The 42,571-nt window shown below is 47.2% G+C and carries 31 protein-coding genes and 1 pseudogene; 17 read left to right on the top strand and 15 right to left on the bottom strand.

From position 1 onward, the window contains the following. Positions 1-125: 125 nt before the first annotated feature. The 5 genes and pseudogenes from QUA01_RS27365 to QUA01_RS08970 all read left to right on the top strand — a co-directional run. Positions 126-350, top strand: a pseudogene (locus QUA01_RS27365) (hypothetical protein); the annotation flags it as partial. Between the two features lie 106 nt (positions 351-456). Further along, the gene (locus QUA01_RS27360; RefSeq protein WP_442922020.1) at positions 457-1,164 is read left to right on the top strand and encodes a pentapeptide repeat-containing protein; all 708 of its coding nucleotides are present in this window, start codon (positions 457-459) and stop codon (positions 1,162-1,164) included. After that, on the top strand, positions 1,071-2,891 hold the full coding sequence (locus QUA01_RS27355) for a calcium-binding protein (protein WP_442921541.1): 1,821 nt from the start codon (positions 1,071-1,073) through the stop codon (positions 2,889-2,891). Before QUA01_RS27360 ends, QUA01_RS27355 begins: the two co-directional genes overlap by 94 nt. 817 nt (positions 2,892-3,708) lie before the next feature. Next, positions 3,709-4,470, top strand: coding sequence for an AMIN domain-containing protein (locus QUA01_RS08975; RefSeq protein ID WP_333089483.1), 762 nt, complete (start codon positions 3,709-3,711; stop codon positions 4,468-4,470). After that, the gene (locus tag QUA01_RS08970; protein ID WP_333089485.1) at positions 4,436-4,591 is read left to right on the top strand and encodes a hypothetical protein; all 156 of its coding nucleotides are present in this window, start codon (positions 4,436-4,438) and stop codon (positions 4,589-4,591) included. The genes QUA01_RS08975 and QUA01_RS08970 overlap by 35 nt, the downstream gene beginning before the upstream one ends. Positions 4,592-4,784: 193 nt before the next feature. On the opposite strand, the gene QUA01_RS08965 is transcribed toward QUA01_RS08970, so the two are convergent. Beyond that, the gene (locus tag QUA01_RS08965; RefSeq protein WP_333089487.1) at positions 4,785-5,363 is read right to left on the bottom strand and encodes a DUF3172 domain-containing protein; all 579 of its coding nucleotides are present in this window, start codon (positions 5,361-5,363) and stop codon (positions 4,785-4,787) included. 292 nt (positions 5,364-5,655) lie between these two features. Here QUA01_RS08965 and clpS point away from each other — a divergent pair, with 292 nt between their 5' ends. After that, the gene (gene clpS, locus QUA01_RS08960) at positions 5,656-5,937 is read left to right on the top strand and encodes an ATP-dependent Clp protease adapter ClpS (RefSeq protein WP_333089491.1); all 282 of its coding nucleotides are present in this window, start codon (positions 5,656-5,658) and stop codon (positions 5,935-5,937) included. A 356-nt stretch (positions 5,938-6,293) separates the two neighbouring features. Here the strand turns inward: clpS and QUA01_RS08955 are convergent, their stop codons facing one another. Together QUA01_RS08955 and QUA01_RS08950 are read right to left on the bottom strand one after the other, a co-directional pair. Next, positions 6,294-6,629 (bottom strand): RNA recognition motif domain-containing protein, encoded by a 336-nt coding sequence (locus QUA01_RS08955; RefSeq protein ID WP_333089492.1) that lies wholly within the window; start codon positions 6,627-6,629, stop codon positions 6,294-6,296. Between the two features lie 279 nt (positions 6,630-6,908). After that, a complete protein-coding gene (locus QUA01_RS08950; protein WP_333089493.1) occupies positions 6,909-8,192 on the bottom strand; it encodes a hypothetical protein in 1,284 nt (427 codons plus the stop codon). Between the two features lie 1,051 nt (positions 8,193-9,243). Here QUA01_RS08950 and QUA01_RS08945 point away from each other — a divergent pair. Then, positions 9,244-10,626 carry a UDP-N-acetylmuramoyl-tripeptide--D-alanyl-D-alanine ligase gene (locus QUA01_RS08945; protein ID WP_333089494.1) on the top strand — a complete coding sequence of 461 codons (1,383 nt, stop codon included), beginning with the start codon at positions 9,244-9,246 and terminating at the stop codon, positions 10,624-10,626. A 148-nt stretch (positions 10,627-10,774) separates the two neighbouring features. On the opposite strand, the gene QUA01_RS08940 is transcribed toward QUA01_RS08945, so the two are convergent. From QUA01_RS08940 to cobA, 8 genes are all read right to left on the bottom strand, one after another. Next, positions 10,775-11,176, bottom strand: a complete 402-nt coding sequence (locus tag QUA01_RS08940) for a hypothetical protein (RefSeq protein ID WP_333089496.1) — start codon at positions 11,174-11,176, stop codon at positions 10,775-10,777. Positions 11,177-11,445: 269 nt separating this feature from the next. After that, positions 11,446-12,090 carry a Uma2 family endonuclease gene (locus QUA01_RS08935; RefSeq protein ID WP_194008311.1) on the bottom strand — a complete coding sequence of 215 codons (645 nt, stop codon included), beginning with the start codon at positions 12,088-12,090 and terminating at the stop codon, positions 11,446-11,448. Between the two features lie 327 nt (positions 12,091-12,417). Then, entirely contained in the window at positions 12,418-14,502 is a 2,085-nt protein-coding gene (gene fusA / locus QUA01_RS08930; protein ID WP_333089530.1) for an elongation factor G, read from the bottom strand. A 553-nt stretch (positions 14,503-15,055) separates the two neighbouring features. Continuing rightward, entirely contained in the window at positions 15,056-15,634 is a 579-nt protein-coding gene (locus tag QUA01_RS08925; RefSeq protein ID WP_333089498.1) for a Uma2 family endonuclease, read from the bottom strand. A gap of 178 nt (positions 15,635-15,812) precedes the next feature. Beyond that, positions 15,813-17,003, bottom strand: coding sequence for a tetratricopeptide repeat-containing serine protease family protein (locus tag QUA01_RS08920; protein ID WP_333089499.1), 1,191 nt, complete (start codon positions 17,001-17,003; stop codon positions 15,813-15,815). Between the two features lie 224 nt (positions 17,004-17,227). Then, positions 17,228-17,620 carry a type II toxin-antitoxin system death-on-curing family toxin gene (locus QUA01_RS08915; protein WP_333089502.1) on the bottom strand — a complete coding sequence of 131 codons (393 nt, stop codon included), beginning with the start codon at positions 17,618-17,620 and terminating at the stop codon, positions 17,228-17,230. Next, on the bottom strand, positions 17,607-17,798 hold the full coding sequence (locus QUA01_RS08910) for a DUF2281 domain-containing protein (protein ID WP_333089504.1): 192 nt from the start codon (positions 17,796-17,798) through the stop codon (positions 17,607-17,609). Before QUA01_RS08910 ends, QUA01_RS08915 begins: the two co-directional genes overlap by 14 nt. 130 nt (positions 17,799-17,928) lie before the next feature. Then, positions 17,929-19,497, bottom strand: a complete 1,569-nt coding sequence (cobA, locus tag QUA01_RS08905) for a uroporphyrinogen-III C-methyltransferase (protein ID WP_333089505.1) — start codon at positions 19,495-19,497, stop codon at positions 17,929-17,931. A 141-nt stretch (positions 19,498-19,638) separates the two neighbouring features. Here cobA and QUA01_RS08900 point away from each other — a divergent pair, with 141 nt between their 5' ends. Next, positions 19,639-22,065, top strand: a complete 2,427-nt coding sequence (locus QUA01_RS08900) for a class I SAM-dependent methyltransferase (RefSeq protein ID WP_333089507.1) — start codon at positions 19,639-19,641, stop codon at positions 22,063-22,065. A 35-nt stretch (positions 22,066-22,100) separates the two neighbouring features. Here QUA01_RS08900 and QUA01_RS08895 read toward each other — a convergent pair whose 3' ends face one another. From QUA01_RS08895 to QUA01_RS08885, 3 genes are all read right to left on the bottom strand, one after another. Then, complete coding sequence (locus QUA01_RS08895; RefSeq protein WP_333089509.1) at positions 22,101-30,599, bottom strand: tetratricopeptide repeat protein; 8,499 nt, start codon at positions 30,597-30,599, stop codon at positions 22,101-22,103. Between the two features lie 203 nt (positions 30,600-30,802). Continuing rightward, on the bottom strand, positions 30,803-31,804 hold the full coding sequence (locus QUA01_RS08890; RefSeq protein WP_333089510.1) for a homogentisate phytyltransferase: 1,002 nt from the start codon (positions 31,802-31,804) through the stop codon (positions 30,803-30,805). Between the two features lie 236 nt (positions 31,805-32,040). Then, positions 32,041-32,994, bottom strand: a complete 954-nt coding sequence (locus tag QUA01_RS08885) for a methyltransferase domain-containing protein (RefSeq protein ID WP_333089511.1) — start codon at positions 32,992-32,994, stop codon at positions 32,041-32,043. On the opposite strand from QUA01_RS08885, the gene QUA01_RS08880 reads away from it, so the two are divergent. From QUA01_RS08880 to QUA01_RS08870, 3 genes are all read left to right on the top strand, one after another. Beyond that, on the top strand, positions 32,988-33,125 hold the full coding sequence (locus tag QUA01_RS08880; protein WP_194065878.1) for a hypothetical protein: 138 nt from the start codon (positions 32,988-32,990) through the stop codon (positions 33,123-33,125). The two genes, QUA01_RS08885 and QUA01_RS08880, sit on opposite strands and share 7 nt — an antisense overlap. 106 nt (positions 33,126-33,231) lie before the next feature. Next, the gene (locus QUA01_RS08875; protein ID WP_194065879.1) at positions 33,232-34,566 is read left to right on the top strand and encodes a TrkH family potassium uptake protein; all 1,335 of its coding nucleotides are present in this window, start codon (positions 33,232-33,234) and stop codon (positions 34,564-34,566) included. Positions 34,567-34,706: 140 nt separating this feature from the next. Further along, positions 34,707-35,402, top strand: coding sequence for a potassium channel family protein (locus QUA01_RS08870; RefSeq protein ID WP_194065880.1), 696 nt, complete (start codon positions 34,707-34,709; stop codon positions 35,400-35,402). Positions 35,403-35,645: 243 nt separating this feature from the next. On the opposite strand, the gene QUA01_RS08865 is transcribed toward QUA01_RS08870, so the two are convergent. After that, positions 35,646-35,879: a hypothetical protein gene (locus tag QUA01_RS08865; RefSeq protein WP_194065881.1), complete on the bottom strand. Its 234-nt coding sequence runs from the start codon at positions 35,877-35,879 to the stop codon at positions 35,646-35,648. Positions 35,880-36,271: 392 nt separating this feature from the next. Between QUA01_RS08865 and QUA01_RS08860 the strand changes: the two genes are divergently transcribed. From QUA01_RS08860 to QUA01_RS08835, 6 genes are all read left to right on the top strand, one after another. Continuing rightward, positions 36,272-36,871: a sulfite oxidase-like oxidoreductase gene (locus QUA01_RS08860; protein WP_194008371.1), complete on the top strand. Its 600-nt coding sequence runs from the start codon at positions 36,272-36,274 to the stop codon at positions 36,869-36,871. Between the two features lie 1,005 nt (positions 36,872-37,876). After that, the gene (locus QUA01_RS08855; RefSeq protein WP_333089513.1) at positions 37,877-38,572 is read left to right on the top strand and encodes a PEP-CTERM sorting domain-containing protein; all 696 of its coding nucleotides are present in this window, start codon (positions 37,877-37,879) and stop codon (positions 38,570-38,572) included. Between the two features lie 554 nt (positions 38,573-39,126). Continuing rightward, positions 39,127-39,738: a DedA family protein gene (locus QUA01_RS08850; RefSeq protein WP_333089514.1), complete on the top strand. Its 612-nt coding sequence runs from the start codon at positions 39,127-39,129 to the stop codon at positions 39,736-39,738. Positions 39,739-40,009: 271 nt separating this feature from the next. After that, positions 40,010-41,287, top strand: coding sequence for an adenosylhomocysteinase (gene ahcY / locus QUA01_RS08845; protein ID WP_194065886.1), 1,278 nt, complete (start codon positions 40,010-40,012; stop codon positions 41,285-41,287). 305 nt (positions 41,288-41,592) lie between these two features. After that, on the top strand, positions 41,593-42,207 hold the full coding sequence (locus QUA01_RS08840) for a DedA family protein (RefSeq protein ID WP_333089515.1): 615 nt from the start codon (positions 41,593-41,595) through the stop codon (positions 42,205-42,207). 84 nt (positions 42,208-42,291) lie between these two features. Next, positions 42,292-42,471, top strand: a complete 180-nt coding sequence (locus tag QUA01_RS08835; RefSeq protein ID WP_194065888.1) for a hypothetical protein — start codon at positions 42,292-42,294, stop codon at positions 42,469-42,471. Positions 42,472-42,571 lie beyond the last annotated feature (100 nt).

Raw genomic sequence — 42,571 nt, 5'->3', positions numbered from 1 at the left:
ACAACAACGGCTCGGTCATCGCAGCGCCCGGTGAGCCGGGGGGACAAGTCATTACGACCATTGGTGCAGTCGCCGATCTGGTTACAGTCAAGGACGGCTTCACATCGGCTCAGGCAGGCAGTTTGGTGACATATACTATCACTACCTCCAACAATGGGCCGAATGCTGCGGAAAATGTAGTGATTACAGACAGCATCATTCCCGGTTTAAAGATAGTCACGGCATCCAATGACGGCACTTACGATCCAGTGACGGGGATTGTCACCTTCCCAATAATTCCCAGCTTGGCTAGCGGCAGCAACACCGATCGCCAGGTAACATTAGTCGTTCCAGAAACGGGCAGCATCAAAAATACCTCCAAGAGCCGATCGACCACTTTTGACCCAGAACAGACCAACAACAACGGTTCCGAGTCTAGGGCCACTGTCATCACCACCGTCCTAGCGGGGCTACCGAATCCGGGGACTCCGGGGACTCCGACTCCGGGGACTCCGACTCCGGGGACTCCGACTCCGGGGACTCCGACTCCGGGGACTCCGACTCCTAATCCTAATCCGAATCCGAATCCGACTCCGGGGACTCCGGGGACTCCGACTCCGGGGACTCCGACTCCTAATCCGACTCCGGGGACTCCGGGGACTCCGACTCCGGGGACTCCGACTCCTAATCCGACTCCGAATCCTAATCCGACTCCGGGGACTCCGACTCCTAATCCGACTCCGGGGACTCCGACTCCTAATCCGACTCCGACTCCGGGGACTCCGAATCCGACTCCGGGGACTCCGGGGACTCCGGGGACTCCGAATCCTAATCCGACTCCGACTCCAACTCCGGGGACTCCGGGGACTCCGATTCCGACTCCGATTCCGACTCCGATTCCGAGCGAGCCGACTCAGACTCCGAGCGAGCCGACTCCGGGGATGCCGACTCCGGGGACGCCGACTCCGGGCGCACCGACTCCGGGCGCGCCGACTCCGGGGACGCCGACTCCGGGCGCACCGACTCCGGGCGCGCCGACTCCGGGGATGCCGACTCCGGGGATGCCGACTCCGGGCGCACCGACTCCGGGGATGCCGACTCCGGGGATGCCGACTCCGACTCCTATTTTCGCTGGAGTTCCCGAACCGGATACCGGTTGCGGTTGCGAACCCTTACCCCTGCTGAGGCCGATCGCATTTGTCCAACCCCAGCCTTCCCCAATACTCAACTTCGAGTCAAGCGCCTCCGCGCTCATTGACATCGAAAACACTGTGCTCGGGACTCCCGGAAACGATTATTTAACAGGAAACGACACTAACGAACTGTTTGTCTCCTTTGAGGGCAACGACACGCTTTTAGGCGAAGGTGGCTCCGATATCTTCTTTGGAGACCAACAGCAAGACTTCATCGCTGCTGGCAGAAACAACGACATCGTTTACGCCGGTAAAGAAAATGATGTGGTGTTCGGGGGCAAACAAGACGATCGCATATTTGGCGATCGCAATTCCGACACATTGTACGGCGATCGCGGTTCCGATACGATCGTCGGGGACAACGGCAACAACATCAACTTGACTGGTAACGACGGCGATCTGATTTTCGGCGGTTCTTCCAGCGACGCCATTGCTGGCGCTCAAGGTAATGACACGGTTTACGGGGGCAAAGACGCAGACACCGTTTACGGCGGCAAAGAAAACGACCTGATTTGGGGCGACAAGGGCTCGGACAGCCTCTACGGTGACAGCGGAGACGATTCTCTGTTCGGCGGAGTCCAAAACTCCCTAGACGGCGACCCGGAGGGGCAAGATTTTCTGGTTGGAGGCAACGGCCAGGACTGGCTCAACGGCCAAGAGGGCGACGATAGTTTGCTAGGCGGTAACGGCCAGGATGTGGTATTTGGAGGAAAAGGGGGCGATCGCATTTTTGGCGAAACCGGGTCGGATACTCTCTATGGCAATAAAGGTTCTGATACGATCGTTGGCGACTATGGCAATCCCCAAGGCAGCATAAATGTTAGCGATGAAGGCGACTTAATTTTCGGCAACGACACCGGCGACATCATTGGCAGCGGTAGCGGTAACGACAGCATTTTTGCTGGCAAAGGTAACGATTTAGCTTACGGCGGCAAAGATAACGACATAATTTGGGGCGAACTCGGTGCTGATACCATTGTCGGCGACGAGGGAGACGATTCCCTTTACGGCGGCACGGCAAACCAGTTAGTCACCGATGTCAACGGCCGCGACTTGTTGTTTGGGGGAGATGGTAACGACTATCTCAACGGCGGCGAGAGTTCCGATTCTCTCGGCGGTGGTTTTGGCAACGATACCATTGAGGGCGGCAAGGATGACGATTTAGCGCACGGAGATGCCGGCAGCGACTTGATTTATGGCGATGACGGCAACGATATTTTGTGCGGCGATGATGGCAACGATACCATTTTTGGCGATCGGGGAGAAAACGAGCTAGGCCCGGTGGGTGCAAACGATCAGCAAGACTGCATCAACGGTGGCAGTGGCGACGACCTTCTCTACGGCAATGAAGGGCAAGATGCCCTTAATGGCGGTGACGGTAACGACACGATTCATGGAGGGAAAGATAGCGACATTCTCAATGGAGGCGCAGGGGATGACTGGCTGTTTGGCGATGGGGGAGAGGATACTTTAATTGGAGGTAGCGGGAGCGATCGATTTGTGTTAAATAGCAACAGCGGCATCGATACTGTGCTTAATTTTGAAGTAGGAACCGACAAGTTTGTCCTTGCCAACGGCTTAAGTTTTGAGTCTTTGGGAATTAACTCCACGGCAAACGGTTATGTCCTGCAAGTTGCTGCCACTGGGGAGGTTTTGGCTAATGTTTTTGGACCTAGTAATGCTATTACTGCCCTGGATTTTGTCACTAGGTCGAGATAAAACAAAACTCGCAAAGGTTTGTAGTAAGAACTTTAGTCCGCAATCCAATAGCGGATTAAGGTTCGAGCGTGAGGACTGAAGTCCTCACGCTCGAACTTTTTGTATTCCGGTAATCGACAGAACATGATAGAGTACCAAGTTTGAAAAATATTGCTAGATATAAATCAGAGGCAATATTTATTTAAAAAAACGGCATTACCTTGTCCGGCGGGAGCTCTGCCCGTGAAATATCGTTGGTTTAGCATCAACAATTGTAGAAACAGTTTTTCACCTAAAAACGAGCTGGAAGCCCTTGGCTACCGACATGGGGAGGAACGCGGCTGCGAATGCAAGTCGCCTAAAAATATGGCACGGTTTAATACAAACTGGTAGACTAATTACAGCGATTAAGAACAACCATCTACGTGTTGAAATAATTTAATAAGGTGAAACTCCTTTCTTTGGTTCGTCTCGGCCTGAACGTAGCCTGACCAAACAAGCAACAGTGAATTATTGAGCGTACCTATCTGGCATAAGTGATGGACTCCGAAAACCGAAAAAAGTTAAAAGTATACGCAAAGTTTGGATTCGTCCAATCTAAGTGGGTAGAGGTGCTTTTTTAACGCCTTTGAAAGTCCCTTTGTGGAATACATCAAGAATCCCCCCGATTCATCGGTGGGGAGTATCAAGCTGCTTTGTATAACTTCCTATTCCCCAATTACCAATTACCAATTACCAATTACCAATTGATGCTAAACTTTCAGCGTTAAACCGCGCTTGCCGTTAACAGTTCGATCGCCCGCAATATCTTTACTAAAAAAATTATCCTTAAACCTACATGATACCCTCACTGTCAGGCTCTGTGTCGATCGCTGCAAATTTAGCCTGCGCCGCCGCCACCACAGTTGCGATCCTCCAAATAACACTCCAACCAGCCAACGCTTCTACAGTCACAAGTTGGCAATTCGATCCAGCCACAAATCAGCTAGAAATTACTCTCCCAGAGGGAACAACTCCCCTATATTCTCTGCTCAACCCGAATCAAATTGCTGTGGATTTGCCCAATACAGAGATCGGAGTGGACGCAACTCAACTATACTCGCAAGGCGCAGTGCGTTCTGTAGGCGTGACTCAACTTCGCGCCGGAACCACGAGAATTGTCCTAAATTTGGCTCCCGGAGCAGCTTTCAACGGCGAACAAATTCAATTCCAAAGAATCGGGGTAGAAAATCGCTGGGTGTTGCGTCCCTCTATCGAACCGGCTCAGTTCGTAAAAACTCCCGAAACTCAACTCCAGACTGCAACACCAGCACCGTCAAACCAGCCGCCGACAGATTCTAACTCAACTGCTGCAACAGAGGTCGATCGCCCAGAATCTCCTGTTTCGCCGAATTTCCCTGCCAATTCTGTACCGATACCAACTACGAATGACCAAATCCGACCGATAACAGTGCCTTTAGTGAGTGTTCGCCTCAATGAACGTTCGGGTGTACGACCTGCGGCTGTACCCAGTCTAAAACCTCAAATTTCGGCAATAGAAGCACCCCAAAAGCGGATACTTACCTTTGGGGAACCGCTTCCGGGCGATCGCCAAAGGTAAGCCGATGCGGGAAAAGCCAGTAGCGGCTTTTCCCGCATCGGCTTACTGGCTGGAGCAGCCGCAGGTGTTACCACAACTTACGTCGCTGCTCCCCGTTCAGTTTTCGATCGTAAAAAAGTAAGAAGTTCGAGGGAAAAAGCAAAAAGAAACATCTTGCACTGCTCGTAAAAACTCTCTAAAAATAATCTGCCTCGAGCCGCGCATCTGCCGCCCTCGCCGGTTTCTGTATCGATCAAAGATTCAAGCAATTGCTCGTCGAGTGAAGAGAAAAATCTTCCCTTCACTCGACGAGCAAAAACCGCTATATCGGCAATTTAGAAATTTTGACCTTCAACCGCTGGAGCTATCGAACCCGGTTGGTTGAGGAACAGGTTTTTAGCGCCGTCGTTTTGATAGATACAGTTAATTTGCGGTTGACCTTCCAGGGGCCCTGTGAAGCCAAAGGTGTTCATCCGATTTTTGCACTCGCGCACTTGGTTTTGGTCGATCAGTTTTCTTTGTTCGAGAATTGCCCAGTTATTGGTTCGGAGGACGCATCCAGGGCGCATACTCGGCTGCGAAATATAGACGTTAAAGGGGTTGAGGGTGAGGTATACGCGCATATCTGTTACCATCGCGCTGGCTCCAAACTGCACGCAAAGTTCTGGGTTCGGGGCGCTGCGATCGATAAATTCGCGCGATGCTACGTTTTCTGGGCTAATTGTAGCTGTGGAGCTAAAGGCGATGCCAATCCCAATTCCCAGAATAAAAACGGCTGTTAAAATCCCTATGGTGGCAGAATTGAGGAAAGAAGGTTTGCCGGACTGAGGTTGACGCCGCGACTGTCCGCCCAATGAGCTGATGTCTTCGTCTCGGAATGCGTCGTCTCTGTAGGAGTTAGGTTTGCGTTTCATATTATTTAGATTCTGTCTGTTCTGGGGACTCAACAGGTAGTAGTTTTTTATTTTTAACCGATCGGGCTTTTGTCATATTATGGCCTTAATAAGGTCGTGGCTACAGGCTGGGGACACTCCTGCTGCGTCTGGTGTTGGGTTTGCCGCGAGCGAGCGATCGCGAGTACCGCCTTGTCTGATTTTTCAGATTTCAATAAAATAGCTGAAAGTGGGATAGTCTTGCACGGGGGAAGAATCCGGCTCAAGATTATTCACAAATTTTAACATTTTACAAGTCAGGAGGTATAGATTAGTGTCTGTCGAAATTATTGAAAAGCGTTCTACAGTCCGCAAGCTTGCGCCGCGCTACCGGGTTTTGCTGCACAATGATGATTTCAATCCAATGGAATACGTGGTGCAGACTTTGATGGCGACGGTACCGAGTATGACTCAGCCACAGGCTGTGAATGTGATGATGGAAGCCCACACTAACGGGCTGGGACTTGTGATTGTTTGCGCTCTCGAACACGCGGAGTTTTATGCTGAAACGCTCAACAATCACGGATTGATCAGCAGCATCGAACCTGACGATTAAAACAGTAGAGCCACTTGAAGGGCTTTGTCCGGCAGGTTTTTGGCTCATATCCGATACGTTCATACCAAAAAGCCAAGGGTTAGGCCCCTGGCTTTTTGGTATATTACACTTCTTGCACTCAATTGCAGACAAGATTGAATCATCTGCGTCGATCAATGTTGATCCGCTCGAAATCTGCGGTTCACCGGCTCGATCTAATATTTGTGCAAGAAATCTATTTAATGCGGTCGATCGGGAAACTTGAAGATTAGGGGTAGGGATCGACCAGACTGGAAGTGGTTCGGACGGTGGTTCGGACCTAGATCGGATCGATCGCCTGCTGCTATTCTCAAATCTCTACTCTCGATCTTAGGAAATTAATAACGTCCTCCGCCTCCGCCTCCGCCGCCGCGAGAGAATTTTCCTGGGCCGCCACCGCCCCGGTTGCCGCCGCCCCGGCCGCCTTCATCTTCGCGGGGCTTAGCTTTGTTGACTTTGAGGTCGCGACCCATCCACTCAGCTCCGTCGAGAGCAGCAATCGCTGCATCTTCTTCTGCGTCTGTTGACATTTCTACAAAACCGAAGCCGCGGGGGCGACTGGTTTCCCTGTCGGTAGGTAGATGTACTCGCTTAACGGTTCCGTATTCGGCGAAGACGGTGGTGATGTCTTCTTGGGTAACTTGGTAGGATAAGTTACCGACGTATATCGACATGAGGAATAACTCCAAAAATTAGACAGTGCAAAGAGTTCAGTTTCGGAGAGTTCCCTGCCGATACAGAAGGGCAAGTTTTTAGACAATTCTGTAGCAATGAACAAAGCCTGCAACCGAATCTGATACACTTGGGATTTTAACACAGAATAGCTTCTTTTGAATAGCTTTCAGCAGTTAATTAGGTCTTGATAATTAAACGTAAAGTTTTTAGGGATTTAGAAGACGGGTTTCTCGCCCTGATGTTGGGTCAGTCGCCCGGACAGAAAGTTGTCGGGCCTCCTACTGCAGGAAAGATACGTCCACTTTCCCAAAATTGGTACTCAAAGCTAGATTCAGGTTTTCTAGAGCTTTGACTAGCCACACTAGCCCTTCTCGCGTACAAAATTCGTAGTGGCCGAACAAAATTGCCAACCGCTTTTCTAGATAGGGCTTGATTTTGCCACAAATTAGCACGATTTTCAGCAGCAAACCTGTGGTTTGGGTGGGCCCGAGGTTTGAGATCAGGTCGATGAAAACAAAGTGGTTGGGCCGCGCAGGACTCTCTACTACTAAAAAGTTCAATAATTGGCTGCAAGTTCTGATCATTAAAAATTCGTTGAACTGGCGATCGTCGTTGTGGGGAAAGGTATTTTGTAGTTGCTTATACAGTTTTTCGTTAAATTGGCGTTGGCCGTAGCGATCGTCCGCCACAGAAGAAATCAGGTATTCGTACAAGTCGTCTTTAAAGGAGCCGTAGGTCTGGTTTGTGCTGGCGTTCGCCTTGAAGCGACCCGCTAGCTGTCTGTATGTATCAGCTCCTTCTACTTTTCCGACAAATTGCTTGAGGGCAAAGAACAGTTCCGGGTCGCTCAACAAGGTAGGGTTTTTTATAGTTTGTATATCTCTACCGAAGGAAAGTGAGGTATGACGGCGCGCTACTTGGGCTTTTCTCACTTGGTGAGCGACGTATTGCGAGAGGTCGATTTCAAATTTCTGCTGCTTTTGGGCTTGGATGGTTTTAATGATTTTCTGCTGTTCGTAGGTGCTGTCGTCGCTGAGGAGGCAGTGTTTGTAGAGGTAAGGGTACCGGGGAATTAAGGTTCCCAAGGCTAGGGTGGCGGGGGTTTTGGTGTTGCTGCTGTCTTCGTTGTTGTGGGTGATGACTTGGGCTAAGCGTTTGAGGGTTAGGTACTGTTCGCTTTGGGTAAATTGATGTACTAATTGGGGAATCGAGTGAGAAACCCGCGATCGACTGTATTTAGTTAATATTCTGGGGGCTTCCTCAAACACAGCGATCAATTCGGGGATGGCTGCTTGCTTGCTGGGGTATGTTTGCCAGCGATTGATCGGAATATGGCAGCAGCGGTTGAGGATGTACTTAAATTCTTGTTGGGCGTATTTTGAGGCTGCTATTTTTTCGAGTGCTTCGACGACGGCGCGATCGGGATATCCGATACCGTGGATAAACAAAGTACGAAAGCGGCTGATGAGTTCGGCCGGCTGCTCTACTTGTACCAACTCCAGCAAGTGGTTGTAAAGTAACTGTTTTTCTTCTTCGTGGCTTTGTCTGTTGTAGTCGTTCACCGTGGATTAACCCTCCGAGGATTTGATACGAGCTTGCAGCGCCCTGGGCACAGATGAATTTTGGCAGAGTCGAGCACCACAATTGAGCCAACCGAGCTTTTCCTCGGACGGGGCGCGAGGGGCGAAAGCGGTCAGCACAGACAGTCGATCGATGTTCTTTGCTTAATTAAACTATTTACCAACACCAGCATTACATGAATTGTTGACAATCAGCAAGGCCTAAAATCACCATATTTTTTGTAAAGTGTTGGTAAAAATGCGGGAGCATCTCAGTTTTGTATTTATAGTGCGAGCTTAATATTTCCCACGGCGGATATATCTGCAAGCGAGGCGGGACGGCGTGGCGTGAAAACAATACTTTTGGCAAACGCGAGATGCTCCGTAAAAATGTGGGTTGGTTCGAGTGAATTTATGGGTAAGCGGAGGATTTAGTATGAGAATTTTTACTGTCAGATCGTATCCGGTAGATTACCAGAATAAAAACGGATCGGGAGCATCTGGTGTTTGGCATTTAACTATAGTGCGATCGTCCCCGCTAGCGAGGATCTACTCGCTAGCGGGGACGCTCGCACGCTCAATAAAAAAATGCTTTTTACAAAAAAGAGATATTCCCGACGGATAGGTGTGGAATGCAAGTCCAGCTTGTTGCGGACTTACATCCACACGTTATTTACTTATTGCGGTCGATCGACCGTAGATATCAATCCTAATCGGCCGCCCTCTGTAATAAGGTTTATCTAGATTGTCTATGGTGATTGAGGGGAAGAGGGGGAGAGGAATCCTTCGACTTCGCGCTCGGGTAAAGAGAGAGGGGAGAAGATTTTTGATCGATCGTCGAAATATACAATTTAAAGGCAGTACAGCTTACCATTTTCGATTGGGGCATTAGAGATGTTGCATTAAAAAATTGGAAATGACTGATAACTGCTAGGGTTGAGATCAGGGACTAGATCGGTTGAATTCTTTGATTGAAGCTGGTTTGAGTTGAATTTGAGGTCAAGCGAGGTAGGATTAGCTGTGAAAATAATTATTTGAAATGTGAGTGCTGGTTATGGTCTGTCGCGTAAGTATCGCCCGACTTGCTGAAATTTTAAATGTACCTTTACCTGCCGTGTCTGAGGACATTTTGACAGTTGTAGGGACAGGTATTGCCACGGATACGCGCACTCTTGAGGGTGGCGAAGTATTTTTGGCGCTGCGGGGAGACAATTTTGACGGGCATAAATTTGTGGCTAAGGCCCGGGATTTGGGGGCGATTGCGGCGGTGGTCGATCGCGATTGGCAAGAAGAAATTGCTAATTTTCCGCTGTTGCGCGTTGACGATACTTTAAAAGCTTACCAGACGATCGCCCGTTGGTGGCGCGACCAGTTCAGTATACCTATAGTTGCTGTTACAGGTTCTGTCGGTAAAACTACTGCTAAAGAGTTAATTGCGGCAGTTTTATCAACCAGGGGAAATGTTCTTAAAACTCAATATAACTACAACAATGAAATTGGAGTACCAAAAACTCTGTTGGAGCTTTCGCCGGCACACAATTATGCTGTAATTGAAATGGGAATGCGCGGGCGGGGCGAAATTGCCCTGCTATCGCAAATTGCGCGTCCTACTGTGGCGGTAATTACTAACACTGGAACGGCGCATATCGGGCGATTGGGTTCGGAAGAGGCGATCGCGATCGCTAAGTGCGAACTGTTAGCCGAAATGCCTGCTGATAGCATTGCTATTCTCAATCACGATTCTGACAGATTAATCCCAACTGCGGCGCTTTTTTGGCAGGGAAAAACTTTAACCTACGGTTTAGAAGGCGGGGAATTGTGCGGGGAATTGCTAGGTAATGATACCATTTCTGTAGAAGGTATGCAACTGCCGCTGCCGCTAGCTGGACGGCACAATGCCGTAAATTATTTGGCTGCTTTGGCTGTAGCAAAAGTGTTAGATATTGATTGGGAAGTGTTACAGCAAGGTTTGTCGGTGGAGTTACCGGATGGAAGGGCGCGCCGCTACGATTTACCCGATGATATTGTGATTCTTGACGAGACTTACAATGCTGGTTTGGAGTCGATGTTAGCGGCTTTGAGGTTGTTAGCGGATACTCCGGGAAAGCGCCGGATTGCGGTGTTGGGTACGATGAAGGAATTGGGCGACAGGGCGATCGAATTTCACCGACAAGTGGGAAAAGCGGCGCAAGAGTTGAAGCTTGATGCTTTGTTTGTTTTTGCGGATTTTGAGGAAGCGGCGGCGATGGCTGCGGGTGCGGCTGGTTTGCCTTTTGTGGATGTTGGAGATATTACGGCGCAAAATGGGCGGGAGGATTTAGCAAAGCAGTTGTTGGGATTTGTTGAAAAGGGCGATCGGATTTTATTTAAGGCTTCTCATTCGGTGGGATTGAATCGAGTTGTGGAGAAGTTTCGCGCGGAATTTGCGGGGGAGTAATAGAAAAGAAATTTTGGGGATTTGAAATTATGCGAGCGATTCTAGTCGATCGTCGCCTCAAACTCACGTTTCGATCGCTGATGCGTAGGGTAAGATGCCCATCTGCACCTAAGTCCCGATGGTTCAATATCCCGATCGCTTGCGTCGGCTAGATTTCGATATTTGGAGCAATCTCAATGGCTGCAATTCTGGCATTCTCAACTATCGTATTTCCTATCATTGTATTGTGTACTGCCTCAAACTTAGATTCGGCTTCCGAAATTTCTTCGTAGTGTACAATCACATGATAATATTTATTAGTTTGTTCTCCAGAATCTGAAATTTCTACGGCAAGCGAATCTATATTCTGAGATTCTTCGGCTTTCACGCGATACTCGTCGGCTAAATGTTCCAGGGCGATCGCGATCGCGTGTTCTTTCGTTTGTCCGTAAACATTGATTGTATCATTGGGGCGATCGCTCAGAGATGACGAAATCTGACAAAGATACTGCCCGTTTGATTGAGCGCAAACGTCGATCGCAATTGTACCAGCAGTGCGATCGGGATTCATTTGAATCAACTCAACCTCGCTATCTCATGAAATAAAATTTAGGACTTACGCGCCAACTCTATCCTCCGGGTGCGAATTGCACACCTTACAGCTACTTGTAGCGCATTAAGTTCGTACTCAGGACTCAAGCCCTCAATAGACATCTGCCAAAAAGACAGTTTTTAACAGGCATCCTGCCTGTTCCACAATCATTATGCAAGAGGTCTAATAAACTCGCTGGGAGTGAAGTCCTCGATATGATATCATTTTCCGAGTACGATCGCCCTGCTTCACTCTCCTGACTGAATTTGACTCCTCACCCACTCCCGAAACAACCGCAGCAAAGCCTTTTCTTTTGTAGTCTTTTTCAGTTCCAAAAACCTGAGCATTTCAGACTTCGACAGAAAAGGAAAGGTTGGAGAAACCTCGCACTCTGCGTATTCATTGCCTTCTAACTGATAGATGATTAAACGCTTGCCATCGTAGCGCCAAACTTCAGGTACGCCCAAACTTGCGTAAAGTTCGAGACGATCGATCGAACTGCTGGTAATGTCAATTTCAATAGCTAAATCTGGTGGTGGGTCTTCATTGAGATCGATTTGTTCTTTATTCCAGACAACATCTTCATTCTGAATGTAGTAACATTTATCAGGTTCTAACCCTCGTGCCAAATCTTGGCGCTTGCAGGTTAGTGAACCCATGCTGCAAATGTCAAGATTTAATTCATCTGTTAGAAGTTCCACAAAGTTTCCTAACAGTTCTCCAGATTTTTCGTGGGGTGCTGATGGAGTCATAATTTCTAAATTTCCGCGATCGTAAGTCAAACGAATTCCCGGCTGTTCGGCGAGTTCGTTTACCAGAGATTCATAAGTCTGCCAACTAATATTTTTTAGCAGAAATCCGGCTTTTGGGGTTTGAATCAGGGTGGCTGTCATGGCTACCTACCTGGGTTTTAAATTATTGATTGTATCTTAGCAAATATAAATTTTCGATCGATCGCGAAACCGCAGATTAACGCAAATCAACGCAGATAATTTTAACTGTTTTGGACGCACCAAGATAGCCAGAAACCTGCTTTTTAGCTAATCTCGTCGCTGTGGCGAAGGATGTTGAAAAAAACAGGTTTCTGGCTCCTGGCGAGTAAATCAAAGAAACCGGGTTTTTAGCCAATCTCGTCGCTGTGGCGAAGGATGTGGAAAAAACCAGGTTTCTGGCTATCTTTTCGTGGAGTGCGATCGAATAGATCGATCGCACTTAATACACTACTTCGCAGCTTGACGCTCTTTCGCTTCCTTGATCACTTCCTCGGCGATGTTGCTTGGACAAGGAGAATAGTGGGAGAACGACATGGAGAATTGTCCGCGCCCAGATGTCATGGTACGCAAGTCGCTAATGTAACCAAACATTTCGCTCAACGGCACATCTGCCTTGATCCGCGCTCCTGTCTGGCTTGTCTCCTGAGCTTTCATCATCCCGCGGCGGCGGTTGAGGTCGCCGATTACGTCGCCCATGTAATCATCTGGAGTGAATACATCGACATTCATAATCGGTTCCAGCAACTGAGGGCCTGCTTTGGGGATTGATTGACGATAGGCTGCTTTGGCAGCAATTTCAAAGGCCATCGCCGACGAGTCAACGGGGTGGAAACCACCTTCGAGGAGGGTGAATTTCAAGTCTAAGCAGGGGAATCCAGCCAAGACGCCTTTGTCGATGCAGCTTTCAAAGCCTTTTTCGACGGCTGGCCAATATTCTCTCGGTACACTACCACCAGTCACTTTTGACTCAAATATGAAGCCACTTCCAGGCTCACCAGGCTCGATCACGTAGCCGATTTTGGCGAATTGACCGGAACCACCTGATTGCTTTTTGTGGGTGTAATCGTCTTCGAGGCGCTTGGTAATTGACTCGCGGTAGGCTACCTGCGGTTCGCCAACTTCTACTTCGACGCCGTGGGTGCGCTTGAGAATGTCTACTTTGATGTCGAGGTGTAACTCGCCCATCCCCTTGAGAATCATTTCGCCGCTTTCTTGATCCGTCACCATGTGGAAGGATGGGTCTTCTTGCACCATTTTGGTGAGGGCTGCTCCCATTTTTTCTTCGCCGCCTTTCACCTTCGGTCTGACCGAAATCGAAATAACGGGAGCGGGGAATACCATCGGCTCTAGGGTGGCGGGATTTTTGGGGTCGCAGATGGTGTGTCCGGTGCGGACGTTTTTCATGCCGACGATCGCCACAATGTCCCCTGCTTGGGCCGATTCAATTTCTTCGCGAGAGTTGGCGTGCATCTCCACCAAACGGCTGACGCGCTCGGTTTTGCCTGTGGCTGTGTTGAGTACGGTGTCGCCTTTAGACAGCTTACCGGAGTACAGGCGCGTGAATGTTAGAGCACCGTAGCGATCGTCCATGATCTTAAACGCCAGTGCCCGCAACGGTCTGTTGGGATCGACGATCGCAAACTCGCCGGTTTCTTCGCCATCGAGATCGACTTCTGGCTGCGGTGCGACTTCCATCGGATTTGGCAGATAGTCAACCACGGCATCCAGTACCAACTGCACGCCTTTGTTTTTAAACGATGAGCCGCAGTAGGTGGGGAAAAATGCCCGATCGCGTGTACCTTTGCGAATACAGCGCTTGAGGTCGTCAATACTCGGTTCGTTGCCTTCGAGATATTGTTCCATCAGAGCGTCGTCTTGCTCGACGGCGAGTTCGATCAACTGTTCGCGGTATTTTTCGACATCATCGACCATATCGGCCGGAACTTCCTCGATTGTGTAGTTCAGCGGGTCGCCGGAGTCATCCCAGATCCAGGCTTTGCGGGTCAGCAAATCGACTACGCCGCAAAACTTTTCTTCGATGCCGATCGGCAATACCATCACCATCGGTTTAGCTGCGAGGATTGTATCTACTTGCTTGACAACGCGGTAAAAATCTGCGCCGGTGCGATCGAGCTTGTTGATGTAGACGATGCGAGCGACTTTGGAATCGTTAGCGTAGCGCCAGTTGGTTTCAGATTGCGGTTCAACTCCACCCGAACCGCAGAACACGCCGATACCACCATCGAGAACTTTCAGCGAACGGTAAACCTCGATCGTAAAATCGACGTGTCCGGGAGTGTCGATGACGTTGAGCTGATGCTTGTTCCAGAAGCAGGTGGTAGCAGCGGATTGAATCGTAATACCGCGCTCTTGCTCCTGTTCCATGAAGTCAGTCGTCGCCGCGCCTTCGTGAACTTCACCTATTTTGTGGATTTTGCCTGTCAGTTTTAGGATTCTTTCAGTTGTGGTGGTCTTGCCAGCATCTACGTGGGCGAAGATGCCGATATTTCGATAAAGAGTGAGATCTTTCATAATTACTGTTGAGATTAAATGCGACGAACCGTCGGCGACCACCTGCAAGCGTGACAAGCGAGGAATCAATGTTGCCTTTGGTGCCATTACAGGCTAGATTTCTTTTCCCCTGTTTCTGGCATACCTATCTTAATTTTGACACTTCTCCGTCATTCCTGCGAAGCATTCTTGGGTGATTGACTGCTGGCGGGACTTTGACGCCGGTGATTCTTGACAGTTTGACGGGGTGCGCTACCACAGTGGTGTTACCTTCCCTCGCTGTCTGCAAGCGATTCGCGGGATAGCATCTGTGTTTGGCATGGATAGTGCTCGCTGGTAGTGCTATGAAAAAAAAATACGGTAGTGGTCAATATAGCCTTTCTCAAAAAGGGGAGGTATAGGTTTAGGTTTTAGATACTTCGACTTCCTTCGACTCCCTTCGACTTCCTTCGGGGGGTAAGACGCTGGCTCACAAGTCGCGATCGTACAAGTTTTAGATTTTAGATTGGGGGATTGAGGGATTGATGGCTCTATCGATTGATACCTCATCTTTATGCTTGATCGTTAAATTATACTAATTCCAAATCTTTTGCAAATTGAGAACAAAACCCGGCAAAACATCTTCCCCAAAAAGGGTCTGAGGAGATTGCAATATTTCTAAACTTCTACCGAGGCGGTAAATTTCAACTTCCCGTTTTTTGCGGTTAATCAACCAACCCAAACGGCAGCCGTTTTCTATATATTCTTGCATTTTTTCTTGAGTCTTTTTCAAGCTGTCGCTGGGCGAGACTAATTCAATGACAAAATCGGGACAAAGCGGGATGAATTTTTCTCTTTGTTCGGGTGTTAAAGCTTGCCAGCGAGATTTTTCTACCCAAGAAGCATCGGGAGAGCGATCGGCTTTGTTGGGCAGGGTAAATCCTGTGGAGGAATCAAACACTTCGCCAAGTTCCGTTTGTTCGTTCCAAATTCCCACCTGTAAGTTAAGTTTTGAGTTGCGTTTGCCTGTTTCTCCTCCGGTTGGTGGCATGGCGATTAATTCTCCGTTGGCGCTGCGTTCTAATTTTAAATCGGGGTTTGATTCGCACAGTTGGTAGAACTGTTCGGAAGTTAGTTTAATTATGGAGTTGAGGTTTAAGGTGATAGCAGTCATTATTATTTACCTGCTGTTTTGATAAATTATATAGCCTTTCTGTGCTCTCATATGAGGTACTATCCGGCATAGGGCATAGAGCCTACCTCACTTTTTTGAAAACTGCTATATGAATATAGAAATTAAAAAATCAAAATGGACTTATTCATTTTGATTTTTTAATTATTAACTTCTAATTTTACTGCAATTGTTTGATTCTGTTGAGCGCGTCTTGATAGGCGCTGGTTCTCCCGCCTTGTTTGTAAAGTTCTGCTGCTTTCTGAAAGTCGGCAATTGCTTTTGGTTTGTCTTCTGTTTCCAGGTAAGCTAAAGCTCGGTTGTAGTATGCGTCGGCAAAACCGGGGTTGGCTGCGATCGCCTGCGTGTATGCTTCAATAGCAGTGGAACCGCGCGTGGTTTCGGATTGGGGCAAGCCGGAAGTGATGAAAGTGCGGGCATTACCGATATTAAAATACAATTCTGGGGTATATTTTGGCTTGAAAGCCAGTGCTCTGTTGAAATCGGCGATCGCCTCCCAAGCATCTCCTCGATCTAACCGCGAAAGTCCTCGAAAATAATAGGCTTGGGCATCTTGCGGATTGGCGGTGGATACCGGGCCGATAGTTGCGGGAGTATTGTCTACTTTCAACTCAGATTTGTTCATTCCCGCCGCCACTAACTTCGCGATAAATGTATTGATGGGAACTGCTGCATTAAATCCGGTTTTGATCGGGGCGACTTCGCCGGAACTGGTTTGGGCAAAACCGAATTCGCCTTGTCCGTGCAAACCGATGACTCGGCCTTCGGAGTCGAAAACTGGCCCGCCGCTCATACCGCTCCAAGTTACTGCCTGATACCGCAAATTGTAACCTTCGGGGCGGTTGTGCGGGCGGCTGGTCACGAGTCCGGGAGAGAGTTCGGGTTCTCTTTCTGCGCCGAACAGTCCGCCCGTAGCGGGATAGCCGTAAACGTAGATTTGACTGCCGATGACGGCTAGATCGGAATCTGCGATCGTCGCGACTGGATATTCTTCGGGACTTTCAAATTTGACTACTGCTAAATCTGGGTCTGTTGCTGCTGTTTGCAAGCGGGTGACTGCGGTTGCTTGATAGTTTTTGCCGATCGAGGTGCGAACGGTATATTTAACGTCTGCTTTTTCTACGACATGGTTGACTGTTAAAACTGTGTAAGTTTTGCCTGTTTTGGCAATAATTACGCCTGAACCGTCTCCTAGGGAACTGTTAATTTGTACTGTCAGCGGCCCGGCAATGTTGGCGACTTCTTGGGCTGTTTTGGCGATCGCGGGCTGGCTGATAACTATGGTTAAGGCTGCGGTAGTTCCTGCTAGCACGCTGCTTAAGGTGTCGAAACGAGAAAAATATTTATTCATGGTATTGGGAATTTGTAGTTGGGTAGCGGGAGTTGGCGGCGGTTGGCGATTTTTGTTTTTTTGTTTTTAGTTGGATTAGTGGGTTGACGCTCGTGCGATCGGCTTTGTTCTTTAGTGATAATTTTACTCGCTTTTTTGTTCCGCAATTCCCCGATTTCGGCCCCGGACACGCCATTGCCGTTTCCCTACAGATGCTAGCTGGCGCACGATGCCCATCCTACTTATTAAAACGCAACAATACATGACTCAAACTCAGTGCTTAGTTCTTCTTTCGTCATCGTTCCCCGTGCGACTTGCATGACTAAATTATATGCTCGATCGTCCGTTAAATTTAGAGCGCAACCATTCAATCGCAAAAAGGTATCTGCCACAGCAAAAGCCGTTCTCTTATTGCCGTCCATAAATGGATGATTCATCGCTATATGGTAGAGATAGGCGGCAGCTTGTTCGCCAATTGTTGGATGCAAAAGTTGACCGCTAAAAGTTGCTTGAGGTTGAGCTAAAGCTGACTCTAACAAGCCTTCATCTCTGACACCGGGAGTTCCGCCAAATCTCTCTATCTGTCTGGCATGAATGCTGATAACCGTATTTTTGGTGATAAAATTAGGAGTTGGCAAGGCGATGATAAACCTCCTTTCTTTCGCGTTCAGAATCTAGATATGCTTGCCATGCTTTGGCTTCTAATTTTTGTTGTTCTTCTTCAGTTTTTAAGGAACGAACAAATTCCAGCACTTTGAGCAGCAAAGGTTCTGGTACTTGGTCTAGTTCTTGAAGAAGTTGGTCTTTTGCGCTCATGTTTCCTCCTAGTTATTTTATTATTTTACAACCCGCAGATTAGATAATCAATGGCTGAGTAAAACTCGGCGGTTGAAACCGCGTCTATACAAACGAAGTCGGCCTCCGCCGACTGTAGGTTAGAGTAAACTTACAAGGTTTGATATTTTGTTGCCCATTGGACGATCGCCTCAGTCAGCCCGTCTAACGTATATTCTGTGGCTTCTACGTCTACTTTACCCAATAACTTTAGGCAGCTTTTGGACGTTTCGGGCCCGATCGAGGCGATGCAAACATTTTCTAACCAATCCTCAGACAAAGACAATTCTGGGTTTTTCTCTATGAGATGGCAAAAGTTATGCACGGTTTTGGAACTGGCAAAGGTTATGATATTTACGGCTTGATTTTGGAGTGCGGCTAGGGCGATCGGAGCGACAGTTTCGGGACAGCAAGATTGGTAAGCTGGTACTTCGATTACTTGCGCTCCTTTGGCGGTGAATTCTTTGACTAAAACTTCTCTACCGCCGCTTTCTACTCTGGGAAATAGAATCTTGCAGTTTTGCAAGTTATCGGGGAAGTTTTCGACTAGGGAGTCGGCGACGAAATTGGGGGGAATAAAGTCTGGTTGTAGAGAGTGCGATCGCAAACTTTCTGCTGTTTTTTTGCCGACAACTGCGATTTTAATGCCACACAAGCTGCGCGCGTCTTTGCCTTTTGCTTGCAATCTTTCAAAAAACCAGTCTACAGCGTTGTGGGATGTGAGAATTAACCAGTGAAAGCTTGACAATTGTGCGATCGCCCTGTCTAATGGTTCCCAAGTGGACGGCGCACCAATTACCAAGGCGGGCATTTCGATCGCGCGGGCTCCTAGTTGCTGGAGTCGATCGCTAAATTGATTGGACTGGGAAGCTGCGCGGGTGACTAAAATCGTTTTTCCGGCTAGCTGCTGGCTGTTGTTAGAAATGACTGGTGTAACGCTCATGTTTGTGTTTTTCGATCCGATTAAATATTCGCGCAATCTGACTACTTCTCCAATGACGATCGCGCAAGGCGATAGAGATTGACCTGCTGTTTGCTGTACGATGTTGAACAGAGTTCCGATCCAGATTTTCTGTTCGGGGCGGCTGCTATCTCGGATAATGGCGATCGGTGTTTCGGGCGATCGCCCGTGTTTTTGCAATTGCCAAATTATCTCGCTTAAATTGCGCCCTCCCATCAATATTACCAAAGTTTCAATCCGCACTAATGCTTCCCATTCTAAAGCATCTGTTTCGTGGGCGCTCATCACGGCAAAACAGCGGCTCATCACCGGATCTGTGAGGGGAATTCCTGCTAGCATTGGTGCGGCTAATGCGGATGAAATTCCGGGTACTACTTCAAACTCGCAGCCTGCTGTTATCAATGCTTGAATTTCGGAACTGGAGCGACCAAAAATAAACGGATCGCCGCTTTTTAAGCGCACTACTTGTTTGCCTAACTTGCAATGTTCTACCAGCAAGCGGTTGATTTCTTGCTGCTGGGTGGAAGGTTTGCCGCCGCGTTTCCCAACTTCTATTTTTCGACAAGTTACTGGGATTAATTCGAGTTGTGGGATGTCGATGAGAGCGTCGTAAATTAAGACTTCGGCTTGGGATAGCAGTTTGTGCGATCGCACTGTCATCAAGTCACAATCTCCGGGTCCCGCACCGACTAGATAAACTTTCCCTTTTGGGTTTTTCACAATTCCTCCTCGATAGTATAGTTGTATGAATATTGCTAGCCTATAGTAAGACGCGCCAAGGCGCACCCTACACTATAGTAAGACGCGCCGAGGCGCACCCTACGGTATACTCCGCAGTTTATTGTATTAGAAAAGCTATTTATGCAGATTATCATCATCACGGCGGCCGATGCAAATTACTTTGAATTAGTGCGAGGTACTATTTTATCGGTGCGGGAAAAACCAGAGGGTGCAAATGTGGCGATCGGCTTTTTCGATCTCGGCTGCACTTCCCAACAATTGCAGTGGCTGGAAACACAAGTTAATATCATTCAAAAACCTGATTGGGACTTTGACTTTCCCGGTAAAAACGAAGCCCCTCACTATCTCAAAGGACTTTTAGCACGTCCTTTTTTGCGAAAATACTTTCCCAATTTTGATATATACCTTTGGATTGATGCGGATGCTTGGGTTCAAGACTGGAGAGCAATTAATTTGTTGGTTGAAGGAGCATCGCGCCGGGGGCTGGCAATTGTTCCCGAAGTTCACAGGGCAAGCTTGCAGCAGTACGGGCAACTTCCTCAGTTTTTGCCGTGGGTTTATCAACAATATGAAGCTAACTTTGGTGAAGAAATTGCTAATAAATTCTACACTTATCCGATATTAAATGCCGGAGTTTTCGCACTCCGACAAGATGCTTTGCACTGGGAAATCTGGGCAGAAAAAATCAATCAAGGATTGCAAAGATCCGGCTGTGTCATGACAGATCAATTTGCCCTCAACCTCGCTGTTTACAGTGGCGAATTGTTCAATCTCACTGAAATGCTCCCAGCTTGGTGCAATTGGATATTCAACGGTTTTCCGGTTTGGGACAAGCAGCGAGGCTGTTTCGTGGAGCCGTACTTGCCGCAGGAGGCGATCGGCATTTTGCATTTAGCTGGTCGCCAGCAGTTTGACCGAGTACAATTTATGGCAACTGACGGCGATATACTGGAAATTACCGTCCGTTATCAACCTAAAAAACAGGAAGCAATACAAATATTTCAAGAACAAAAAATGACTTACCAACAACCTGAACTTAGCAAAAATAATTTATTACAACCAGGGGATTATGTTTCCCCAGGGTTCCAAATAATTATACCTGACTCCTATTTTCCCAATATGATTATTGCTGATCCAAATACGAGTAACTGGCCTTATTTGCGCCGGGAAGTTCCGCATAATTGGTATGCAGACAAGCGCTATCCATTCATCGGGTTTTTGAATCGCGACGAAGCACACATCCTTTACAATACAGCCCTGCAATTCAAAGGTAAAAAAGCCTTAGAAATCGGCTGCTGGCTGGGTTGGTCTGCTTGTCACTTAGCCCTCGCAGGGGTTGAGTTAGATGTCGTCGATCCGCTATTAGAAAGAGAGGACATTAGACAAAGCGTAATAGACTCAATTCAAGGTGCTCTAAATGCGTCGGGCGTTCAAACATCAGTCGAGCTAATATCAGGCTATAGCCCCCAACGAGTAGAAGAATATTCCGCTCAATTCAACCGCAAATGGTCGTTAATTTTTATTGACGGAGAACACGGAGGTGATGGGCCGTTAAATGATGCCATTGCGTGTGAAAAATTGGCTGAAGAAGATGCGATAATTTTATTTCACGATTTAGCGGCTCCCGATGTTGCTCAAGGTTTAGATTACTTGAAACAAAGGGGATGGCAAACAGTAGTATATCAAACAATGCAAATTATGGGGGCTGCTTGGCGGGGCAATGTCGAGCCGGTAAAACATCAACCAGATCCGAATGTTTGCTGGAATTTGCCAGCACATTTGCAGGGTTATTCAGTCAGCGGTATTTCAGCTATGCCAAAACAGAACTTACCAACCCTACAACAGCCAAATTCGCCGACAATTATTCAAAGCAGCAAATCGTCGCCGCCAACTTCTCCTGCAAACTTTAAAAATCTCTTGTTAATTGTGCGCCCCTACACGCTGCTTAGCGAATCTAGGCTGTTTTCTCTGTATTGTTTGACAAAGCAAATATGTGTGGAAGATTTGCCGGGAAATTTTGTAGAATGCGGAACTTGCAAAGGCGGCTCAGCAGCATTAATGGCATTTGTAATTAAACATTACAGCCGCCGTCCGAGAGTGCTGTATGCTTTTGATACGTTTGAAGGAATGCCGGCACCTACCGATATCGATCGACATCAGGGAATACCTGCAAATCTTACCGGTTTTGGCGAAGGAACTCTCAAAGCTGCAATTAGTGAAAATTTGGATAAAATCTGTGAATTACTGCAAGTTAGAAATATTGTAGTACCGGTTAAGGGATTATTCGCCCAGACTTTACCCAAATACAAGTCAGCAATAGGAAGTATTGCGTTTCTGCACGCTGATGGAGATTGGTACGAGTCAACAATGGATATATTTAATACGCTTTATGACAGCGTGATTGCTAACGGTTTGATTCAGGTGGATGATTACGGGCACTGGGAGGGCTGCAAGCAAGCAGTACACGATTTTGAGAAGATCAAAGGTGAGTCATTTTCGCTGCAGAGGATTGATGAAACAGGAGTCTGGTTTCAAAAGTTGAAATGATATTAATTCCCGTAAGGTGCGCATTGCGCACCCTACTAAAGAGTAATAACATTAAGAAACCGATTAACCTGTTTTTTCCAAGTCCAATCCAGCATAAAATTCGCCGCAGCTAAACCGCGATTTTTTGCTTCTTCGCGATTAGTATAAACTTGCTCCAAAGCCTCGACAACTTCTGCAACATCCGACTCTCCCCAACCTTCTACACCGGGAAAATGAGCAGTCGGTTTAACTCGTCCCTGATGCGGTAAAGGATAGCAAATGTGGCTGTAAATTAAGTCTAAATGACCAGTATTTGCTGATAAAATAGTAGGAATTCCGCAGGCCATACTTTCCATTGCGACTAAATTAGTGCCGCCTTCGCAGCGGTTGGCGAAAACAGCGCAGTCGGCTTCTCGCAAAATTTGTCCAGAGAGGTGATTGGGTATTAAGCCGATGTCGATAAAAGAGTCAACTGGCAAACCGTTGGCTGCTAACCATTGGGAAATTCCTAAACTTCCGTCGCGGTTGATATTAGGAAATCCCGCAACGTTTCCGGTTTGTTCCATTCCCAACATATATTGAGGCCAAAAGTTGTGCCACGCTGTTAGTAACAGCGCTTCTGGATGTTTGGCGCGAAATTGTTTGAAAGCGGCAATTACAATGTCTTGGCCTTTGCGATATTCTAGTTTGCCACCGGAGAAAATTACGAAGCGATCGCCAAATAGATTAGATTTGGGTGCAGGATGGAAAATTGTCGGGTCAATGCCTTGATTTACCATCGCTACATTAGTCAAGCCGCAGCTTCGCAAAACATCGGCATTCCAGTTAGAACCGGCGACAATCACGCTATATTTTTTGGCTTTTTCTACGGCTTCTGCTGTGATGTGCGTGTCTTCAAAAAATATGACTCCTACTTGACAAGCGCTGGTAAGTTGATTCTCTACTCCAGACGTTACTAAATTATTCCCCAAACCGTAAAGTACGGGAAAGTTGCAGGCTATTTGTTTTTCAGAATTCGCGGTTACTAATTCCTGAAAATCTCTCTGCTTTTCTATTAGGGGCAATAACAGCGATTTGTGCAGCGGATTGAGCGATTCTGAGGTGATGGATGGGGGTGCTAAAAGTGCAACTTCCCAGGCGGGATTTCGCAGCAGTTGCAGTGTTAAATTCATGCCGTAAATTCCCCAGCCGCTGGTGATGCTGAGCGGCCAACTGATGCCGATTCCTGTTGTTTTTGGCGGGGTTTCTGGGGGGATATTTTGAGGGATTAGCAGGGGCGGTGTGTTGGTTTCCTGCCCTTGGGAAGTATAAATTAGCTGTTCTAGGGCTGCTTTTACCCGATCGCAAACTCCATCCCAATCCCCCGGTTTTTGCTGGCGAAACAGCCGCGCCGTCGGATACCAAGGGCTATCTTCGCGCTGCAACATCCACCGCCAATCCGGCACAAAACACAGCAAAATCCATACCGGTTTACCCAAAGCACCGGCTAAATGCGCCACAGCAGTATCAACAGAAATTACTAAATCCAGTTGCGATATCACCGCCGCAGTATCAGCAAAATCATTCAAATTGTCGCTCAAATCTATTACGGAAGTTTGACTTAACAAAGTACGATCGCCCGCCGATAATTCTTTCTGAAGACTGTAAAAACTTACGCCCGGAATATCGAACAATTTCAGAAAATAGCTTAAATAACTCGATCGCACAAAATCCTTCAAATGTTCCGAACTTCCCGCCCACACAATCCCCACTTTGAAATTGCGATTCCCTACGGGATAGCTGCGCTTCACGGAGTTTAGGGAAAATTGCCAATTCGGCGGCGCTGCTAAATAAGGAACATTTGCCGGTATATTTTCTAAAGTTGTTCCCAGAATGTGCGGCAAACTCATCAGCGGTATTTGCACTTGAAAATCGGACAATTCGTCCATCCGCACCGCCACTTGCTCGATGCCAGGAATCTGCTTGAACAAACGCTTCAATTCTTGATAGCAAGAAAGGATAACTTTGCCGCCTTTTTGCTGCACGATTGCCGCGTAGCGCACAAACTGAATTGCGTCACCCAAACCTTGTTCGCAGCGAATCAAAATAGTTTTAGAATGCAAATCTGAACCGTCCCAAATCGGCCGATCGAAATTCAACCACTGTATTTTTTTTGATTGATCGGTTTGCCAGCGCCATTCGTACTCGGCAAAACCGCGCTGCAAGTCACCTGTTAATAACAGCGCCAAGGATAAATTGAAGTGAGCTTTAGCACAATTTTCATCGAAACTAATAGCTTGATTGTAACATGAAATTGCCCGGTCTACTTCGTGCTTTGCTTCTAAAACAGTACCTAAATTATTCAGCGCTTCTACATAATTTGGCTGTAAGGCTATGGCTTTTTCTAAGCTGACCAAAGCTCGATCGAATTGGTGCATTTCTAAGAATAGATTTCCCAGGTGATAATGCCCTGCGGCGCTGTCAGGTTCTATCTCAATTGACAGACAATAAAGGCGTTTAGCTTCTTCTAGCTGATTTGTTGCTTGCATGGCCGCGCCCAAATTTACGATGGCCGGCACGTAATTGGCATTGATGGAAAGTGCTTGATTAAAACAGGCGATCGCACTTGACAAATTGCCCTGCTGCTGGAGTATCGCGCCGAGATTGTTGAGAGCTTTGACGTAAAGGGGATTTAGGGCTATCGCCTTTTGGAAACAAGATATAGCATCGTCTACACGGCCCTGAATTTGCAGCAAAATACCAAAGTTATTTTGGGATAGAGCGCAGTTTGGGTCGATTTCGATTGCGCGCTGATAATATGTTACAGCCCCTGTTAAATTGCCTATTTGGTGCAGCGTCACCGCTAAATTGGTGGCTACCTCTACCGAATTTGGCTGCAAAAATAAAGATTTTTCAAAACACGAAATCGCCTCAATAAATTTTCCTTGCGACTTCAGCAGATTTCCCAGATCGAACTGTTGCTTAGCCAAGTCAAAATTAAGCTGAGTTTGTATTATTGGTTGAGATTCCTGATGCTGAGTAACTCTTTCTCGGAGCGCCAAACCAACCACTTCTAAAACTCCTTCCCAATCTTGTGCTGTTGACTGGCGAAACAAGCGCGCCGTCGGATACCAAGGGCTATCTTCCCGTTCCAACATCCACCGCCAATCCGGCACAAAACACAGCAAAATCCACACCGGCTTACCCAAAGCACCGGCCAAGTGCGCCACAGAAGTATCCACCGAAATCACTAAATCTAGAGCCGATATTGCAGCCGCAGTATCGGCAAAGTCGTGCAAATAAGAGCTTAAATCTGTTGCGGGCATTTGCTCCAACAAAGCGCGTTCTTCTGCTGTCATTTCCTTTTGCAAACTGTAAAAATCTGCTCCGGGAATATCTAATATTTTGGCGAACAAATTGAGCGGAAACGATCGCACTTTATTTTGTGAATTGTTAGTATTGCCGCACCAGACAATCCCTACTTTCAAATTAGCAGTTTGGTTGAAAGTAAATTCCCCGCCGGGAGGCGGAGCTAAATAAGGAACCCGGGCGGGTATACTTTCTAAGGTTGTTCCCAGAAGGTGCGGCAAACTCATGAGGTGCGCGCGAACTTGAAAATCCGGCGCTGCTTCTGGACTAATTATCAACTGATCGATTCCCGCAACTCGTGCAAACAAGCGCTGCAAGTGCGGCAAACACCAAACTATTACCCGGCCGCCTTTTTGCTTAACTAATTCTGCGTAGCGGATAAATTGAATTGCATCGCCTAAACCCTGTTCCGGGCAAAGCAAAATTGTTTTTCCATCCAAATCTTTGCCGTCCCAAATCGGCTGGAGAAAGTTGTATTGCGGGAACTGTTTTTTTTCAACTACTAGCCGGGATTCGTACTCGGCAAAACCGCGCTGAAATTCTCCCGCCAGCAGCAATGCTAAAGCTAAATTTAGGTGAGATTCTGAGCTGGCAATATTGAGTTGAACGGCTCGATCGTAATAGTTGACAGCATCTGCAAATTGTCCGCTTTGGTGCAGAATGTTTCCCAAACCGTTGAGAGAATTGAGATAACCGGGTTTGAGTTCGATCGCCCGATTGTAACAATCCATCGCCTCCGCCGTTTTTCCCGCTTCCTCAAAAGCTTTAGCGAGATTGTTCAAAGCTTCGGGAAAGTCGGATTTCAGGCTCAAAGCTTGGTGGTAGCAGGCGATCGCATCTTGAATTTTACCTTGTTTGTGCAAGACAATTGCCAGATTGCAGCGAGCGCCCGCACTGGCGGGAAATTTCTCAATCGCTTGCTGGCAAAAGACTAGAGCCTCATCTAACTTATCTTGGTTTGACAGCCAATTCCCAAAAGCCAGATCGGTTGCTGCCAAATCGGGTTGCAGCGCCAGAGCTCGTTCGTAATAGGCGATCGCATCTGCAACTCGGCCCTGCCGGATCGAGGCGTATGCTAAGTTGTGCAAAGCGTCGAAATAATTGGGATCGAGCTCGATCGCCCGTTCGTAATTTGCGATCGCGCGATCGTAATCCGCGCCCGATTCCTCCCCTTGTTTCTCCAAAGCAATTCCCAAATTCAAATAAGCCGCCGCGCAATCAGGATTGACTTGAATCGCTTGCTGGTAATGCTTTACAGCCTCACTCACATTCCCTTCTTCTTCCCGCAGCAGCCCCAAATTAATCATCGCTTCGGCGCAATTCGGGTTCAAAGACAGCGCCCGCTGGTATTGTGCGATCGCCTCTGCTTTCTCCCCTGCTTCCGCCAGCGCGCTGCCCAAATTGCTCGCAGTTTCCGCCAAATTCCCGTCGATTTCTAGCGCTTTTTTGTAGTGCGCGATCGCCTCTGTCAAGCGCCCAACCTGCTGTTTGACAACGCCTAAATTGCTGTGGGCGGCGGCGTAATTTGGATCGATCCGTAGCGCCCGCTCGTAACATTCGATCGCACCGCCAAAATTGCGCTGCACCTGCAAATTTCGGCCAGAGCGAAACTCTGCATCCGCCGCCGCCGAAGGCACGTAGGCTGCGGAAACCAGGCGGCCCAGAGATTGCGCCACCCGGTCAAAAACGCCCTCCCAGTCGCCCCGCTGAGCCTGCCGGAACAGCCGCGCCGTCGGATACCAAGGACTGTCTTCGCGCTCCAACAGCCACCGCCAATCCGGCGAAAACGCCAGCAAAATCCACACCGGTTTACCCAAAGCGCCCGCCAAATGGGCGACAGCGGTATCGACGGCTATCACTAAATCCAATTCGGCGATCGCAGCAGCAGTATCGGCCAAATCCCCAAAATCCCAGCTCAAATCGACGATTGGAGTTCGATTCAACAGCGCGCGATCGACCTCAGAAACCTCTTTCTGCAAGCTGTAAAAACTTACCCCCGAAACGTCCAAAAGCGGTAGAAACTGACTTAAACTGCAAGAACGCTGCATATTTTTGCGGTGTTTGGGATTCCCCGCCCAGACAATCCCAACTTTCAAATTTCTTCCCGGCAAAAGCCCAAATTTAGCACCCGCATTCCCAGATAAATAAGCAGTATTTGCCGGGATTGTTTCCACCGTTGTACCCAGAACATAGGGCAAACTCAACATCGGCACTTGCACGTCAAATTCCGGCAGCGGCTCGCCTCTAACTATTAGCAAATCAATCCCGTCAACCGTTGCAAACAAACGTTGCAATTGCGGATAACAGCCAACAATTACCCTACCGCCTTTATTCTTTACAATCGCAGCGTAGCGGATAAACTGAATCGAATCGCCCAAACCTTGTTCGGCGTGCAGCAAAATAGTTTTTCCCTGCAAATCGGAACCATCCCACAGCGGCCGGTATTCTCTCGCCGCCACTGTATTTCCCGGCCCAGCTAAAAAACAGGAATGACCGATTTTAAATTCATTAATTTTCCAGCGCCACTCGTACTCCGCCAGACCATTTTCCAAATCTCCCGCCAACAGCAAAGCCAAGGACAAATTGAGGTGAGCGCTAGCATGATCTGGATTCAAAACAATCGCCCGTTTGTAGCAGGCGATCGCCTCTTCTACCGCGCCTTTTTCCAGAAAAGTCCTGCCTAAATTGTTAATAGCTTCCACAAAATCCGGCAGCAATTCGAGAGCTTTGTGATAATATTCTAGGGCATCTTCTAAATTGCCTTGTTCTTGCAAAACAGTTGCCAGATTGTTGTAAGCTTCCCAACTGTGTGGGTTAATTTCCAGCGCCCGCCGGTAGAGGTTAACAGCCTCTAAAAGTTCGCCCTTTTCTTGCAGCGCCACCGCTAAATTTATCAGTGCGGGTACGAAATCAGGATCTGCGACGAGGGCTTGTTCGTAATATGCGATCGCCTCTGCGACTTGACCTTGTTCCTCAAAAATTTTTGCCAAATTGTAAGCTGTTTGAGGAATATTTGGATCGAGGGCTAAAGCTTCTCGGTAATGCGGAATAGCTGCATCTAACTCGCCATTTTCTTGTTTGAGAAAACCATAATTAATCCGGGCTTGCACGCAATTTGGATCGAGAAATATGATTTGTTCGTAAAGGGCGATCGCTTCTTGCTTGTCGCCTGTTTCCATCAACTTTTCGGCTTGCTGCAACATATCCTCTAAAACAACCGAATTTTCCCCATTAGCAGCCCTAGTAATAGATGTTTCAATTGGCGGCATTTGCTCGATTGCTACGCGGTTGGCCAGCGCTTCGCCCGCTGTCAAAAATATTTTTTGGCTATCCTCAACCAAGCTAGGATTTGTCATTTCCAGCGCTGCAGCATCGACTGTCTTTGCGAGGGACAAATTTTTTGCACCATCCTCGGAATAAGTAGTAGAATTGGCGATCGCCAACAAACTCAAAGCCGCCTGCACATCCTGAAACAATTGTTGCCAATTTTGTGGCTGACTTTGACGAAAAAGCCTAGCAGTTGGATACCAAGGATTGTCTTCGCGATCCAGCAGCCAGCGCCAGTCAGGTGCAAAAGAAAGCAGCACCCAAACCGGTTTTCCCAAAGCACCAGCCAAGTGCGCGACAGAAGTATCGACACTAATCACCAAATCCAGTTGAGATATAGCAGAAGCCGTATCAGCCAAGTCGTTCAGGTGCGGGCTTAAATCCGGCACCAAGTGATGGTTGAGCAAAGTGCGATCGCTCTCGGACAAGTTTTTTTGTAAACTATAAAAAGCGATTCCCGCCACCTCAAACAACGGAATAAAATCGCTCAAACTGCAAGATCGCTGATTGTCTTTCCGCCTGGTTGGATTCCCCGCCCACACAATTCCCACCTTAAATTTGGCATCAGAAGCCAGCGCAAATTTGCACTCAGCAGGCGGAGTCAAATAAGGAATATTTGCGGGAATTGTTTCGAGAGTTGTCCCCAAAATTCTGGGTAAACTCATCAGCGGTGCGTGAAAGTCAAATACTGGTAAACCCTCAAAACTAACTGATAAATATTCAATCCCGGCAACAGTCGCAAACAACCGCATCAGTTCTGGATAGCAAGCCACCATAATTTTAGCGCCTCGGCTGCGAAGAATTGGCGCGTAGCGAATAAACTGAATCGAATCGCCCAAGCCTTGTTCGACGTGCAGTAAAATAGTTTTTCCCTGCAAATCCGAACCATCCCAAAGCGGCTGTAGAAATTGCCTCGGTTGCAGTGTCGGAGTGCGCCACCGCCATTCGTATTCAGCAAAACCGCGCTGATAATCTCCGAACAACAGTAAAGTTAAACTAAATTCGAGGTGTGCGGTGGCGTTGTCTGGCTGTAATTCCAAGGCTCGACGGTGACAATAAAAAGCTTCTTGAAAATTGCCTAAATCCACCAAGGCGTGTCCGAGGTTGTTAATAGCATCCACGAAGTCAGGCTTTAAGCTTAATGCTTGTCGGTAGTGGTCTATGGCTGCTTTTGTATTGCCTTGTTCGTGATAAAATGCTCCGATATTATTTTGCGCGTCGGGATTTTGCGGTTCTATTTCTACAGCTTGCTGGTAGCAGGTGAGAGCTTCGGTTAATTTATTTTGCTGCTGCAAAACTCTACCCAAGCCTAGCAGAGAATATGTCAATTTAGGATTTATTTTTAAAGCGTGCAAATAACAGGTTTCTGCATCGTCGAATTGATTTTTTTCTGTAAAAACTTTACCTAAATTGTGGGCGGCTTCTACCAGGTTTGGATCGAGTTTAAGCGCTGCTTGGTAATATACAATTGCCGCGTCTGTTTCGCCTAATTGCTGTTTGAGCCAGCCCAATTTATTGCAGGCGAGTGCGGAATTTGGCTGTATTTTGATAACTTGTTCGTAACTGGCGATCGCCCTTTGATATTCGCCAACATCCAGCAAAACATGAGCTTTATTTAAATGTGCTTCTACAAAATCGGGGTTTTGGGCGATCGCGCGATCGTAAAAGTCGATCGCCTCAGCAACTTTTCCCTGCTGTCTCAGCGCTATTCCCAACAAACAAAGCACGTTTGCTGAATCCGGCTCGACTTCTACGATTTGCCGGTACAAATTTTCAGCTTCTAACAAACGCCCCGCTTGGTGATGTTCCCAAGCTCTTTTCAAACAGTCTTCAGCACTCTGTTTAACGGCAGATTTTTGCAGTTTTTTCTTAGAAGCCATAGTTATCTTTGTTGTTTGGGAGTTCGCTAACTTGTAATTGGCAACTTATTCTAATCTGTTAACTCTTCCTTCCTTCTTCCCTCAACATTGTTAAATCCTTTAAATTTATTAAAGTGATTACAAAATCGGTTCTGAAATGACCTCCCTTAAATCGGTTACATCCGTTACATCCGCTACAAAATCCGCTGCCGAACTTCCTTCATTTACCCTAACAAACAAGCTGCTGGAAAAATCAGATATTCTAAGAAAAACAACTTCCAGATAAACTGATAAAAATCCGCAATTTCTTTTTGCTCATCCAAATCAACTTTCGCGCTCCAAAACCACATCAAACCCAAAGCCGTCAAATGAGAAACTGCCAAAAATATTAAATTAACATTAGACAAAACAATGACTCCCGCCAAAGTCGCGCCCAAATAGCAAACTGTCAACACCCAGCGAGACAAATTAAAGACGGCCGGCTTGCCCAGCTCAATCGTAAACGTAGTAATATTGTATTGCTTGTCGCCTTCCATATCGGGGATATCTTTGAAAATGGCGATCGCAAAAGTAAACACCACCACAAACACCGTCAGCACCCAAACTTCTGCAGGAATCGCAAAAGACACACTCTCCAAACTCCAGCCGGAAAAAGCGCTTTTCGCCCTTCCCAAACCCAACACCCAATTAAAGTGTAAAAATAACCCTAGATTTACGATCGCCCCCCGCACCGTGAAAATGCACAGCGCCGCCCAAAAAGGAAACCGTTTCAGCCGAATTGGCGGCAGAGAATAAGCAGTCCCGATCGCCAAACTAACACCAACTGTAGCCAGCAAAAACGGCCCTTGCAAAACAGCTATCAAAATTGCCAAAATTCCAGTTACAGCTACAATTAATTCCCCAGTTTTTTGAGAAAATGCTCCAGAGGCGATCGGCAAATACGGCTTATTAATCTTATCAATTTCAACATCTTCTAACTGGTTCAATCCCACAATATAAATATTGCCGCAAATGCAAGCCAACCAAGCACAAGCTAGGGGCAAAAATATAGGATTCACAAACAGTTGTGCGCTTTGGGCGATCGCGTACAAAGCCAGCACGCTCAACGTAGTCCCCACAATCGTATGCGGCCGAGAAAACTCCCAAAATGCCCTCACCCAGCTTTGCGGAGCCGAGCCATCTTTATCTTTATCAATCCAAGACTTATCAATCGAATCGTTGCCCATAAATCCTACAAACGCACCAGAAATAATATTAAGTAAAGTGGAAATTATCCACCTTACTTAATTGAACTTGTCGCCATAAATATCATCGACCGAACCCTCTTCCTTCTTCCCTCTTCCTTCTTCCCTCTTCCGACGGACTTACATCCGTTACATCCGTTACATCCGTTACATCCGTTACATCCCGTACATTGCTCGTTGCCGAACTTCCTTCTTCCTTCTTCCCTCTTCCTTCTGATTTATTTTACAGCACAAATCAGTCCGAAACGAATCAATCCGCTCTGATATCCCCGACTCATCAATCCTAGAGCAAGTGCAGCTTGAACAGTTGTCCAACCGCTAGTCAGCAAACCCCAAATTGCGCTCGGAGTCAAAGCAGAATCGATCACCACATCCCAAAAAGGAGCAACTGCTTTTGACCAATCAGCGCTGCGAATATTTGTAAAAGGCAAACTGCGGACAATTTCCTCATATTCCGGCAAAGAAATCACGTAAGGTAAAGCATAAACCCGGTAAATTTCTGCCAACTCCTTTCTCTCTGCATCAGTTAATTCTCCCGCCGTTTCTCCCACCGGGCGGTGACACCAAGTTGCTAACATCAAAGTTCCTCCCGGCTTGAGCACGCGACAGCATTCCTGCAAAAACTTAATTTTGTCGGGCATATGTTCGCCACTTTCGAGGGACCAAACTAAGTCGAAGGACTCGTCAGGAAAAGGCATATTCAAAGCATCTGCTACTAAAAAGTTAACATTGCTTTCGAGTCCTGCAATTTTAGCGCGTTCAGTCGCTCTGTTGGCCTGTACCGGACTCAGGGTGATGCCGGTGGCCATCACGCTAGCGCCCGTTTTGTTTTCTGCGGTCGATCGCCCAAAATCTCGATCGACCTCACCATCCGACTTTAAATTATTTTGGGCGATCGAACTAAACTTTTGAGTCAAATAAAGCGTGCTACCGCCGATTCCGCAACCGACATCTAAAATGCGGTAAGGTTCGCAGAGTGCCTTCTCTGACGGTACTCCAGCCTCGCCTAGCAATTCTTCGATCAAATCTATCTGAGCCTGTCGGCGCTCTTTTTTCAAATTCCCATCCGCGCCGTAGTAACCGTGGTGCATATGTTCGCCCCACACCTGTTCCCACAAACCGCTAGAAGCGTCGTAGAGTTCCTGAATTTGCTGGTAAAGTGTTGATGTCATCGCCAGATCGCAAGTTATTAAAGGAATTCTACCGTTATTTTCCCGATGTTGTCATGGAATGTGGCGATTTGGTGCGATCGGTCGATCGGCATTCCCCAGACCGAGATATCCTTATTTATACCCCTGGATAGATTTGTCGGTTTCCTCTCAAATCGAAAAATCTCAAATCTCAAATCGATTTGTCGATTCCCTCTAAAATCTACAATCTACAATCTAAAATCTAAAATCTAAAATCGAATGACTGTCTCGCGAACCATTGCTTTGGGCTTTCTCGCCGTCATCGCCGCAGGTGCTCTACTACTGATGATGCCTTTTTCCACAATCGATGGAACTTGGAACAATCCCATCACAGCACTCTTCACCTCGACTTCCGCTGTTTGCGTCACAGGCTTGTCGGTTGTGGATGTCGGAAAACATTACTCTTTTTGGGGACAACTGTGCCTAGTTTTACTGGTGCAAATAGGAGGCTTGGGCTACATGACAGCCACGACTTTCTTGCTGCTGTTATTGGGCCGCCGCTTTGGCTTGAAAGACAAAATTGCCCTGCAACAATCTCTCGACAAATCCGGGCTAGCCGGCGTAGTACAACTCGTGCAGTCAATTCTAGCAACAACACTTTTGTTTGAATTAACAGGAGTGTTTTTGCTGATGTCGGTTTTCGTCCCCCAATACGGATTTAAAGAGGGCGTGTGGTCGGCCATATTTCACAGCGTTAATGCCTTTAACAACGCCGGCTTTAGCCTCTACTCAGATAATTTGATCGGCTACATCAATTCGCCTATTGTTAACTTCACTGTCGGCGGTTTAATCATATTTGGGGGAATCGGCTATCAAGTAATTATGGAAATGTACCTGTGGGTGCGAGATCGGTTCAACAAAAGCCCTATCTGCACAGTTTTTTCCCTAAATTTCAAAGTCGTTACCAGTACAACTGCCGTTCTTTTAATTTTAGGAACGCTAGCCTTTTTGGTGCTGGAATACAACAACCCAGCAACTTTCGGTCCTCTCAATTTTCCGCAAAAGGTGATGGCAGCTTGGTTTCAATCTGTTACTCCCCGCACGGCGGGATTCAATACAATTGACATTGGCAAAATGAGCGAAGCCGCGCTATTTCTGACTATCGCGCTGATGTTTATCGGTGCCAGTCCTGGCAGTACCGGCGGCGGAATCAAAACCACAACTTTTAGGATATTGTTTTGCTGTACCACAGCAGTTATCGAAGGTCAGGAAGATGTGGAGTGCTATCAGCGTCAAATCCCGCCAGCAATGATTCTGAAAACCATTAGCGTAGTCTTCGGTTCCCTGTTGGTCGCGTTCACATCTGCAATTTTAATCGAGCTGACCAATCCCCAAGTAGAATTTATCGCAGCGCTGTATGAAGCAGTTTCAGCTTTTGCCACGGTCGGTCTTTCCACAGGGATTACAGCCAAGCTTTCAGCGATCGGTAAGTTGATTTTGATTGCTACAATGTACATAGGTCGGGTTGGAGTGCTGCTGCTGATGAGCGCTGCATTCGGCGACCCAAAACCCAGGTCTTTTAAGTATGCTGAGGAAAGTTTGTTAGTGGGATAAAAAAATCCTGCCTACTTCCTGATAATCTAAACAATGGGTGACAACCCAAATCAACTTTTACTATTTAGTCACAAATCAAAAGGAGGCGGCGCTGTCTTTGCGACAATTTAAAAAGCAAGACTTTCAGCGCTGGATATTGAGTGAACCTGTCATCTTTGAATTTTTTTAGCGGTTTGCGCGTCGATAACAAGCAGTTTGCAGTTATTGGTTTGGGACGCTTTGGCAAAGCTGTGTGTTCGACCCTGCATGACTTGGGTTACGAAGTTCTCGCGGTTGACACCGACGAAAAAAAAGTAGCTCAAGCTTTGAACGATCGTATAGCTGCTCACGTTTTACAGTTAGATTCTACTGAGCCTAGCGCTCTTAGGGGAGCAGGTATATTTGAATTTGAAACGGTGATTGTGGCGATCGGCAATTACCTAGCAGAAAGCATTACCACCACCCTAAATCTTAAGGAAGGCGGGGTAAGTCACGTAATAGCTAAAGCTTCCTCGGAAACTCACTTGAAAATTTTGAAAAAAGTCGGCGCAGATCATGTGGTTTTTCCAGAACGAGAAATGGGCCACTCTTTGGCCCGAATTCTTACAAAACCCAGCATTTTAGAACGCTTTGATCTCGACCCAGATCACAGCATAGTTGAGTTGCTCGTTCCAGAAAAGTTTGACGGTAAAACAATTTCGGATTTGGAACTCCGGCGCAGGTATGGTTTGAACTTGCTAGCAGTCGGTCGCACCGACAAGTTCGAGATCAATCCACAGCCGAGCCAACGTTTGAGCAAGGGCGAGGTGATGGTAGTAATTGGTTCTAATAAAGATATCAATCGTTTACCAATTTAACAGCTCGCCATTTTACTCGCTCAATATGTAGTAGGATGCTTGTGGCGCACGTTATATTGTCTCCGCTCGAACCACAAGCTTTATCTTCTAATTTTTAACCGACATATCTAAATTGAATTTCACCAATTTTGGGGTTGTTTCTTTCGTTGCGACCCTGTAAAAATATAGTGAAAATTTCAACCACCAAGTAGCAGCACCCGACAATAGAGCTTCGGCAAATCTAAAAGCCGTCGCCCTAAAAATTCAGCCTGCATTCAAAATATTTTGCAGGTAAGCTCTAGCCACAATCAGCACCGCCACAACTAAAGCGAGTTTAATAGGCCAAGGACACACCGCCACCAACCAAATTAACGAACACACTCCAACAATTGCAGCTAGCGGAGCCGGAATCCCGTCTAGCGTTCTGTTGTCAGTCCCGGCAGTCACCCACCAAGCAATCAAGCAGACAGTCAACGGAATCAAGCAACTTACGAGCATGGTTTTTACCTCATCTATTTTTGATATTTGAAATATGAGCCTATTGTAACGATACATCAAATTTTAGGCAAGGCACCATTAATTGCGATAAAATTTAAGGTTAAAGAATTAATAAGCAAAAACAAGATTTTTTTAATTTTTAGCCAAAGATCTATCCAAAGGCAGATTTAAGTGGGAATCAGGTAAAATATGCGTATTTTTTAGTGTGAATAAGTAGTGATGAATTGTGATGGGCCCTGATTTGCATATAGCTTTTCAAGCTCTTATATGAGGTACTATCCGGCATAGGGCTCCGTGGCCTCCGTGGCCTCCGTGGGCATAGGGTAGACCTCACTTTTTTGAGAACCGCTATATACTGAGGATTGCAGTCAGTTACTGTAGAGCGCCAATCAATGCAAGGCAAATTTTTTCGCAAGCCAGAACCAGAAAACAGCGATCGCGTCCCTCCGGGCCAATACCTCGCCAACGGCTTTCCCGTGCTGACTTACGGGGATACACCCTCCGTCAGCATTGAGAGTTGGGAATTTAAAGTTTGGGGATTGGTAAAACCAAAAACCTTCACTTGGTCAGACTTCCAGGCCATGCCCCAAAGCAACTTTACTGCCGATTTTCACTGCGTCACCCGGTGGTCAAAACTCGACGTGCAGTGGACTGGAGTCAAAGTCACAGATTTTATGAACTATGTAGAAGTCGATCGCTCGGCTATGTACGTCCTCGAACACTGCTACGGCGACTACACCACCAACATTGCGATCGCCGACTTGATCAGAGAAGAAAACTTTTTCGCCCACACCGTCTTCGGCGAACCCCTATCCCCAGACCACGGCGGCCCGATGCGGCTGGTAGTCCCCCACCTCTACGCCTGGAAAAGCGCGAAATGGATTAACGGCCTAGAGTTTACAGAAGCCGAACAACTCGGGTTTTGGGAACGCAACGGCTACCACCGCAGGGGCGAACCTTGGGCCGAGGAACGCTACAGCGGTTTGTTTTGATGCGGTCGATCGCAATTAGGCCCTCCCCAGATTTTCTACATAGGATATTTGTTGAGAGGGAATTCGCTTTTTGACCGCTTAAAGCTGCATTCATCTCCTCTCGATCGCATCTTTGGGTTTTATCGGAGCGCTGAAACCCTTAAATTGAACCAAAATAAGTAAACTAGGGCGATCGTAGCTTGTACGTAATTTGCCCGATAGATCGACTACTTGCACTCCCCTACACAAGTCCCAAAACAACAAAAATTCCCAGTTTCTGGTTAATACCAACCTTTTTCAACTCTCCGTTGGCGCGCGTCTCCCCGTGTTTATACGTAAGTGTTAGTTGTCGATCGCCCGGACGGTGACTAAAATAAAAAATCAGCATAAACCAGACCCAAATAAAATTGGCAGTGCCATGCCTTCCTGCTTGCTACAGCAAGGTTTCAAGCCACAATAGTTATAATTATTTTGTGTGCTTTTAAGGAGCGATCCCCCAGAATGCCAATGGGACAGACAGCATTTGTAAAGGATGTGTAAAGCCTTCATAAAGAGTCTGTCAAAATTCACCTCAAGTGCCACAAAGACCAAAAAGTGTTGCATAATAAATATATTGAAGTAGTCGCACAAGGCAAAAGAAATCAGATTGTCAGGAACTCAGGTCTAAAGACACTGAGCTTGCAAGACAAGTGTCTTACAAGCTATTCTGACCAGCCTAAGTCTTAACTGACTACGTTATTTGGGTCACGACACCGGGCGAATGCGACGCTAGTTCCCTGCTCTGTCATTTGCAGTTAAACAGTCTTAAAGTCACTGAGACAGTGCTGCAAGTCTAACAAGCCTTTATAACATTGGCGAAGCTAACTTTACCCCAGAAATGGGAGTTTGAGGCAACCATACCTCATCGGAGAGGTTAATTAAATTCCCTCTCCGACCCCGAAAGGGGATTCAAGGCGATTGAAATCGCCGAGCCGTTTTCCTCTCAGAACTGAAGTCTCTGAGTTTCCCACTTACCGAGCTTTTTTTATGAATACCAAAATTTTATCCGCCCTAACAGCTACCGCAGCCGTCACAGCTATGTTGGGCGCAGCAGCTCCAGCTCATGCCTTCTCCTTTGGCACCAGCGGCATCAGCTTCAACGAAGATACAAATGTCACATTTAACTTCCTAGAATCTCACGGTGCGTATACCTCCTCTTTGGGAATCTACGAAGTAAACAAGTCGGTGGCATCTCTAGTCAGCACGCTGTTCTCGGAAACTAAAGCCTCAGACAACGGTGACTCTAACGAATGGAGAGGAACCTCCGGCAATACAGTCGCTTCAGGCCCCGTAACGTTTCAATTCCTGGCAAATAAAGTTTACAGTTTGGGACTCAGCAGCCTCTACAATGGCGCTAGCGCGGGCACTGTCTACTCAACCTCTTCCTTGAACGTCGGCAAGAAGCAGCAAGCCGTGTTTGGCGGGTCGTCACTTTTGAACGCACTCGACAAAGACACAACGAACACCTTCAAAGCTGCTAAAAATTACACAAACGGAGCAAGTTCTCTGTTGAACGGCGCAACCATCGGCTTTGACGATGCCGGTAACGGTAACGACAAAGACTTCCAAGACTTCACCGTGAGCGCAACAGTTCCCGAACCGATGACAATGACTGGTTTGGCTCTAGGCTTGGGCGGATTAATTGCAGCACGCCGCCGTCGCGCTAGCAAAGCAGCTTCCTAATTGTGTTTCAACGGGGACGACCGACTACATTCCGTTTAACAAGCAATCATATAACCGGCAGGCGCGCTGATGGGAAATCGGCTCGCCTTTTGCTTGAATGAAGAATAGAAATGGAAGTCGTCAAGCGTGAAGTCGGAAGCAAGAGGATTTTTGCCACTCTCCCACTCTCCCAATCTCCCAACTCAAAATTCAAAATTCAAAACTGACTCGTCCTCAAGTGTTCGATCGAACTGAGATATTGCACCTGTGGCAAAAACCGGGTTTCTGACCGAAGATATAGCATCAAAGCCTATATCTCTCGTTCAGAAACACGGTTTTTATAAGTTTATTGAGAATGGTGTACGATATAGCCTTTCAAGCGAAAAATGAGGTACTATCCGGCATAGGGCATACCTCACGACGCTTGAATCGCCACCGCCGCCCTAGTTTTTGTCCGGCGCACCGGTGCTTCGGGAGGGTGCAATAGCCGATAACTATATCGAAAGAATCCATTATCTACTGTTTATATAATCGAGCGGACATGATATTAGTTAATTCCCCGGAAAAACAAAAAAATGAATTTTGATTTGCAGCAACTGATTAAAACCTTCGGTTATTTGGGGATTTGGGGTATTGTGTTCGCCGAATCTGGATTGCTGTTCGGTTTTTTTCTGCCGGGAGACAGCTTGTTGTTTGCTGCTGGAATTGTAGCGTCCGGGCCCAACTCTCTGAATATTTGGACGCTAATTTTTGGGTGTTTTGTCTGCGCTGTGGCTGGCGATAATGTTGGCTATGCAACCGGACACCGTTGGGGTCGCCGCTTATTTAATCAGGAAGATTCGTGGCTGTTTAAAAAAGAATATTTAGAAAAAACCGAAAATTTTTACGAAAAACACGGTCAAAAAGCTGTTGTACTGGCGAGATTTACGCCAATTGTCCGCACATTTGCCCCGATAGTGGCGGGAGTGGCGGCAATGAAATACAAAACTTTTATGTTTTATAACCTGATCGGTGGGTTTTTGTGGACGGTGGGGTTAACGCTGATGGGTTTCTATTTGGGAAAGATGATTCCTCCTGAGAGAGTTGATGAATATTTACTGCCGATTGTTTGCGGAATAATTGTACTTTCTTTTGTGCCTTCGATTATTCATATAGTCCAAGAACGCCGCGCTGACAAAAAAGATTGACTCCGCCCTAGACCGAAATTGTCTGCCACATTTAAATATCCCAGATCCATCTGTGGAGTAAATCTCTGATTATTCAATTTTTTAATCTAAAATTGACTGACTCTGCTGTGCTGGTGAACCCCGGCTACGATCGCAAATTGGTCGATCGAATACCATCAAAATTTAAGATTAGCAGCGTGCAGGGCGATCGAATAAAATCCTAGCACTTGCCCGCAGATAGGTAAATCTGCTAAAACTAACAGAGTTTGATGATTTCTGGAAAATAACATACATGGTAGCTACATCCGTCAAGATTAAACACGAAGTAAAAGACTTGTCCCTCGCCCCCTTGGGGAAGCAACGCATCGAGTGGGCCGGCCGCGAAATGCCAGTATTGCGCCAAATTCAAGAACGCTTCGCTAAAGAAAAGCCCTTCGCAGGCATCCGTATTTCAGCTTGCTGCCACGTAACCACAGAAACAGCCCATTTGGCGATCGCCCTGAAAATGGGCGGCGCAGACGCTCTACTCATCGCTAGCAACCCCTTAAGCACCCAAGATGACGTAGCCGCTTGCTTAGTTGAAGACTACGGCATTTCCGTCTTCGCCCTCAGAGGAGAAGACGCGGCTACCTACGAACGGCACGTTAACACAGCCCTCGACCACCGCCCCAACATCATCATCGACGACGGCAGCGACGTAGTAGCAGCCCTGATCCAGCACCGCCCGAACCAAATTGCCGACTTGATCGGAACCACCGAAGAAACCACCACCGGCATCGTGCGCCTGCGGGCCATGTTGAAAGACGGCGTGCTGACTTTCCCCGCCATGAACGTCAACGACGCAGACACCAAGCACTTCTTCGACAACCGCTACGGCACCGGTCAATCTACCCTAGATGGCATTATCCGGGCTACCAACATCTTGTTGGCCGGCAAAAATATTGTGGTTGCAGGTTACGGCTGGTGCGGCAAAGGCACGGCACTGCGCGCCCGCGGCATGGGCGCTAACGTAATTGTCACCGAAATCGATCCGATTCGGGCGATCGAAGCAGTGATGGACGGTTTCCGCGTCATGCCAATGGACGAAGCAGCACAAGTCGGCGATATCTTCATCACCGTTACCGGCAACAAACACGTCATCCGTGCCGAACATTTCGACACCATGAAAGATGGCGCAATGGTTTGCAATTCCGGTCACTTTGACATTGAAATCGACCTCAAATCCCTCGGCGCAAAAAGCACCGACGTGAAAACAGTTCGCTCTTTCACCCAAGAATACCGCCTCAACAATGGCAAGTCGGTTATTGTCTTGGGCGAAGGCCGTTTGATCAACTTGGCAGCAGCCGAAGGACATCCTAGCGCCGTCATGGATATGAGCTTTGCTAACCAAGCTTTAGCCACTGAATATCTAGTCAAAAACCAAGGCAAGTTAGAAGCAGGAATTCATTCAATTCCTGTTGATGTTGACAAGGAAATTGCGCGTCTCAAATTGGAAGCAATGGGAATTCACATTGATACCTTGACAGCCGAGCAAATTGAGTACACCAACTCCTGGACTTCGGGAACTTAATCATAGCTCCTCGTTCCTAGGCCGAGCCTAGGAATGAATAGACGGAGGCTCTACATCCCTGGTTCGGAGTCGAGGCCGAGCCTCTATTCTATATATGCGTTCCCAGGCTTTGCCTGGGAACGAGCAATTCATTGTTTATTCTTCCTGATGACTTCTTCCTGATAACTAATAACGTTCGCGAACTCTTAAGCTGGCAAAACATGACGTTGGACGTTGGACTTTCTGAGACACAAAAACATGACTAATGACTAATGACTAATGACTAATGACTAATGACTGTACCTCTTACCAATTATTAAATCAAAATGGTTGAATGGATAACTAGCACAATGGAGTCGATGGGCTATCTGGGAATAGGCCTATTGATGTTTTTGGAAAACCTTTTCCCGCCCATACCCTCAGAATTGATTATGCCCCTGGCAGGATTCACCGCATTCAAGGGCGATATGCAGTTGTCGCCGGCGATCGCAGCAGGTACGATCGGTACAATTCTGGGCGCGCTTCCCTGGTACTATGCAGGTAAATTATTGAGCGAAGAACGCTTGAGGGATTTAGCCGACAAATACGGCAAATGGATCACAGTATCCGGCGCCGATATTGACAAAGCAAATAGATGGTTTACCAGACACGGCAACAAAGCCGTGTTTTTGTGTCGCCTCGTACCGGGAGTTCGCACCCTGATTTCCCTGCCCGCTGGCATCAATAATATGCCTTTAATTCCTTTTTTACTATACTCAACAGGAGGCACTCTTTTATGGGTAAGTTTCCTGACTTTTGCCGGATATAAACTAGGGCAAAATTATACGCTGGTAGAGGAATATCTAGACCCGGTTTCCAAAATAGTTGTGGTGATTATTGTTATTTGGTTTATATTGTGGGTTGTCAAAAAGAATATGCAGAAGGAAAAATATCGCAAATAAACCCAGAAATCCTCAAAATAATCTGCGTTAATCTGCTATCATCTGCGGTCAAAAAAAAAATCACCGTTGTGACTTGCTTCAACGATGTCCCGAACAGTAGCGCTGAAAGATAGATGGGCATACTTGAGAGAAACTTCTGCTATTTTTGCTACTTTATTAAATTTAGTGGGAAATTGGCATAGCCAGCTTGTGACAGCCATCGCTTCTTCCTTCTTCCTGATGACGTTGTACGGAAAGCTCGGAGGCGACAGCACTGATGACTAATGACTAATGACTAATGACTAATGACTAATGACTAATGACTAATGACTAATGACTAATGACTAATGACTAATGACTAATGACTAATGACTAATGACTAATG

Source organism: Microcoleus sp. S36a_B3, from assembly GCF_036700745.1.
In the GTDB taxonomy this organism is placed as follows: Bacteria; Cyanobacteriota; Cyanobacteriia; order Cyanobacteriales; family Microcoleaceae; genus Microcoleus.
Note: the sequence above shows the minus strand (reverse complement) of the source record. Positions and strands in the feature narration are given on the sequence as shown.

What these genes read in the sequence shown, in the direction of transcription:
- QUA01_RS27355 (WP_442921541.1), top strand. Translation starts at nt 1,071, where the DNA reads ATGCCGACTCCGGGGATGCCGACTCCGACTCCTATTTTCGCTGGAGTT.
- QUA01_RS08975 (WP_333089483.1), top strand. Translation starts at nt 3,709, where the DNA reads ATGATACCCTCACTGTCAGGCTCTGTGTCGATCGCTGCAAATTTAGCC.
- QUA01_RS08965 (WP_333089487.1), bottom strand. Translation starts at nt 5,363, where the DNA reads ATGAAACGCAAACCTAACTCCTACAGAGACGACGCATTCCGAGACGAA.
- QUA01_RS08955 (WP_333089492.1), bottom strand. Translation starts at nt 6,629, where the DNA reads ATGTCGATATACGTCGGTAACTTATCCTACCAAGTTACCCAAGAAGAC.
- QUA01_RS08945 (WP_333089494.1), top strand. Translation starts at nt 9,244, where the DNA reads ATGGTCTGTCGCGTAAGTATCGCCCGACTTGCTGAAATTTTAAATGTA.
- QUA01_RS08940 (WP_333089496.1), bottom strand. Translation starts at nt 11,176, where the DNA reads ATGAATCCCGATCGCACTGCTGGTACAATTGCGATCGACGTTTGCGCT.
- QUA01_RS08935 (WP_194008311.1), bottom strand. Translation starts at nt 12,090, where the DNA reads ATGACAGCCACCCTGATTCAAACCCCAAAAGCCGGATTTCTGCTAAAA.
- fusA (WP_333089530.1), bottom strand. Translation starts at nt 14,502, where the DNA reads ATGAAAGATCTCACTCTTTATCGAAATATCGGCATCTTCGCCCACGTA.
- QUA01_RS08925 (WP_333089498.1), bottom strand. Translation starts at nt 15,634, where the DNA reads ATGACTGCTATCACCTTAAACCTCAACTCCATAATTAAACTAACTTCC.
- QUA01_RS08920 (WP_333089499.1), bottom strand. Translation starts at nt 17,003, where the DNA reads ATGAATAAATATTTTTCTCGTTTCGACACCTTAAGCAGCGTGCTAGCA.
- QUA01_RS08910 (WP_333089504.1), bottom strand. Translation starts at nt 17,798, where the DNA reads ATGAGCGCAAAAGACCAACTTCTTCAAGAACTAGACCAAGTACCAGAA.
- QUA01_RS08900 (WP_333089507.1), top strand. Translation starts at nt 19,639, where the DNA reads ATGCAGATTATCATCATCACGGCGGCCGATGCAAATTACTTTGAATTA.
- QUA01_RS08895 (WP_333089509.1), bottom strand. Translation starts at nt 30,599, where the DNA reads ATGGCTTCTAAGAAAAAACTGCAAAAATCTGCCGTTAAACAGAGTGCT.
- QUA01_RS08890 (WP_333089510.1), bottom strand. Translation starts at nt 31,804, where the DNA reads ATGGGCAACGATTCGATTGATAAGTCTTGGATTGATAAAGATAAAGAT.
- QUA01_RS08880 (WP_194065878.1), top strand. Translation starts at nt 32,988, where the DNA reads ATGTCATCGCCAGATCGCAAGTTATTAAAGGAATTCTACCGTTATTTT.
- QUA01_RS08885 (WP_333089511.1), bottom strand. Translation starts at nt 32,994, where the DNA reads ATGACATCAACACTTTACCAGCAAATTCAGGAACTCTACGACGCTTCT.
- QUA01_RS08875 (WP_194065879.1), top strand. Translation starts at nt 33,232, where the DNA reads ATGACTGTCTCGCGAACCATTGCTTTGGGCTTTCTCGCCGTCATCGCC.
- QUA01_RS08865 (WP_194065881.1), bottom strand. Translation starts at nt 35,879, where the DNA reads ATGCTCGTAAGTTGCTTGATTCCGTTGACTGTCTGCTTGATTGCTTGG.
- QUA01_RS08860 (WP_194008371.1), top strand. Translation starts at nt 36,272, where the DNA reads ATGCAAGGCAAATTTTTTCGCAAGCCAGAACCAGAAAACAGCGATCGC.
- QUA01_RS08855 (WP_333089513.1), top strand. Translation starts at nt 37,877, where the DNA reads ATGAATACCAAAATTTTATCCGCCCTAACAGCTACCGCAGCCGTCACA.
- QUA01_RS08850 (WP_333089514.1), top strand. Translation starts at nt 39,127, where the DNA reads ATGAATTTTGATTTGCAGCAACTGATTAAAACCTTCGGTTATTTGGGG.
- ahcY (WP_194065886.1), top strand. Translation starts at nt 40,010, where the DNA reads ATGGTAGCTACATCCGTCAAGATTAAACACGAAGTAAAAGACTTGTCC.
- QUA01_RS08840 (WP_333089515.1), top strand. Translation starts at nt 41,593, where the DNA reads ATGGTTGAATGGATAACTAGCACAATGGAGTCGATGGGCTATCTGGGA.
- QUA01_RS08835 (WP_194065888.1), top strand. Translation starts at nt 42,292, where the DNA reads ATGTCCCGAACAGTAGCGCTGAAAGATAGATGGGCATACTTGAGAGAA.